This window comes from Desulfovibrio fairfieldensis (assembly GCF_001553605.1).
In the GTDB taxonomy this organism is placed as follows: Bacteria; Desulfobacterota; Desulfovibrionia; order Desulfovibrionales; family Desulfovibrionaceae; genus Desulfovibrio; species Desulfovibrio fairfieldensis.
The window spans coordinates 2,373,158-2,430,828 of the sequence record NZ_CP014229.1 but is presented as its reverse complement, the minus strand read 5'-3'; the positions used below and the strand labels follow the sequence as shown (position 1 = coordinate 2,430,828).

45 protein-coding genes (1 of these 45 cut by a window edge) are annotated in these 57,671 nt (G+C 60.0%); 12 read left to right on the top strand and 33 right to left on the bottom strand.

Translation table 11 applies throughout. From position 1 onward, the window contains the following. Positions 1–104 carry the 3' end of a DsbA family protein gene (locus tag AXF13_RS10345; RefSeq protein ID WP_062253076.1) on the top strand. 586 nt of this gene lie to the left of the window's left edge, so the window shows 104 of its 690 coding nt (coding positions 587–690); its start codon lies beyond the left edge, outside the window; it ends in the stop codon at positions 102–104. A 54-nt stretch (positions 105–158) separates the two neighbouring features. Beyond that, a complete protein-coding gene (locus AXF13_RS10340; RefSeq protein WP_009301939.1) occupies positions 159–1,376 on the top strand; it encodes a GNAT family N-acetyltransferase in 1,218 nt (405 codons plus the stop codon). Here the strand turns inward: AXF13_RS10340 and AXF13_RS10335 are convergent. From AXF13_RS10335 to AXF13_RS10320, 4 genes are all read right to left on the bottom strand, one after another. Beyond that, positions 1,367–2,005: a Fic/DOC family protein gene (locus tag AXF13_RS10335; protein WP_083522067.1), complete on the bottom strand. Its 639-nt coding sequence runs from the start codon at positions 2,003–2,005 to the stop codon at positions 1,367–1,369. The genes AXF13_RS10340 and AXF13_RS10335 overlap by 10 nt on opposite strands. After that, complete coding sequence (locus AXF13_RS10330; RefSeq protein WP_062253072.1) at positions 1,938–2,150, bottom strand: hypothetical protein; 213 nt, start codon at positions 2,148–2,150, stop codon at positions 1,938–1,940. Before AXF13_RS10330 ends, AXF13_RS10335 begins: the two co-directional genes overlap by 68 nt. A gap of 169 nt (positions 2,151–2,319) precedes the next feature. After that, positions 2,320–4,887: a preprotein translocase subunit SecA gene (secA, locus tag AXF13_RS10325; protein ID WP_062253071.1), complete on the bottom strand. Its 2,568-nt coding sequence runs from the start codon at positions 4,885–4,887 to the stop codon at positions 2,320–2,322. A gap of 380 nt (positions 4,888–5,267) precedes the next feature. Then, on the bottom strand, positions 5,268–7,007 hold the full coding sequence (locus AXF13_RS10320) for a methyl-accepting chemotaxis protein (protein WP_062253069.1): 1,740 nt from the start codon (positions 7,005–7,007) through the stop codon (positions 5,268–5,270). A gap of 1,034 nt (positions 7,008–8,041) precedes the next feature. Between AXF13_RS10320 and AXF13_RS10310 the strand changes: the two genes are divergently transcribed. Genes AXF13_RS10310 through AXF13_RS10300 form a run of 3 tightly spaced genes read left to right on the top strand, consistent with a single transcriptional unit; the run spans position 8,042 to position 10,264 of the window. Continuing rightward, positions 8,042–9,232 carry a DUF3440 domain-containing protein gene (locus tag AXF13_RS10310; protein ID WP_062253065.1) on the top strand — a complete coding sequence of 397 codons (1,191 nt, stop codon included), beginning with the start codon at positions 8,042–8,044 and terminating at the stop codon, positions 9,230–9,232. Continuing rightward, complete coding sequence (locus AXF13_RS10305; RefSeq protein WP_062253063.1) at positions 9,232–9,651, top strand: GNAT family N-acetyltransferase; 420 nt, start codon at positions 9,232–9,234, stop codon at positions 9,649–9,651. Before AXF13_RS10310 ends, AXF13_RS10305 begins: the two co-directional genes overlap by 1 nt. Continuing rightward, positions 9,641–10,264, top strand: coding sequence for an IbrB-like domain-containing protein (locus AXF13_RS10300; RefSeq protein ID WP_062253061.1), 624 nt, complete (start codon positions 9,641–9,643; stop codon positions 10,262–10,264). The genes AXF13_RS10305 and AXF13_RS10300 overlap by 11 nt, the downstream gene beginning before the upstream one ends. A gap of 191 nt (positions 10,265–10,455) precedes the next feature. Here AXF13_RS10300 and AXF13_RS10295 read toward each other — a convergent pair whose 3' ends face one another. The 14 genes from AXF13_RS10295 to AXF13_RS10260 form a co-directional block, all read right to left on the bottom strand. Continuing rightward, positions 10,456–12,195 (bottom strand): methyl-accepting chemotaxis protein, encoded by a 1,740-nt coding sequence (locus AXF13_RS10295; protein WP_062253059.1) that lies wholly within the window; start codon positions 12,193–12,195, stop codon positions 10,456–10,458. Between the two features lie 154 nt (positions 12,196–12,349). Beyond that, positions 12,350–12,493, bottom strand: a complete 144-nt coding sequence (locus AXF13_RS17130) for a hypothetical protein (protein ID WP_190276343.1) — start codon at positions 12,491–12,493, stop codon at positions 12,350–12,352. Positions 12,494–12,904: 411 nt separating this feature from the next. Continuing rightward, a complete protein-coding gene (locus AXF13_RS10290) occupies positions 12,905–14,974 on the bottom strand; it encodes a methyl-accepting chemotaxis protein (RefSeq protein ID WP_062253057.1) in 2,070 nt (689 codons plus the stop codon). Continuing rightward, the gene (locus tag AXF13_RS16790; protein ID WP_150116153.1) at positions 14,971–15,234 is read right to left on the bottom strand and encodes a hypothetical protein; all 264 of its coding nucleotides are present in this window, start codon (positions 15,232–15,234) and stop codon (positions 14,971–14,973) included. The genes AXF13_RS10290 and AXF13_RS16790 overlap by 4 nt, the downstream gene beginning before the upstream one ends. A gap of 1,037 nt (positions 15,235–16,271) precedes the next feature. Then, positions 16,272–18,392: a HAMP domain-containing methyl-accepting chemotaxis protein gene (locus AXF13_RS10285; RefSeq protein ID WP_062253056.1), complete on the bottom strand. Its 2,121-nt coding sequence runs from the start codon at positions 18,390–18,392 to the stop codon at positions 16,272–16,274. A 194-nt stretch (positions 18,393–18,586) separates the two neighbouring features. Further along, complete coding sequence (locus AXF13_RS10280) at positions 18,587–20,707, bottom strand: HAMP domain-containing methyl-accepting chemotaxis protein (RefSeq protein WP_062253054.1); 2,121 nt, start codon at positions 20,705–20,707, stop codon at positions 18,587–18,589. A 192-nt stretch (positions 20,708–20,899) separates the two neighbouring features. After that, positions 20,900–22,642 (bottom strand): methyl-accepting chemotaxis protein, encoded by a 1,743-nt coding sequence (locus tag AXF13_RS10275; RefSeq protein ID WP_062253052.1) that lies wholly within the window; start codon positions 22,640–22,642, stop codon positions 20,900–20,902. A gap of 39 nt (positions 22,643–22,681) precedes the next feature. Continuing rightward, complete coding sequence (locus AXF13_RS16785) at positions 22,682–22,918, bottom strand: DUF3915 family protein (protein WP_150116152.1); 237 nt, start codon at positions 22,916–22,918, stop codon at positions 22,682–22,684. Positions 22,919–23,409: 491 nt separating this feature from the next. Continuing rightward, entirely contained in the window at positions 23,410–25,530 is a 2,121-nt protein-coding gene (locus AXF13_RS10270) for a HAMP domain-containing methyl-accepting chemotaxis protein (RefSeq protein ID WP_062253050.1), read from the bottom strand. Between the two features lie 284 nt (positions 25,531–25,814). Next, a complete protein-coding gene (locus AXF13_RS17385; protein WP_257721764.1) occupies positions 25,815–25,946 on the bottom strand; it encodes a hypothetical protein in 132 nt (43 codons plus the stop codon). A gap of 435 nt (positions 25,947–26,381) precedes the next feature. Continuing rightward, the gene (locus AXF13_RS10265) at positions 26,382–28,121 is read right to left on the bottom strand and encodes a methyl-accepting chemotaxis protein (protein WP_062253048.1); all 1,740 of its coding nucleotides are present in this window, start codon (positions 28,119–28,121) and stop codon (positions 26,382–26,384) included. Positions 28,122–28,257: 136 nt separating this feature from the next. Beyond that, the gene (locus AXF13_RS17125) at positions 28,258–28,410 is read right to left on the bottom strand and encodes a hypothetical protein (protein ID WP_190276342.1); all 153 of its coding nucleotides are present in this window, start codon (positions 28,408–28,410) and stop codon (positions 28,258–28,260) included. Positions 28,411–28,436: 26 nt separating this feature from the next. Continuing rightward, positions 28,437–28,574, bottom strand: a complete 138-nt coding sequence (locus AXF13_RS17120) for a hypothetical protein (RefSeq protein ID WP_190276341.1) — start codon at positions 28,572–28,574, stop codon at positions 28,437–28,439. Positions 28,575–29,065: 491 nt separating this feature from the next. Then, positions 29,066–29,431: a molybdenum cofactor biosynthesis protein MoaE gene (locus AXF13_RS10260; protein ID WP_008685906.1), complete on the bottom strand. Its 366-nt coding sequence runs from the start codon at positions 29,429–29,431 to the stop codon at positions 29,066–29,068. Positions 29,432–29,509: 78 nt separating this feature from the next. Between AXF13_RS10260 and AXF13_RS10255 the strand changes: the two genes are divergently transcribed. After that, positions 29,510–32,260: a hypothetical protein gene (locus AXF13_RS10255; RefSeq protein ID WP_062253046.1), complete on the top strand. Its 2,751-nt coding sequence runs from the start codon at positions 29,510–29,512 to the stop codon at positions 32,258–32,260. Positions 32,261–32,464: 204 nt separating this feature from the next. Further along, positions 32,465–32,809, top strand: coding sequence for a DVU0772 family protein (locus AXF13_RS10250; protein ID WP_062253044.1), 345 nt, complete (start codon positions 32,465–32,467; stop codon positions 32,807–32,809). A gap of 200 nt (positions 32,810–33,009) precedes the next feature. On the opposite strand, the gene AXF13_RS10245 is transcribed toward AXF13_RS10250, so the two are convergent. The 4 genes from AXF13_RS10245 to AXF13_RS10230 all read right to left on the bottom strand — a co-directional run bounded on the left by AXF13_RS10245 (position 33,010) and on the right by AXF13_RS10230 (position 36,225). Beyond that, positions 33,010–33,678 carry an amino acid ABC transporter permease gene (locus tag AXF13_RS10245; RefSeq protein WP_008685903.1) on the bottom strand — a complete coding sequence of 223 codons (669 nt, stop codon included), beginning with the start codon at positions 33,676–33,678 and terminating at the stop codon, positions 33,010–33,012. A gap of 210 nt (positions 33,679–33,888) precedes the next feature. Then, entirely contained in the window at positions 33,889–34,647 is a 759-nt protein-coding gene (locus AXF13_RS10240; protein ID WP_009301964.1) for an amino acid ABC transporter ATP-binding protein, read from the bottom strand. A gap of 3 nt (positions 34,648–34,650) precedes the next feature. Continuing rightward, entirely contained in the window at positions 34,651–35,343 is a 693-nt protein-coding gene (locus AXF13_RS10235) for an amino acid ABC transporter permease (protein WP_062253042.1), read from the bottom strand. A gap of 138 nt (positions 35,344–35,481) precedes the next feature. Beyond that, on the bottom strand, positions 35,482–36,225 hold the full coding sequence (locus AXF13_RS10230; protein ID WP_008685900.1) for an ABC transporter substrate-binding protein: 744 nt from the start codon (positions 36,223–36,225) through the stop codon (positions 35,482–35,484). Positions 36,226–36,547: 322 nt separating this feature from the next. On the opposite strand from AXF13_RS10230, the gene wbaP reads away from it, so the two are divergent. Continuing rightward, positions 36,548–37,948, top strand: a complete 1,401-nt coding sequence (gene wbaP / locus AXF13_RS10225; RefSeq protein ID WP_062253040.1) for an undecaprenyl-phosphate galactose phosphotransferase WbaP — start codon at positions 36,548–36,550, stop codon at positions 37,946–37,948. On the opposite strand, the gene AXF13_RS10220 is transcribed toward wbaP, so the two are convergent. From AXF13_RS10220 to AXF13_RS10190, 7 genes are all read right to left on the bottom strand, one after another. Continuing rightward, positions 37,942–39,057: a glycosyltransferase gene (locus tag AXF13_RS10220; RefSeq protein ID WP_062253038.1), complete on the bottom strand. Its 1,116-nt coding sequence runs from the start codon at positions 39,055–39,057 to the stop codon at positions 37,942–37,944. The two genes, wbaP and AXF13_RS10220, sit on opposite strands and share 7 nt — an antisense overlap. Position 39,058: 1 nt before the next feature. Further along, positions 39,059–39,526: a 3-hydroxyacyl-ACP dehydratase FabZ gene (fabZ, locus tag AXF13_RS10215; protein WP_062253036.1), complete on the bottom strand. Its 468-nt coding sequence runs from the start codon at positions 39,524–39,526 to the stop codon at positions 39,059–39,061. A 98-nt stretch (positions 39,527–39,624) separates the two neighbouring features. Next, the gene (locus AXF13_RS10210; protein ID WP_062253034.1) at positions 39,625–40,170 is read right to left on the bottom strand and encodes an OmpH/Skp family outer membrane protein; all 546 of its coding nucleotides are present in this window, start codon (positions 40,168–40,170) and stop codon (positions 39,625–39,627) included. A 193-nt stretch (positions 40,171–40,363) separates the two neighbouring features. Further along, a complete protein-coding gene (locus AXF13_RS10205; RefSeq protein WP_062253033.1) occupies positions 40,364–42,763 on the bottom strand; it encodes an N-acetylmuramoyl-L-alanine amidase in 2,400 nt (799 codons plus the stop codon). Positions 42,764–43,002: 239 nt separating this feature from the next. After that, positions 43,003–45,786: an outer membrane protein assembly factor BamA gene (gene bamA / locus AXF13_RS10200; protein ID WP_062253030.1), complete on the bottom strand. Its 2,784-nt coding sequence runs from the start codon at positions 45,784–45,786 to the stop codon at positions 43,003–43,005. Further along, entirely contained in the window at positions 45,767–46,453 is a 687-nt protein-coding gene (locus AXF13_RS10195; protein ID WP_062253028.1) for an ABC transporter ATP-binding protein, read from the bottom strand. The genes bamA and AXF13_RS10195 overlap by 20 nt, the downstream gene beginning before the upstream one ends. A gap of 2 nt (positions 46,454–46,455) precedes the next feature. Then, on the bottom strand, positions 46,456–47,682 hold the full coding sequence (locus tag AXF13_RS10190; protein ID WP_062253026.1) for a lipoprotein-releasing ABC transporter permease subunit: 1,227 nt from the start codon (positions 47,680–47,682) through the stop codon (positions 46,456–46,458). A 604-nt stretch (positions 47,683–48,286) separates the two neighbouring features. On the opposite strand from AXF13_RS10190, the gene AXF13_RS10185 reads away from it, so the two are divergent. After that, positions 48,287–50,689 carry an autotransporter family protein gene (locus tag AXF13_RS10185; RefSeq protein ID WP_062253024.1) on the top strand — a complete coding sequence of 801 codons (2,403 nt, stop codon included), beginning with the start codon at positions 48,287–48,289 and terminating at the stop codon, positions 50,687–50,689. A 389-nt stretch (positions 50,690–51,078) separates the two neighbouring features. Here AXF13_RS10185 and lysS read toward each other — a convergent pair whose 3' ends face one another. Continuing rightward, positions 51,079–52,662 (bottom strand): lysine--tRNA ligase, encoded by a 1,584-nt coding sequence (gene lysS, locus AXF13_RS10180; RefSeq protein WP_417926378.1) that lies wholly within the window; start codon positions 52,660–52,662, stop codon positions 51,079–51,081. 261 nt (positions 52,663–52,923) lie between these two features. Here lysS and AXF13_RS10175 point away from each other — a divergent pair, with 261 nt between their 5' ends. From AXF13_RS10175 to AXF13_RS10165, 3 genes are all read left to right on the top strand, one after another. Next, a complete protein-coding gene (locus AXF13_RS10175; RefSeq protein ID WP_008685878.1) occupies positions 52,924–53,487 on the top strand; it encodes a glycine cleavage system transcriptional repressor in 564 nt (187 codons plus the stop codon). 105 nt (positions 53,488–53,592) lie between these two features. After that, on the top strand, positions 53,593–54,978 hold the full coding sequence (locus tag AXF13_RS10170) for a PFL family protein (protein WP_008685875.1): 1,386 nt from the start codon (positions 53,593–53,595) through the stop codon (positions 54,976–54,978). A 141-nt stretch (positions 54,979–55,119) separates the two neighbouring features. Beyond that, positions 55,120–55,824: a DNA-3-methyladenine glycosylase family protein gene (locus tag AXF13_RS10165; RefSeq protein ID WP_062253022.1), complete on the top strand. Its 705-nt coding sequence runs from the start codon at positions 55,120–55,122 to the stop codon at positions 55,822–55,824. Positions 55,825–55,871: 47 nt separating this feature from the next. On the opposite strand, the gene AXF13_RS10160 is transcribed toward AXF13_RS10165, so the two are convergent. The 3 genes from AXF13_RS10160 to AXF13_RS10150 form a co-directional block, all read right to left on the bottom strand. Continuing rightward, the gene (locus tag AXF13_RS10160) at positions 55,872–56,375 is read right to left on the bottom strand and encodes a GlcG/HbpS family heme-binding protein (RefSeq protein ID WP_008685871.1); all 504 of its coding nucleotides are present in this window, start codon (positions 56,373–56,375) and stop codon (positions 55,872–55,874) included. Positions 56,376–56,483: 108 nt separating this feature from the next. Then, entirely contained in the window at positions 56,484–57,263 is a 780-nt protein-coding gene (locus AXF13_RS10155; protein ID WP_062253020.1) for a sulfite exporter TauE/SafE family protein, read from the bottom strand. Between the two features lie 6 nt (positions 57,264–57,269). After that, on the bottom strand, positions 57,270–57,617 hold the full coding sequence (locus AXF13_RS10150) for a DMT family protein (protein WP_062253019.1): 348 nt from the start codon (positions 57,615–57,617) through the stop codon (positions 57,270–57,272). Between the last annotated feature and the right edge of the window lie 54 nt (positions 57,618–57,671).

The following is a 57,671-nucleotide window of genomic DNA, read 5'->3' as shown; positions in this document are numbered from 1 at the left end:
CCTACGCCTCGGTGTCCGCCCGGCTGGCGGCGGCGCTGAGCGGCAACAGCGACGGTTTCGCCTCGGGCGGGGCCTGCTCCCTGGACGGAGCCTGTGACGCATAACGGGACGCGCGCGGGTTGCCCGGCATGGCGGCAAGGCGCAAGGAGTACATCCGGATGAAAAACAACGAGCAGTTTGAATTCAAAAAACTGGATGCCGACGACTTCGAGGAATTTGAAGCCCTGCTGCGCTATGCTTTTCAGGTCAGTTCTTATGAAATGTCGCGGATCGGCTGGTCGGACAAGGAGATGAAGCAGTCCAAAAAGCCGATTTTCGACGCCTCCTACGTGCTGGGCTGGTTCTACAAGGGACATCTGGCTTCGCAGATCGTGGTCTATTCCATGGAAGTCAACATCCGGGACCGGATCTGCAAGATGGGCGGCGTCACCGGCGTGGCCACCTACCCGGAGTATACGGGCCGTGGCCTGGTGCATTCCCTGATCAAGAAAAGCCTGGAGCACATGCGCCGGGAGCAGCAGTATATTTCCTTTCTCTGCCCGTACTCCATCCCCTTTTACCGCAAGCAGGGCTGGGAGATCGTGGCGGACAAGATGACCTTTTCCATCAGGGACACCCAACTGCCCAAGCACCATGTCGTGCCGGGCCAGATCGAGCGCGTGCCCGTGGAGCATGAGGATATTCGCCGGGTCTACAAGTATTTCGCCCTGCAACAGCACGGCGCGCTGATCAGGGGCGATCTGGAATGGGAGGAATACTGGCGCTGGGAATCCGACGACATCATGGCCGCCGTGTATTACACCGCTGAAGAAAAGCCCTTGGGCTACGTTATTTACTACATTGAGAATGAGGTCTTTCAGATCAAGGAAATGATCTGGCTGACCCAGGAGGCCAAGTACGGCATCTGGAATTACATCAGCGCGCACTTTTCCATGATCACCAAGGTGGAGGGAGCCAACTACACAGGCGAATCCATTGCCTTTCAGTTCGAGGACAGTGAAATCGACGAAACCATCAAGCCCAATGTCATGGCCCGCATCGTGGATGTGCAGCGTTTCTTTGAGGAATATTCCTTCCAGTTCGAGGACGAGAAACTCAAACTCTACTTCCGGATCAGCGATCCGGCCGCGGAATGGAACAACGGCATCTTCCATGTCACCTGGAAAGACGGCAAGACCTTCTGCGAAAAGGTGGACAGCCACGGCGCGGCTCCGCTCATCGAAATGGACATCCAGACGCTGACCACCATGCTTATGGGCTACAAGCGGCCCACCTATCTGTACAATAATGACCGTATTCGCATGGACTACTATCTGCTGCCCACTTTGGAGAGCCTGATCCCGCCGGAGAAGCCGTATTTTTCGGATTACTTTTGATCCGGGACGAGCAGGGGGTGGAGCGCATCATGGAGAAGAACTTCCAGAGCGTGATTGTTGCCTTGAAAAGCCAGGATTGACGCTTCAGTCCACAGAGCGGGGGTAACGGCGGTCAGGTCGAAGGCATGGCCGCAATCCTCGGCCAGCAACAGCGCAATAGCCCGGATGGTACGACCATTGCCTTCACGGAAAGGATGCACGGCATTGAGCTCCGAGATCATCTCCGCCAGCGCCGCAGTGAAACGGTCGACAGGCGCTGTACGCATCTCGGCTGCCGCGATCCGCCCCAGAATTTTCCGGATTTCCTGTTCGATATACTGCGGTTGCGCAAAGCGGCTTGCGCCCTTTGCCATGGGGATGGTTCTGAATTCCCCGGCCCAGCCATAAACGTCTTGGAAAAGATGCTTATGAATGGCCTTGAGGTGTGCGATATCATAGTGCCCGGTAGGGATCGACAGCGAACGCCACGCCACCGCGTTACGTTCAAATGCGGCTAATTGCTCCGCCTCGTCGAGGCCGGGAATGTTTTTAAGGACGGCGCTTCCCGGCAGGATATAGGGATCAGGCGCGGCCGCATACCTGTGCATCGGCAATGCCCAGAGTTTTTTTGAGCACAGCGATTCCTTCATCCGGGGCCAGCCCGTCGCGTACCATACGTTCCAGGCGGGCGGCCTCGGCTTTGGAAAGGGGCTCGCTTTCCAGCAATTGTGAATGCACGGCAAAGGCCAGCATGCGCATTCGCCTTTGCAGCGCGATCGTATCATTCTTCTGCATAATTGTTCCGCGCTACGTCGCCTGTCTGATTGCGAAAATTCCGAGCATAGTTATACTCCCGATTTTCGCAGGATCGTCAGCGAAAAAACGTGGTTTTTCGCCGACGCACGGCGGCTACGCCGCCGCAAAATCCTACAGGTTTTGTGTGTCTACTTTGAAAAAGTAGGCACTACTTGTCCTGGCCGCAACACTTCTTGTATTTCTTGCCACTGCCGCAGGGGCAGGGATCGTTGCGACCCACGCGCGGTCCGGCCTTGGCCGGTTTGTTCTTGGCGGACTGGGCCTCGGATTCGCCGCCGCCGGAGTAGGACAGCTCGCCCGCCGATTCTTCGCGGTGGCGGAATTCCCGTGCCAGGGCTTCCCTTTCCGCCTCGGCGCGGGCCTGTTCTTCTTCCGGGCTGACCCGCTGCACGCGCACGCGGGTCAGGGCGCGGAACACGCTCTCACGGATTTGGAAGAGCATTTCCTGGAACATTTCAAAGCCTTCACGCTTGTACTCCAGCTTGGGGTCGCGCTGGCCGTAGCCGCGCAGGCCGATGCCGTCGCGCAGGGCGTCCATGTTGCGCAGATGTTCCTTCCAGCAGCGGTCCAGCTCTTCCAGCAGGAAGTAGCGCTGAATGTCCTTGTAGCTTTCGGCGGCATCGGTCCGCAGCTCGTCCAGAATGCCGCGTATCAGCTTTTCGCACTCTTCCCGCTCGGGCAGGGGAGCGTTTTCGGGCAGCACGCGGTCCAGATTGAAGACTTCACGCAGGCGGGCCATAATGGCCTTGCGCGTATCGGCCAGATCGTCGGGCGCGGCATTGTCCAGCGGACCGTAGGCGTCGTCCAGCACGTCGCTCAAAAACTCGTTGAGCACCGGGTTCAGATCGTCTTCCACCATGAGTTCGCGGCGCAGGGTGTAGATGACCTCGCGCTGCTGGTTCATGACGTTGTCGTAATCCAGCAGGGTTTTGCGGATCTCGAAGTGGTGGGCTTCCACCCGCTTCTGGGCCCCTTCCACGGCACGGGTGACCATGGCGTTTTCAATGGCTTCGCCGTCGCGCAGGCCCAGCTTTTCCATGAGGCCCTTGATCCGGTCGGAACCGAACAGGCGCATCAGGTCGTCTTCCAGCGAAAGGTAGAAGCGGGAGGAGCCGGGGTCGCCCTGGCGGCCCGAACGGCCGCGCAACTGGTTGTCGATGCGGCGGCTTTCATGGCGCTCGGTGCCCAGAATGTGCAGGCCGCCCAGGTCCACCACGCCGTCGCCCAGCACGATGTCCGTGCCGCGTCCGGCCATGTTGGTGGCAATGGTCACCTTGCCCTTCTGGCCGGCCTGGGCCACGATTTCGGCTTCCTTCTCGTGCTGTTTGGCGTTGAGCACGTTGTGCGGGATACCCAGTTTGGTCAGGCGCTGGGAGAGCATTTCCGAGGTTTCAATGGAGATGGTGCCCACCAGCACGGGCTGTTCCTTCTGGTGCAGCTCGGCGATGGCCTCCACAATGGCGTCGAATTTTTCCTTGCGGCTGCGGAAGATCAGGTCCGGGTGGTCCCTGCGGACCATGGGCTTGTTGGGCGGGATGGAAATGACTTCCAGATTGTAGATCTGCTGAAATTCCACGGCTTCAGTGTCGGCCGTGCCGGTCATGCCCGAAAGTTTGTCGTAGAGGCGGAAATAGTTCTGGAAGGTGATGGAGGCCAGGGTCTGGTTTTCCGCCGCGACGGTTACGTGCTCCTTGGCTTCCAGGGCCTGGTGCAGGCCGTCGGAATAGCGGCGTCCGGCCATGAGGCGGCCGGTGAACTCGTCCACGATGACCACCTGATCGTCCTGCACGATGTAGTCCACGTCGCGCTTGAAGACCTGATGGGCCTTGAGGGATTGCAGAACGTGGTGCTGGGCTGTGATGTTGGCCGGGTCAAAGAGGTTGTCCAGTTTGAGCAGTTCTTCGCAGCGTAGCACGCCCGCGTCCGTGAGCATGGCCGTGCGGGCTTTTTCGTCAATGGTGAAATGTTCGGGCGTGAGTTGGCGCACGATGTCGTCCACCGTGCGGTACATGCCCACGGATTCCTCGGACGCACCGGAAATGATCAGCGGCGTGCGGGCTTCGTCGATGAGGATGGAGTCCACTTCGTCCACGATGGCGAAGTTATGGCCGCGCTGCACGAGCTGCTCGGCGTAAAACTTCATATTGTCGCGCAGGTAGTCGAATCCGAATTCGTTGTTGGTGCCGTAGGTGATGTCCGCGTTATAGGCGGTTTTACGCTCGTCGTCGTCCAGGCCGTGCACGATGACGCCCGTGCTCAGGCCCAGGAAGGAGTAAAGTTTGCCCATCCAGGCCGCATCACGCGAGGCCAGGTAGTCGTTGACCGTGACCACGTGCACGCCCTTGCCGGACAGCGCATTGAGCACCACGGCCAGGGTGGCGACCAGGGTTTTGCCTTCGCCGGTCTTCATCTCGGCGATCTTGCCCTTGTGCAGGACCATGCCGCCGACGAGCTGCACGTCGTAATGGCGCATGCCCAGCACGCGGCGCGAGGCCTCTCGCACCAGGGCGAAGACTTCGGGCAGCAGGCTGTCCAGGCTTTTGCCGCCTTCCTGCACTTCTTCTTTATAGCGGGCGATGCGGGCGGCGAAGTCCGCGTCGTCCAATTGCTGCATTTCGGGTTCCAGGGCATTGATACGCTGCACCTGGGGGCGGAGACGGCGCAGATACCGTTCGTTCTTGCTGCCGAATATTTTCTTGAAAAGAAAGCCGAACATGAATGCTCCTCTGCTTCACACGGGCGGGCCGTTCGCGGCACCGGCGAATTACGGGTCAGGCTTGAGTGGACGGCAGGGCGCTCACACTGCCGTGGTATCCCCTAAAAATAAGTCATTATGTTATGCTTGGCAATGCAAGGAGGGGCATCTTTCGGGCATTTCCGCCGCACGGGCCGTGTCCGGCGGTGGATGGCGGGGGTCTGCAAGCCTTCTGCGGCGAGGTATTACGGGAAATACGGCGCGGTCCGACTTTTTCGGCAGCGGATTGTTTTGAAAAGAAGAAAGCCGGGCGTCGTGGCGCGCCCGGGAATAGCACGTATTGCCCAAAACGTGCCCGTTTGCGGCCGGGGTACGCGCTGCCCCCGGCCGCGATATTGTTGTTACGCTTCTTTCAGTTCTTGGATCAGATCCGTAAGCCCCTGAGCCTGCATGGCAAGGTTGGACACGGCCTTGGCGGCCTCCGCCATGGCTTCGGCGGTCTGGCGGGACATGTCGTTGACCTGGACGATGGACTGGTTGATTTCTTCGGAAGCGGCGGACTGTTCCTCGCTGGCCGTGGCAATGGCGTTGACCTGGTCCGCCGTGGCTTCCACAGTGGCCACGATTTCCCCCAGGGCCTGACCGGACCGGCTGGCCAGTTCATTGGCTTCGCTGATGCGCTCCACGGCGTTGTCCACGCCGGTCATGCTCTTGGCTGTGCTTTCCTGGATGGACTTGATGGCGTTGCCCACATCCTGGGTGGAGGCCATGGTCTTTTCGGCCAACTTGCGCACCTCGTCGGCCACCACGGCAAAGCCGCGCCCGGCGTCGCCCGCGCGGGCGGCCTCAATGGCGGCGTTCAGGGCCAGCAGGTTGGTCTGGTCCGCAATGTCCGAGATGACGCCCATGATCCGGGTGATGTTCTGGGCGTGCTCGTTAAGCTGGGCCATGTCGTCCTTGAGTTCCAAAGACATCTGGTGGACCTGCTCAATGCTGTGCACGGCCTTTGCCACCACTTCGGCTCCGACCTCGGCCTTTTGTTTGGTCTCGGCGGAGGCATTGGAGGCGGAACCGGCGTTTTTCGCCACTTCCTGGACCGTGGCGTTCATTTCATTCATGGCCGTGGCCGCCTCGGAGAGGCGCTGGGCTGACTCGGCCGCGCCCCGGTCGGACTGTTCGATCTGGGCGGAAAGCTCGGTGGAGGCGGAGGAGACCACGCTGCCCACCTGTTCCAGCTTGTCGGCGGCCGCCAGCATAGCCTCGGTCTTGCTTTGCGCTTCCCTGCTCGCCGCCTCGGCCTGCTCCATGGCCTCCTGGGCTTTGCGGGATTGCTCTTTGGCGTTCTCGGATTCATGTTGGGCGTTGTCTATATTCCGCTTCAGGGCATTGACCATTTCCACAATGGCCCCGTAAACCCCGATTTTTCTGCTGCCGTCGTCAATGTCGTAGTCGCCGTTCACCACGCGATGGGCGATGCCGTTCAGTTCGCCGGGATCTTTGCCCAACTGGCGAATGGTGTTGCGCACCAGCAGCAGGGTCAGGAAGACGGCGATAAGAATGGCCCCCACTATCAGGATAATGCCGGTCAACCGCGAGTTGTCGTACATGGCGTCGGCGTCGTTGTTGACCTGGTTGACGTGCTGCTTGACCGCACCGATGGTGTTGTCCAAAGCCGCGCTCATCAGATTGTATTGCTTGAGGGATTCGCCGAGCAGCAACGTGATGGCCTGTTCCGTGCGCAGTTCCCGAGAAAGCTCAAGCACTTTTTTGGATTCATCGCGGTATTTTTGCCGGGCCACCAGATAGGTCTGGAAAATTTCTCTGGTCCGGCCTATGGCGATCATGGCTTCGCACTTCTGGATGCCGTCGTCGATGATTCCCGCCCACTTCTGCTGTTGCTTCTCATACTCCCGCATCTGCGCGGAGTCTGTGGCATAAATATGCAGCACTTCGGCCAAGCGGTATTCCGAGGCCGCGTTGTTGATGACGCCCATCTTTTCCACCAGCGGCATCTGGCGCTGGCTCAGTTCCGTTGCAACATCATTGACCTTGGACATCTGCATAATCAGGTAGACGCCCAGAACTGCCATGAGGGCGGCCAGCGCGCCCATGCTCACGGCGATTTTTGCCGACAGCTTCATTTTTTTCTGCCTCCAGGTGAAATGGTTGAGACGTCAGGGTCGCTTGGGGCAGGAAAAGAAGGCACCCAAAAAAGAAGCCTTCGCCCATGGACAAAATATCCATAAGCGAAGGCTTTTCCCGTTGGATGAAATATCTCTACCCGCGAAAGAAACGGCTACTCTCTCTCTCTCTCTCTCTCTCTCTCTCTCTCTCTCTCTCTCTCTCTCTCTCTCTCTCAGCCCACACGCGGCCGCCGTAGGCGACGCGGTGGAAGAACGAGCGGTGGACAAGGTGCTCATGGCGTTATCCGACGTGAAGTTTTGTTGTTTATAACGGTGGAGGGCCACCTGGAATCGCATTCCGCACCGTTGTCATATTCTTACATATTTTGCCTAATCGGCTGTAAAATACTTTTCTTTATATCTCTCTGGAAATCAAGATCAGGAAAAGGTCTTTCTCAGACATAACGGGAATAACCTATTTAAATTTTTGATAAAGATAGTCCGCTGCTATTTGGGGACTTCACATCTGGCGGTGCGGCGCACAGCCGGGAGGAGGCGGCTGGAACCATTCGCGCGGGCCGCAATGCCTGGGGCGGGAACGAGCGGAGAATTTTAGGCAGATATGGAGAGCATCGCCAGTATGCCTGTAACGTTATATTGTTAAATTAAAAAATATGTTCTATATTATTTGAAATATTATATATAATTGTTAATAGATGTTATAGTTATAATATATAACTATTGAAATTATTTTATATAATAATATTCGCAAAATTTTATTGTATATTTAAATTTAAAGACGGCTTGATCGGCACTATAAATTAAATATGATCAATCTGATTGACGACTGAATTTCTGCAATAACTGTGTATTCCTCTCTGAATGCACAGATTGAAATTTTTTTGGTCCTGGAATGGAAGTCAATATCTGCTGTTATGGCGGGGAATGCATCCGCAAAGATCGAATTCATCTGTTTTCGCAAAGGGCGCATCGTGAAAGGACTCTGATACTGCGCGGCATCTCTCGCGCAGGCGGTTCGTGGAGTTGATTGCATGAAGCATTTCCTTGGGATGGACGTGTTTGCCGCGGCGCGTCTGCGGCTTGAGGAGATCTTTGACAGTTTTGAGCGCGTGTATGTTTCCTTTTCCGGAGGCAAAGACTCCGGGCTTGTGGTGCAGTACGCCCTGGAGATCGCCAGGGAGAAGGGGCGCCTCCCTTTAGACGTGCTGCATGTCGACCTGGAAGCATGGTATGCGCACACCGACGCTTTCGTCACGCGCATCATGACCCGGCCTGACGTCCGTCCGTGCTGGGTTTGCCTGCCCATTCACCTGCGAAACTCGGTTTCCCAGATGCAACCGCATTGGTTGTGCTGGGATCCTGACGCGCGGGAGCTGTGGGTTCGTGAGCTCCCCAGGCATCCGGGGGTGATTGCGAGTGAGGGCTATTTTCCCTGGTTCAGGAGGGGCATGGAATTTGAGGAATTCACGCCCCTGTTCGCAAAGCATTTTGCGGAGGGGCGCTCCTGCGCTTGCATTGTGGCCATTCGCAGTGATGAATCCCTGAACCGTTTCCGTACCATTGCATCTTCGACCAAGCAGCGCTGGAACGGAAGAAGCTGGAGTACCGTAACGCCTTCGGGCGTTGTCAATACATACCCGATATATGACTGGCGGACGGAGGACATCTGGACGGCCACGGGCAGGAAAGGCTGGGACTACAATCGGATTTACGACCTTATGCACCTGGCCGGGGTCGGCATCCATCAGATGCGCCTTTGCCAGCCGTACGGCGACGACCAGCGGAAGGGGCTCTGGCTTTTTAAAATGCTGGAGCCGGAGACATGGGCCAGGCTTGTCGGGCGGGTGGAAGGAGCAAATTTCGGCAACCGTTATGTGGAACAATCGGGAAACGTGCTTGGCAATTTTCATATTCATCTTCCACAGGGGCACACCTGGCAAAGTTACGCGGAGTTTCTGCTTGAGACCATGCCTCCCCCCACAGCCGCGCATTACCGGAAAAAAATCAAGACCTTTCTCAGGTGGTGGGCCAAGCACGGCGTTGAGGAGATTCCGCAGGAATCCGATGTGGAACAGGAGAGGCTCCGTAAGGCTCCGAGCTGGAGACGCATCTGCAAGACCCTGCTGAAGAATGACTACTGGTGCAAAGGCTTGAGTTTTTCCCAGACAAAGCGCGAAATGGAACGCCAGGCTCAACTGATGATGAAATACATGGTGCTGTGATGGAACTTCTGGAATTTACTCACGGTGAGGAGCCGATAAAGAACCGTGAATTGTTCGGGTTGCTGGGCGAGTACATAGCAAGCCCGGCAATCCGTGAGACATTGGGCGGCGTCATCAGCTCAGAGCCGGGCCGCCGCTGGTTCGTGATGATGGAAGACGGGACGCGGATTGTGGCTTTCGGCTCTATGCGCCGCAGGCGAACGGCGGCTTGTCTTCTTCATTTATATGCTCTGGAGGGAGAGGCGGACATTCCCATCCTGGAACGCTGCATTCAGGAGGCGCGGGAGACCGGCGCGGCTCGCCTGGTAACCGCGGATTACTGGACGCGCCGAGAGCTTTATTTCCGTTATGGATTCAGTTCCGTCTGTAAAGTCGGGCGGTTTGTGCGCTTTAAAAAGGAATTTGAGCATGGAGATTAATGAACTTCTGGCCAAACTTGCGCGGGCCCTTGAGGCCGAAAAGGGCGACCTGGACAGGCGCGTCGCGGTGTATAACCGTATTGTCGCTTTGGCTTCGGCTTACCTGAATATACCGCACCCGGTGACGTGCCCACAGCTCGTTCGCGTTGAGCAGGTCCGGGGCAATGAGTACAACCCGAACAAAGTCGCCCCGCCGGAAATGCGGCTGCTCACCTTGTCCATTGAAAAGGACGGCCTGACCATGCCGGTCGTGGTGGCGGACGACAAAAAGGGATGGGTCGTGGTAGACGGCTTTCACAGGCGCCAGGTGGTAAAGACAAAGGCGAATGTCCGGCAGAGCCTCGGGGGCTATCTCCCGATAGTCCGTCTCAACAAAAACCTTGAGGACCGCATCACGTCCACTGTGCGCCATAATATGGCCCGCGGCGCGCATCAGGTGGAGTTGACGGCGAAACTTGTGACCTTGCTTCGCGGGCATAACTGGACAAATGAGCGGATCGGCAAGGAACTCGGCATGGATCCGGATGAGGTTTTGCGGCTGAAGCAGATGCAGGGACTGGCCGAGGCTTTTTCCAATCGGGAATTTTCACGGGCATGGGACGTGGACGCCTGAACTGAAGCGGGCAGTCCGGGAGCATTATCCGCGTTCTCTCTAATGGGGGGGCCGCGCCGGACAATACCGGCTCATGAGCACGGCGCGCCCCGTTGTCCGTCGGGACGCGCCTGGGAATAGGCGCGTACTGTCCAAACGCGCCCGCGCGCGGCCGGGGAGGAGATGCGCTGACCCCGGCCGCAACGATGTCGTTAGGCTTCTTTCAATTCCTGGATCAGATCCGTGAGGCCCTGGGCCTGGGCGGCCAGGTCGGACACGGCCTTGGCCGCTTCGGCCATGGCTTCGGCGGTCTGGCGGGACATGTCGTTGACCTGGACGATGGACTGGTTGATCTCTTCGGAAGCGGCGGACTGCTCCTCGCTGGCCGTGGCAATGGCGTTGACCTGGTCCGCCGTGGCTTCCACGGTGGCCACGATTTCCTGTAGGGCCGCGCCGGATTGGCTGGCAAGCTCCGTGGCTTCGCCGATGCGCTGCACGGCCTTGTCCACGCCTTCCATGCTCTTGGCCGTGCTTTCCTGGATGGCCTTGATGGCGTTGCCCACGTCGTTGGTGGAAGCCATGGTTTTTTCGGCCAGCTTGCGCACCTCGTCGGCCACCACGGCGAAACCGCGCCCGGCATCGCCCGCGCGGGCGGCCTCAATGGCGGCGTTGAGGGCCAGGAGGTTGGTCTGGTCCGCGATGTCCGAGATCACGCCCATGATCCGGCTGATGTCCTGGGCGTGCTCGTTGAGCTGGGCCATGTCGTCCTTGAGCTCCAGGGACATCTGGTGGACCTGCTCAATGCTGTGCACGGCCTTTTCCACCACCTGTGCGCCCGCCTCGGCCTTCTGCTTGGTCTCTGCGGAGGCTGTGGAGGCGGAACCGGCGTTCTTGGCCACTTCCTGGACCGTGGCGTTCATTTCGTTCATGGCCGTGGCCGCTTCGGAAAGACGGGTCGCGGACTCGGCCGCGCCCCGGTCGGACTGCTCGATCTGGGCGGAAAGCTCAGTGGAAGCGGAGGAAACCACGCCGCCCACCTGTTCCAGCTTGTCGGCGGCCACCAGCATGGCCTCGGTCTTGCTTTGCGCTTCCCTGCTCGCCGCTTCGGCCTGCTGCATGGCCTCCTGGGCTTTGCGGGACTGCTCTCTGGCATTTTCCGATTCGCGCTGGGCGTTCTCAATATGGGTTTTCAGGGCATTGACCATTTCCACAATGGAACCATAGACGCCGATTTTCGGGCTGCCGTCGTCCACATTGTAGTCGCCGTTCACCACGCGCCTGGCGATGCCGTCAAGCGCGCCGGGGTCTTTGCCCAACTGGCGCAGCACGCCGCGAATAATGAAGACAGCCAGAAACGCGCCGATGAGAATGCCCGCCACCAGCAGGATGGAAACCAGCGTCTTGGAAGATTCATATTCTTCATCACCGGCCTGGCTGGATTTTTCACCGCCCTCTGTGTTGACCTTCACAATTTTGAGAAGCTGGTCGCACGCCTTGAGATAGGCCGTCTTGGATGGGCCGGTCAGCAGCGCCATGGCTTTTTCAGTCTGGTTCTCCTTGGAAAGAAGAAAAACTTGGTCATGAATTTTTTTGAAATCGTCCCATGCGGTGATAAAATCGTTATACATGGCCTGTTCATCGGGGCTGGAAATCAGTTTGACATACTCATTCTGTGTTTTTTTGATTTGTTGAAGGGTTTCATCCATCAGCTTTTCATAATTATCCATAGCTTCAGGCGTCGTTGAATAAACGTGCATGACTTCGTACAATCGGTAGTCCGACGTCAGGGTGTTCAAGCTGTTTGCCGCATTGCAGGAAGGCAGCCAGTTTTTGCTGATTTCCGTGGATGCCTCATTGATACTGTTCATCTGATACAGGCTGAAGAGACCCTGCCCGCAGAGCAGAATCAGCAGTATTGCTGTAAGCAGCAGAAGTTTTGCCCTCAGTGTCATGGTTTCCTCCCGGATTATGATACTCTGTCTTACTACTGTTTGAAAAATCGGTATGCCCCAGAAACAGCTAGAGCCCTGAGGGGAAGATGCGGTTTGGCCGTCCGTATCTGCCTCTCAGGGCTGCGAACATCGGAAGAGGAGCGAGAGACATTAGTTACTGCTGCTCTCTCTCTCTCTCTCTCTCTCTCTCTCTCTCTCTCTCTCTCTCTCTCTCTCTCTCTGGCCACAAGGAAAAGCCACGCCGGATATCCGCCGCCTGGCGATGCAGGAGAAGAGGCTGTCCGGTTATGCGTTTCATCATATTTCCTTGAGCGGAAAACGGCCGCCGGGGTCGCCGGTCCAAAACGCCGCTCCACGCGTTTTTCCATGTTAGTGGTCTTGAGCGAAAGAATTTTGTGCAGTTATGTTGTCCTATATCGGATTCTGGAAAGATAACTTTAGTTGATTTTGAACGTATTCAGAAGAATTTTCAAAATATAAATTCTGTAACAACATCTTAATGAAAGGTAAAAAAATATTAGATACGATGATAAATATATCGCATATGATAAAATGCATTTTTTACAAAATGTCGTGGATTATTCCCCCAAAAAGAAGGAGGGCGCGCCCCGCTGTCCACTTCGGGGCGCGCCGGGAAAGGCGCGTGCTGTCCATACGCGCCCGTTTGCGGTCGGAGTATGCGCTGCCTCCGGCCGCAATTTTGTCAATATCAGGCCTGTTTCAGCTCCCGGATCAGCTCCGTGAGCGTCTGGGCCTGTGCGGCCAGGCCGGACACGGCCTTGGCGGCCTCTGCCATGGCTTCGGCTGTCTGGCGGGACATGTCGTTGACCTGGACAATGGACTGGTTGATTTCCTCGCTGGCGGCGGACTGCTCCTCGCTGGCCGTGGCGATGGCGTTGACCTGGTCCGCCGTGGCTTCCACGGTGGCCACAATTTCTTCCAGGGCCGAGCCGGATTGCCCGGCGAGCTCCGTGGCTTCGCCGATGCGCGCCACGGACCGCTCCACGCCTTCCATGCTTTTGGCCGTGCTTTCCTGGATGGCCTTGATGGCGTTGCCCACGTCGTTGGTGGAGGCCATGGTTTTTTCGGCCAGCTTGCGCACCTCGTCGGCCACCACGGCGAAACCGCGCCCGGCTTCGCCCGCGCGGGCGGCCTCAATGGCGGCGTTCAGGGCCAGGAGGTTGGTCTGGTCCGCGATGTCCGAGATGACGGCCATGATCCGGCTGATGTCCTGGGCGTGCCCGTTGAGCTGGACCATATCTTCCTTGAGGGCCAGGGACATCCGGTGCACATCCTCAATGCCGCGCACGGCCTTTTTCACCACCTGCGCGCCCGCCTCGGCCTTTTGCTTGGTTTCGGCGGAGGCCGTGGAGGCGGAACCGGCGTTTCTGGCGACTTCCTGGACCGTGGCGTTCATTTCATTCATGGCCGTGGCCGCCTCGGAGAGGCGGGTGGCGGACTCGTCCGCGCCCCGGTCGGACTGCTCGATCTGGGCGGACAACTGGGTGGAGGCGGAGGAAACCGCGCTGCCCACCTGTTCCAGCTTGTCGGCGGCCACCAGCATGGCCTGGGTCTTGGCCTGGGCTTCCCTGCCGGCCTGTTCGGCCTGCCGCATGGCTTCCTCGGCCATGCGGGAATGCTCCTTGGCCTTTTCCGACTCCTGGTGGGCGGCGGCGATCATTTCCTTGAGGTGGGCCACCATGCTGCGCAGGGCGTCAAAAAGCGTGCCCAATTCATCGTTGCGGGTTATGGTGAGTTGTTTGTCCAGATCGCCCTCGGCGATGGCCTTGGCGCACGCAACGCACTGCAGCAGGTCGCGGATAATGGGCCGGGTGACCAGAAAGATGATCAGGCCCACAATGGCCGCACCGGCCAGCATGATGCCCAGGGCGGCATTGCGGATATGGGCCGTGGTTTCGTTGATTTCCGAGAAGTCCAGGCAGGTGACGGCGATCCAGCCGGATTCCGGGTCCAGCCGGAAGTTGAGCAGGCGGTCCACGCCCGTGTCGGTGGTGTAGCGCAGGGTTCCTTGGGGAGAGGCCAGCACCTGGCGTCCCCATTCCACCTTCTTGGCGTCGAATTCCTGGATCAGTTTGGCGTCGGGATGGGCCAGCATCAGGCCGCCGTTGTCCACAATATAGGCATAGCCGGTTTTGCCGATGCGCACGCCCTCAATGGTGCTGGCGACGACGTCCCGGCAGGGCAGGATGGCGTAAAGCACCCCGGCGGGCTTGCCGGCGGCGTTCAGCAGCGGCGTGGAGACCACCATGGCCTTGTCGTGAATATCCATGCTCATAAGCGGTTCGGAGATGACTGTTTCGCCCTGCATGGAGTCGTGGAAATAGGCGCGTTTGCCGATATTTACCTTGCCGATGGCCTCTTTGTTGCTTCCCGCCACCACCAGGCCGTCGGGCCCGGCGATGTTGACCACCGGGAAGGAGGCGTACATCTTGGCGAAGCCTTCAAGAACCCCCTGGGCCAATTGCGCGGCCTCCGCCAGATCTGCGGGATCGGTTCCCGCCCGGCCCCCGCTCAGAATATTGGCCAGGGAGCGCAGCCGGGCCGTGGCGGCCATGGCCCGCACACTGTCCTTATAATTGACGGCGGCGTTGTTCACGCCTTTGAGCAGAACGCTGTTGCTCACGTCCAGTTGCTGCCGGAAATTATCCTCCAGGCGGCTGGCGATCATCTCGGCAACCAGCAGCGTGCTGCACAGAATCAGAATGACAAGGGCCGTCAGGCTGGGCAACAGGAGCTTGTTTTGAATGGTGAGTTTCATGCTTCCCCCCCAGTGAACGTTTTGTGTGCCGCGCCCAAAAAAGGCCAAAGCCCCGCACTGTCGCCGGAGACGCTTTGGCCCGTATGCGCGCCCACAAAGCAAGTCAGATTTTTGTTAATTTCGTCTCTCTCTCTCTCTCTCTCTCTCTCTCTCTCTCTCTCTCTCTCTCTCTCTCTCTCTCTCTCTCTAGTGGAAAGCTGACAAGAGGGGTCAAATGCCCCGCAACAGGAAAAATGATGCATGTTATTTGACCTGTTCATTGAAGTATCCTGAAAAATTTTTATGCCCACAGTATAGTCATTCCTGTTATTGAAATGATTTTTTGCTGTCCATGACATCCGGCAATCAGACATACCGAAACGCCCATAAAAAAAGAAGCGGGGCGTCAGGAGAACACCCCGCTTCCAGAAGCGCGCCCCGCTGTCCACTTCGGGGCGTGCCGGGGAGGCGCGTGCTGTCCATACGCGCCTGCTTGCGGCCGGGAAATGCGCTAACCCCCCGCCGCAAATGTTCGAACCGCGCGGCTTCCAACTTCAATAGCAGAAGTCCGGCTCACGGTTTTGATGTAATGTTTCCGATTTCGTCCGCGATGCAATGCGGCGACGAAAAAAACACGCAAAAAACGGCGGTATGCCGCGCGCGAAGCACGCATCATACCGCCGCTAAACTGGGTCAGCCGATAAAAAAGGAAAAAAATCGAGGAATTACTCTCTCTCTCTCTCTCTCTCTCTCTCTCTCTCTCTCTGCAGGCAATTCAGCGCGGCGCCTGGATGCCCCGCGCCGTTACGAAGAGAAAATATGGTTATGGATCTCTTCATTTCACACTGCCTTCTGCAAAAAAATATTGCGCTGCCGTCCGCTTCCCGGAGGCGCGGGGAACCATCTCAGGCCTTTCAAACCGCTGCCCGGCGGGCGGAATGGGCACAAAACGCTTTGTATTTGCTTATCGGAAAATTGATGCATTTACTTTAGTTCCTCAATAAATATTTACCAATATCGGGGATAACGCAAGTGAAGAATGTCGCAAAGCTGACTAAAAATTTTTATTGGATAATATAAGTATACTTTTTTCTAAGTATATTCAACTAGTTGAAAAAGTATACGAAATATTCGGCCGCCCCGCGCATATGGGCTTGCGGGTTCGCATTCCACCCGGGAATGAGCGCCGCCGCGCGGCTGCCGGTCGCAAAGAAGGCGCGCCCCGCTGTCCTGGGGCGCGCCTGGGTTGGGGAGCGTGCTGTCCAAACGCCCCCCGTTGCGGCCGGGGTATGCGCTACTCCCGGCCGCAAAGTTCCGGCTATGCCGTTTTCAGTCCCTGGATCAGACCCGTGAGGCTCTGGGCCTGTGCGGCCAGGCCGGACACGGCCTTGGCCGCTTCGGCCATAGCCTCGGCGGTCTGGCGGGACATGTCGTTGACCTGGACGATGGACTGGTTGATCTCCTCGCTGGCGGCGGACTGCTCCTCGCTGGCCGTGGCGATGGCGTTGACCTGGTCCGCCGTGGTTTCCACGGTGGCCACAATTGCTTCCAGGGCCGCGCCGGATTGCCCGGCGAGCTCCGTGGCTTCGCCGATGCGCGCCACGGACCGCTCCACGCCTTCCATGCTTTTGGCCGTGCTTTCCTGGATGGCCTTGATGGCGTTGCCCACGTCCTGAGTGGAGGCCATGGTTTTTTCAGCCAGCTTGCGCACCTCGTCGGCCACCACGGCGAATCCGCGCCCGGCATCGCCCGCGCGGGCGGCCTCAATGGCGGCGTTCAGGGCCAGCAGGTTGGTCTGGTCCGCGATGTCCGAGATGACGGCCATGATCCGGCTGATGTCCTGGGCGTGCCCGTTGAGCTGGACCATATCCTCCTTGAGAGCCAGGGACATCCGGTGCACATCCTCGATGCCGCGCACGGCCTTTTTCACCACCTGCGCGCCCGCCTCGGCCTTCTGTTTGGTCTCGGCGGAGGCCGTGGAGGCCGCGCCCGCGTTTCTGGCGACTTCCTGGACCGTGGCGTTCATTTCGTTCATGGCCGTGGCCGCTTCGGAAAGACGGGTCGCGGACTCGGCCGCGCCCCGGTCGGACTGCTCGATCTGGGCGGAAAGCTGGGTGGAGGCCGAGGAAACCACGCTGCCCACCTGTTCCAGCTTGTCGGCGGCCGCCAGCATGGCCTCGGTCTTGCCCCTGGCCTCCTGGCCGGCGGCTTCGGCCTGTTCCATGGCTTTCAGCGCTTTCTGGGATTGCTCTTCCGCTTCCCGCGACTTTTTTTCAGCGTCTTGGATTTTTTCGTTCAGGGAATCGACCATGCTGTCCAACGACGCGGAAAGCTGGCCGATTTCATCCCTGCGGTCCAGGCCCAGGCGCTGGTCCAAGCGCCCCCCGGCCACGGCCTGCGCGAAACGCAGGGCCTGGGCCACCGGCCCGGTGATGGAGCGGGTCAGGCCGAAGCCCACGCCGACGGCGATGAGCAGGGTGATCACGCAGATGACCAGGGTCACGGCAATGGCGTTGTCCACAGCCTCGGCCACCTGGGTCATGGCCTTGTTCTGCATCTTGTCGGCGGCGTCGGCCACCTGCTGCATGAGCGAGAGGGTGGCTTCACGCGCCGGGGCGCGCGCGGCGGTCAGTTTTTCCTGCTCGTCCCTGAGTTGCTCCATGCTGGCCTGCACATCGCGGAAGTCCTCGACTCCGGCACGCAGTTTTTTCATAATCTGCAGAATGGTCGGGTTGCGGAAATCCTTGATGATGGAGTCTCCAGTCTTGAGCAGGGCCGGAAAACGCACGGGCAGGTTGTCTTTGGAATAACTCCTGTTCTGTTCGACCAGGCTGCGCATCATGCTCATCCGGATGATATTGAGCTGGTCCCGGATCTGGTTGACGCCACGGACCAGTGGCGCGACCCGGATCAATTCATTCAAGTCCTGCGTGCGCATGGCTTCCTGCTGCACCTTGTCCTGCTCGGCAACAATGGATTCCACTTCATTGAACAACTTCTCTCCGATCTTGATCATCTTGGTGCGCAAAGTCACAAACTGTTCATTGGTGTCGTGCGAGGCGCGGATGGTCTTTTCCAGCAGGTCGTAGGATTCTTTGGCCTTGGCCGTGCGCCCGCCGTTCAGGCTCGGGTATTTGGCCAGCAGGGCGTCCATGTCGGAGAAATTTTGCCCGATGGTCCGGAAAACGCCTTCCAGTTGCGCATAGCTCTCTTTTTTGTCTGTAAGCAGATAGTCGTTCATCAGCGCGGGAACGCGCAGGATATTGCTGTTCAATTGGGTGGCGATATCCTGCAGCGGCAGGTATTCGTCCCTGAGTGCTTCCGTTTCCTTGTCCACCTCCTTCAGCAGCCTGGAGGACAGGACGCTGAGAATGACGATCAACAGGATGATCGTGCCCAGACCGGCCGCCATTTTAACCCAGATTTTGAGATTCTTCACCGAACTTCTCCTTAAGTTATGGACAACTTTTCCCGGCGCGGCACGGCCAATATGGGGGATTTTTTCGTGGGCGGAACGGCATCCTTGTCCTCATACTCACACAGAATGCCGTAAATCTTCTGTTGACGCTCTTTGAATCCGGCGCGGACGAGGACTGAACGGGCGGGTCCGCCGCCCGTTCAGGCGAACATCCATCAGGCCTGTTTCAGTTCCTGGATCAGATTGGTAAGCCCCTGGGCCTGTGCGGCCAGGTCGGACACGGCCTTGGCGGCCTCTGCCATGGCTTCGGCGGTCTGGCGGGCCATGTCGTTGACCTGGACGATGGACTGGTTGATCTCCTCGCTGGCGGCGGACTGCTCCTCGCTGGCCGTAGCGATGGCATTGACCTGGTCGCCGGTGGCTTCCACGGTGGCCACGATCTCCTGGAGAGCCTGACCGGACTGGCTGGCCAGTTCCGTGGCCTCGCCGATGCGCTCCACGGCCTTGTCCACGCCGGTCATGCTTTTGGACGTGCTTTCCTGGATGGCCTTGATGGCGTTGCCCACATCCTGAGTGGAGGCCATGGTCTTTTCCGCCAGCTTGCGCACCTCGTCGGCCACCACGGCGAAACCGCGTCCGGCGTCGCCCGCGCGGGCGGCCTCAATGGCCGCGTTGAGGGCCAGCAGGTTGGTCTGGTCCGCGATATCCGAGATCACGCCCATGATCCTGGTGATGTCCTGGGCGTGCCCGTTGAGCTGGGTCATGTCGTCCTTGAGTTCCAGGGAGAGTTGGTGGACCTGGTCAATGCTGCGCACGGCCTTTTCCACCACCTGGGCCCCGGCTTCGGCTTTCTCCCTGGTTTCGGCGGAGGCGGCGGAAGCGGAACCGGCGTTCTTGGCCACTTCCTGGACCGTGGCGTTCATTTCGTTCATGGCAGTGGCCGCTTCGGAGAGACGGGTCGCGGACTCGGCCGCGCCCCGGTCGGACTGCTCTATCTGGGCGGAAAGCTGGGTGGAGGCCGAGGAAACCACGCTGCCCACGGTTTCCAGCTTGTCGGCGGCCGCCAGCATGGCCTGGGTCTTGCCCCTGGCCTCCTGGCCGGCGGCTTCGGCCTGTTCCATGGCTTTCAGCGCTTTCTGGGACTGCTCTTCCGCTTCCCGCGACTTCTTTTCAGCGTCTTGGATCTTTTCGTTCAGGGAATCGACCATGCTGTCCAGGGACGTGGAAAGCTGGCCGATTTCATCCCTGCGGTCCAGGCCGAGGCGCTGGTCCAGGCGCCCGCCGGCCACGGCCTGGGCGAAACGCAGGGCCTGGGACACCGGCCCGGTGATGGAGCGGGTCAGACCGAAGCCCACGCCGACGGCGATGAGCAGGGTGATCAGGCAGATGACCAGGGTCACGGCAATGGCGTTGTCCACAGCCTCGGCCACCTGGGTCATGGCCTTGTTCTGCATCTTGTCGGCGACCTCGGCCACCTGCTGCATGAGCGAGAGGGTGGTTTCACGCGCCGGGGCGCGCGCGGCGGTCAGTTTTTCCTGCTCGTCCCAGAGTTTTTGCATTTTGTCCTGCACATCCCGGAAGTTCACGATGTTCGCGCGCAGTTTTTTTAGAATTTCCTGGATGGCCGGTTTGACGATCTGCGCGCTCAGAGCGTCCACGTGCTTGAGCAGGGCCGGAAAACGCACCGGCACATTGTCTTTGGCATGACTTCTGTTCTGCTCGACCAGGCTGCGCATCATGGACATCCGGATGATGTTGACCTCGTCCAGAATGATGTTCCCCTCGCCGATCAGGGGTACGACCCTGGTCAATTCCTCCAGGTTCTGGGCGCGCAGGGCCTCATCCTGTATCTTGTTCTGTGCCTGAACGAAGGCGGCCGCCTCCTGGAGCAGTGCCGCGCCGGTTTTGATCATGCTTGCGCGCAGCGTCACAAACTGTTCATTGGTATCGTGCGAAGCGCGAATGGTTTTTTCCAGCAGGTCGTAGGATTCTTTGGCCTTGGCCGTGCGCCCGCCGTTCAGGCTCGGGTATTTGGCCAGCAGGGCGTCCATGTCGGAGAAATCCCGCCCCACGGTCTGGAAAACGCCTTCCAGTTGCGCATAGCTCTCTTTCTTGCCCGTGAGCAGGTAGTCGTTCATCAGTGCGGGAACGCGCAGGATGTTGCCGTTCAATTGGGTGGCGATATTCCGCAAGGGCAGATATTCGTCCCTGAGTGCTTCCGTTTCCTTGTCCACCTGCTTCAGCAGCCTGGAGGACAGGACGCTGAGAATGACGATCAACAGGATGATCGTGCCCAAACCGGCCGCCATTTTGACCCAGATTTTGAGATTCTTCACCGAATTTCTCCTCAGTTATGGACAACTTTTCCCGGCGCGGCACGGCCGGCACGGGGGTTTTTCGTGGGCGGAACGGCATCCTTGTCCTCAAACTCACGCGGGATGCCGTAAATCTTCTGCTGGCTGCTCTTTGAATTCGGCGCGGACGAGGCCTGAACGGGCGGGTCCGCCACCCGTTCAGGCGAACATCCGTCAGGCCTGTTTCAGTTCCTGGATCAGATTGGTAAGCCCCTGGGCCTGCGCGGCCAGGTCGGACACGGCCTTGGCGGCCTCTGCCATGGCTTCGGCGGTCTGGCGGGCCATGTCGTTGACCTGGACGATGGACTGGTTGATCTCCTCGCTGGCGGCGGACTGCTCCTCGCTGGCCGTGGCGATGGCGTTGACCTGGTCGCCGGTGGCTTCCACGGTGGCCACGATCTCCTGGAGAGCCTGACCGGACCGGCTGGCCAGTTCCGTAGCCTCGCCGATGCGTTCCACGGCGTTGTCCACGCCGGTCATGCTCTTGGAGGTGCTTTCCTGGATGGCCTTGATGGCGTTGCCCACATCCTGAGTGGAGGCCATGGTCTTTTCGGCCAGCTTGCGCACCTCGTCGGCCACCACGGCGAAACCGCGTCCGGCCTCGCCCGCGCGGGCGGCCTCAATGGCGGCGTTGAGGGCCAGGAGGTTGGTCTGGTCCGCGATGTCCGAGATCACGCCCATGATCCTGGTGATGTCCTGGGCGTGCTCGTTAAGCTGGGTCATGTCGTCCTTGAGCTCCAGGGACATCTGATGGACCTGGTCAATGCTGCGCACGGCCTTTGCCACCACTTCGGCTCCGGCTTCGGCCTTTTCCCTGGTTTCGGCGGAGGCGGCCGAAGCGGAACCCGCGTTTTTGGCGACTTCCTGGACCGTGGCGTTCATTTCGTTCATGGCCGTGGCCGCCTCGGACAGGCGCTGGGCGGACTCGGCCGCGCCCCGGTCGGACTGTTCGATCTGGGCGGAAAGCTCGGTGGAGGCGGAGGAGACCACACTGCCCACCTGTTCCAGCTTGTCGGCGGCCACCAGCATGGCCTCGGTCTTGCTTTGCGCTTCCTTGCTCGCCGCTTCGGCCTGTTCCATGGCCTCCTGGGCTTTGCGGGACTGTTCCCTGGCATTTTCAGATTCACGTTGGGCGTTTTCAATATTTTGCTTCAGGGCATTGACCATTTCCACAATGGCCCCGTAGACGCCCATTTTTTTACTGCCGTCGTCGATATTGTAGTCGCCGTCCACCACCCGCAGGGCAATGCCGTTGAGCTCGCCGGGGTCCTTGCCCAACTGGCGCACGGTGTTGCGCACGATCAGCACGGTGAGCAGCACGGCGATCAGAATGGCCAGCACGGTCAACGTAGTGCCGATCATATTGCTGTTTTCGTACATGGCGTCGCCTTCCGCGCTTCTGGTCTCTGCATTTTTACGGGCTTCGGCCACAAGCTGGTTGAGTTGCGCGCTCAAGTCGACATAGTCCTTGCGCGAGTCGCCCAGCAGCAGTTTAACAGCCTCTTCCGTATGGTTCTCGCGGGAGATGGTCAGCAACTTGTCGGAGATGCTGAAATAACCGTTCAGATGGGCGGTAACCTTGTTAAAGGTTGCCTTGAGCGGGCCGCCCTCTCTGATGAGCTTGTTGAGCCCGGCCAGATAGCCGGTGACGGCTTTTTTCCAGTCGGCCAGCTCTTTTTCATTGGCCTGCATTATAGCCGCATCCGTGGCGTAGATATGGCGCACTTCCACAATGCGGTATTCCGAAACGTCATTGTTCAGCTTGCCCGCCAGATCAATGATCGGGACGTTCCTCTCCGCAAGGACCGTGGACATCTCGTTGACGCTGCCCATCTGCACCAGCAGATAGGCGGCCAGAATGGCGATCAGCACGATCAATGAGCCCATGCTGGCGGAAATTTTAGTGGACAGTTTCATGTGCGCTTCTCCTTTGAGTTCGGGGGGTCATGGGCCGTATTAGGGAAGGACTGGCCGGCAGGGGGGGCCGGTCACAAACAAAAAAAGCCCGCTTCTCCCCAGGCCGGGAGAAGCAAGGCTGATAACGGCGGAACCGGTTAAGAGGCGGGGATTGACCCCGTTACTCTCTCTCTCTCTCTCTCTCTCTCTCTCTCTCTCTCTCTCTCTCTCTCTCTCTCTCTCTCTCTCTCTCTCTCTCTCTCTTGCCGCAAAGAAGGGCCGCGCAGGGCCGGTCACAGCGATTCAGGGAGAGGAGGGGATGCCCGTTTAACTGTCTCATGCCACTCCTGCGCGGCGAACAGCTTTGAACGCTGTCCGGCACGGGCCAATGCCTGAAATATAACCCGTTTCTGATCCATGGGCCTGTCGCCCGGAACGCCGCTCTCCGCATTCTCGCTGTCGCGCCTGCGCAGCCTGGCGCCGGCAGGGAATTGGCACATAATTACCAATTACATCGCATATCGTAAGAAAATAAACTATCTTTAGTGGAAAATGCAGTATTTATAAAATTAAGTAAAAAATGAGAAAAATTCATAAACTATGGCGTGTTATTTTCCTATAAAAAACAGTGCGGTGTAAAATGAAAACAAAATATTTGCTGAAAAATTAAATCATTATATTTCATAAACAGCAACGGATGTAACAATAAAAAAAGACGCCCCGCTGTCTGTTGCGGGGCGTCCTTATCGGCAGCCGGAAGAAGAGAGCTGGCTGCGGGATCGAGCTTGTTATGCTTCTTTCAGTTCCTGGATCAGGTTGGTCAGGCTCTGGGCCTGTGCGGCCAGGTCGGACACGGCCTTGGCCGCTTCGGCCATGGCTTCGGCGGTTTGGCGGGCCATGTCGTTGACCTGGACGATGGACTGGTTGATCTCCTCGCTGGCGGCGGACTGCTCCTCGCTGGCCGTGGCAATGGCGTTGACCTGGTCGCCGGTGGCCTCCACGGTGGTCACAATTTCTTCCAGGGCCGCTCCGGATTGGCCGGCGAGTTCCGTGGCTTCTCCGATGCGTTCCACGGCCTGATCCACGCCGGTCATGCTCTTGGCCGTACTTTCCTGGATGGCCTTGATGGCGTTGCCCACATCCTGAGTGGAGGCCATGGTCTTTTCCGCCAGCTTGCGCACCTCGTCGGCCACCACGGCGAAGCCGCGCCCGGCATCGCCCGCGCGGGCGGCCTCAATGGCCGCGTTGAGGGCCAGCAGGTTGGTCTGGTCCGCGATGTCAGAGATCACGCCCATGATCCTGGTGATGTCCTGGGCGTGCCCGTTAAGTTGGGTCATGTCGTCCTTGAGCTCCAGGGACATCTGATGGACCTGGTCAATGCTGCGCACGGCCTTTGCCACCACCTGGGCCCCGGCTTCGGCCTTTTGCTTGGTCTCGGTGGAGGCATTGGAGGCGGAACCGGCGTTCCTGGCCACTTCCTGAACCGTGGCGTTCATTTCGTTCATGGCCGTGGCCGCCTCGGACAGGCGCTGGGCGGACTCGGCCGCGCCCCGGTCGGACTGTTCGATCTGGGCGGAAAGCTGGGTGGAGGCGGAGGAAACCACATTGCCCACGGTTTCCAGCTTGTCGGCGGCCACCAGCATGGCCTGGGTCTTGCCCCTGGCCTCCTGTCCGGCGGCTTCGGCCTGTTCCATGGCTTCCTGAGCTTTCCGCGACTGTTCTTCAGCTTCCTGGGACTTCTTTTCGGCGTCGTTGATTTTTTCGTTCAGCGAATCAACCATGCTGTCCAGGGCTTCGGAAAGCTGGCCGATTTCATCCCTGCGGTGCAGGCCCAGGCGCTGGTCCAGGCGTCCTCCGGCCACGGCCTGGGCGAAGCGCAGGGCCTGGGCCACCGGCACGGTGATGGAGCGGGTCAGGCCGAAGCCCACGGCCATGGTGATGAGCAGGGTGATCATGCAGATGGCCAGGGTCACGTTTATGGAGTTGTTTACAGCCCCGGTCATATGGGACATGGCCGTGTTCTGCATTTCGTCGGCTCTGTCGACCACCTGCTGCATGAGCGTGAGGGTGGCTTCACGCGCCGGAACGCGTGCGGCGGTCAGCTTTTCCTGCTCGTCCCAGAGCTGCTGCATACTGATCTGCACATCGCGGAAATTCACGACGCTGGCGCGCAGCGATTTCAGGATTTCCTGAATGCGCGGGTTGAAAACCATTGTGTTCAGATCGTCCACGCGCTTGAGCAGAGCCGGAAAACGCACGGGCACATTGTCTTTGGCATAGCTTCTGTTCTGTTCGGCCAGGCTGCGCATCATGCTCGCGCGGATGGCGTTGACCCCGTCCAGAATCAGGTTGGCTTCACGGATCAGCGGCAAGATTCTGTTCAATTCCGCTGTGTCCTGCGCGCGCAGGGCCTCCTGCTGCATGGCCCCTTCCGCAGCGACAAAGGCCGCCACTTCCTGGACCAGTTTCGCGCCGGTATTGATCATGTGAGTGCGCTGAGCCATGAACTTTTCATGGGTGTCGTGCGAAGCATGGACGGTTTGTTCCAATGCATCATAAGCCGTTTTGGCTTTGGCCACGAACCCGGCGTTCAAATGCGGGAACCTGGCCTGCAGGTCCGCCATGTCGGCGAATTTCTGCCGTATGGTTTTGAAGACATCTTCCAGGTGCTCATAGGTCTCTTTCTTGCCCGTGAGCAGGTAGTCGTTCATCAGCGCAGGAACACGCAGGACATTAGCGTTCAACTGGGTGGCAATGTCCTGAATGGGCAGGTATTCATCCTGAAGGGCCAGCGCCTCCTTGTTCACCCCGCGCAGCAGGGAGGACGTCAAGACGCTGAGGACGGCGAGCAGCAGAATGATCGCGCCCAGCCCGATTGCCATTTTCATCCAGATTTTGAGATTTTTCATTACGCTCCTCCTTAATTGCAGATAGCTTCCTTCCGGCGCAGCACGGCTTAGACGGCCAGAATGGCGATCAGCACGATCAATGAGCCCATGCTGGCGGAAATTTTCGTAGACAGTTTTGTGTCGAATCTCCTCTCTTGAAGTATGTGCGGGCCCCGCCGCTGATCCGATACGTCCGGTTGAACGCGCCTGTACCCGTAAATACAAAAAGGGTCGCATTCCTTATCTCAGAAGGAATGCAACCCTTTAAAAAAATATACGAAAAAAGATCCGCTTCGCTCAGCGGTTCAGTCTCTCTCTCTCTCTCTCTCTCTCTCTCTCTCTCTCTCTCTCTGCCGCAAAGAATGGCGCACCGGCCCGGCGCCGGGCCGGTCACAGCGATTCAGGGAATGAAGGAGATGTCCGCTTAGCTGTCTCATGTCACTCCTGCGCGGCGAACAGCTTTAAGCGCTGTCCGGCACGGCGCCACTCCTGGAATAATCCGTTTCTGATCCATGGGCTTGTCGCCCGGAACGCCGCTCTCCGCATTTCCGCCTGGCAGCCCCACCTGGGCGCTGTCCGGGAATCGGCGCATAATTTGCCAATTACCTTTATATCGTAATAAAATGAACTATCTTTAGTGTAAAATGCTGTATTTATAAAATTAAGTAAAAAATTCATAAATTATGGCGTGTTATTTCCCTATAAGAAAACCTATTCAGTGTAAAATAAAAACAGAATATTTGTTGAAAAATTAAATCATTATATTTCATAAACAGCAACAGATGTAACAATAAAAAAGACGCCCCGCCGTCTGTTGCGGAGCGTCCTTACCGGCAGCCGGAAGAAGAGAGCAGGCTGCGGGATCGACCTTGTTATGCCTCTTTCAATTCCTGGATCAGATTGGTCAGACCTTGGGCTTGGGCGGCCAGGTCGGACACGGCCTTGGCGGCCTCTGCCATGGCCTCGGCGGTCTGGCGGGCCATGTCGTTGACCTGGACGATGGACTGGTTGATTTCCTCGCTGGCGGCGGACTGCTCCTCGCTGGCCGTGGCGATGGCGTTGACCTGGTCCGCCGTGGCTTCCACGGTGGTCACAATTTCTTCCAGGGCCGCGCCGGATTGGCCAGCGAGTTCCGTGGCTTCTCCGATGCGCTCCACGGCCTGATCCACGCCGGTCATGCTTTTGGATGTGCTTTCCTGAATGGCCTTGATGGCGTTGCCCACATCCTGAGTGGAGGCCATGGTCTTTTCAGCCAGTTTGCGCACCTCGTCAGCCACCACGGCGAAACCGCGCCCGGCATCGCCCGCGCGGGCGGCCTCAATGGCCGCGTTGAGGGCCAGCAGGTTGGTCTGGTCCGCGATGTCCGAGATGACGCCCATGATCCGGGTGATGTCCTGGGCGTGCCCGTTAAGCTGGGTCATGTCGTCCTTGAGCTCCAGGGACATCTGATGGACCTGATCAATGCTGCGCACGGCCTTTGCCACCACTTCGGCTCCGGCTTCGGCCTTTTGCTTGGTTTCGGCGGAGGCATTGGAGGCGGAACCGGCGTTTCTGGCGACTTCCTGAACCGTGGCGTTCATTTCGTTCATGGCCGTGGCCGCTTCGGACAGGCGCTGGGCGGACTCGGCCGCGCCCCGGTCGGACTGCTCGATCTGGGCGGAAAGCTCGGTGGAGGCGGAGGAAACCACGCTGCCCACCTGTTCCAGCTTGTCGGCGGCCACCAGCATGGCCTCGGTTTTGGACTGGGCCTCCTGGCTGGCGGCCTCGGCCCGCTGCATGGCTTCCTGGGCTTTGCGGGACTGCTCCCTGGCGTTTTCCGACTCGCGCCGGGCATTCTCAATGTTGGTTTCCAGGGCGTTGACCATTTCCACAATGGCCCCGTACACTCCCATTTTTTTACTGCCGTCGTCGATATTGTAATCGCCGTCCACCACGCGGTGGGCGATGGCGTTCAGTTCGCCGGGATCCTTGCCCAACTGGCGCACGGCGTTACGCACGATAAGAATGGTCAGTCCCACGGCGATGAGAATGGACAGCATGGTCAGGCCGATGCCGATCATATTGCTTCTTGCGAACATGGCGTCGGCCTCGGCGTTCATGCCATCGGCGTTTTTCTTGGCCGCCGCCACCAGAGCGTTGAGAGCGTCGCTCAGTTTCCGGTAGGAAGTATGCGAGTCCCCCAGCAGCAGTTGAACGGCTTCTTCCGTATGATTTTGCCGGGAGATGTCCAGCATCTTGTCGGACAGGGCGTAGTATGCGTTCAGACCGGTATTGACCAGTTCCAGAACCGCCTTGACCTCTCCCTCTTTGACAAGGCCGTTGAGGTCGGCCAGATAGCCGCTGGTCCTCTTTTTTCCCTTGGCCAATTCCTTTTCATCATTTTTCATCACTGCGGGATCAGTGGCGTAGATGTGGAGCACCTCCGCGATACGGTATTCCGAAACGTCATTATTCAGCTTGCCCGCCAAGTCAATGACCGGAATATTTCTTTCGCCCATGACTGTGGCTGTCTCATTGATGCTTTGCATCTGCATCAAGAGATATACTGCAAGAATGGCGATCAGCACAGTTAGTGAGCCCATGCTGGCGGAAATTTTAGTGGACAGTTTCATCTGCGTTTCTCCTTTGAGTGGGGGGGGATCATGGGCGATGTTGTGGAAGGATTGGCCGGCAGGGGATGCCGGTCGAAAATAAAAAGCCCGCTTCTCCCCAGGCCGGGAGAAGCAAGGCTGATAACGGCGGGACCGGTTAACAGGCGGGGATTGATCCCGTTAATCTCTCTCTCTCTCTCTCTCTCTCTCTCTCTCTCTCTCTCTGCCGCAAAGAATGGCGCGCCGGACCGGCGCCGGGCCGGTCACAGCGATTCAGGGAAAGGAGGGGATGTCCGTTTATCTGTCTCATGATACTCCTGCGCGCGGCGGACAGCTTTAAGCGCTGTCCGGCACGGGCCACTCCGGAATACTCCGTTTCTGATCCATGGGTTTGTCGCCCGGAACGCCGCTCTCCGCATTCTCGCTGTCGCGCCTGCGCAGCCCCACCTGGGCGTAGTCCGGGAATCGGCGCATAATTTGTCAATTACCTTCATATCGTAATAAAATGAACTATCTTTAGTGCAAAATGTAGTATTTGTAAAATTAAGTAAAAAAACAACAAAAATGAACAAAATTATGGCGCTGTATTTTCCTTATTTGCAAAATATGCCGTGTGGAATGGAAGATTGCATATCAGTTGAAAAATTAAATTATTATATTTTATATAGTGCGATGGATGCAGCAATAAAAAGGACGCCCCGCCGTCTGTTGCGGAGCGTCCTTACCGGCAGCGGAAGAAGAGAGCAGGCTGCGGGATCGACCTTGTTATGCTTCTTTCAGTTCCTGGATCAGATTGGCAAGCCCCTGGGCCGGGGCGCTTTGTCTGGCCATGTCGTCGAGCCGGACAATGGACTGGTTGATCTTCTCGCCCGCGGCTCAAGCCGCCGCGCGAAAAGCCGGACTATCCGGCTAATCGCCGGGCGCAAGCGGCCGATAAGGCAGGAAGAGGGGAAGACGCGCCGGTCTCAGGCCTCGTGGTATTCCTGCTTGATGACGGCTTCGGCCTTGATCCGGTCCAGCAGTTCGGCGAACGTCGCTTTGACATGCTCGCGGATATCCCCGGCCACCACCAGAAAGAGCAGGTCGTCGCCGGGTTTGAGCAAGCCCTCCTCGGCCTGGGCGACAATGGCGAAAATGCCGGGGCGCTGTTCCATCTCGCGGCAGATTTCGCGCATTTTCGCGTTGTCATGGCTGACGCGCACGGCGCTGACCGGCGCATGGTCCTTGCGGGACCAGCCGCGCACCACGCCGTTGTGCACGAGCATCATGCCCACGTGTTCGGTGAAGCCGGGGCGGGCTTTGAGTTCCTGAAGAGTTTTGTTAATATCCATGAAGACCGCCTTGGTTGAAAGAGTGGCTGATTGCGGCAAGTATATATGCAGGCCGCCCGGCCATAAAGGATTTTATTGATGGCGCAGTTATCGCAGCTTCTGGCCCGCCTGCCCGAGGGCAAGGACGTGCACATGAGCACCATGGGCCATGTGCTCTGGGTCTGCTGGCACAACAATCTCACGCCGGCGGTGAACCAGACCCTGCTCAACTACGGCGGCATGCTGGTGGGCGAGGAGCGCGAGCAGGCCCTCTGGTTCTTCTTCACCGACGACGTTTTTCTGGCCCTGGCCCGGCTGATGGTCTGGGGCAATTTCAATGAACTGGCCGTCAGCATTGAGCTTTTCCCCGGCCGCCTGCAACTGAGCAGCAAGCGCGACGCCGGTCTTTCCCTGGACGGCGCATTGCGGGCCCAGGAAATGCTGGTCAGGGACAGTCTGGAAGTCTGGGTGCATCCCAAGAGCCGGGAAGGGCGCAGCGCCCTGCCCGGCATCTCCTTTGAAAGCCGTCCGGGCCGCCAGGGCATGGCTTCCGTGGACTGGGCCACGCCCGTGGTGGACGTGCGCATGCCGTACTCCTCCACCCAAGCCTGGTTCGCCATTTTGCACCCTCTGGGCAGCCCCCTGGACAAGGCCTTTCAGAACGGCTGGAGCTCCATGTTCAAGCGCGTCGAGGCGCTGCTGCAAAAGCACAAGATCAAGTCCATCGTGCACGAAACCTTCGTCATGGTGGCCGTGGACAATCTGCTGATGCTGCGCACCTTTTTGCGCGACTATCTGCGCAGCTTCGACAAGGAGCAGAACGAACCCGGCACCTACTGGCCCTGCGTCTGCGTGGTTGCCGACCGCAACAATCTCAATTTCAATACCGACCTTCCCAAAAAAATCGGCCTGCAATGGGACAATCTGATGCCGGATTTCCCGTACATCAGTTATCGCAATGCCTATCTGTTGGGCGACGGCTTCACGGTGCGTGATCTGCGTTTTACCGGCGAGCAGGCCAGCATGGACAGCTGGTGCAACGTGCTGCTGGACGAAAACAGCATCAGCGTCCGTTCCATCCCCCTGCTCATGGCCGGGCGGCTTACCGTGGGCAGCAGCGGAGCCGGGGGCTGCTTTTATTGCGGCATTCCCAGCCATACGGCGGCGGAGTGCCCCACGCGCACCTATTTTCCGAGCAGGCCTGAAATCTGGGACGAGTTGGCGGGCCTGGACCTGGAAAACATCAACGAGGCCTTCCGGCGCATTGAGATGGTGCTGGGACAGGACAGCGTGGAGGGCTACGAGGAACTGCTGGAGGGCAAGGACGACGCGGCCCTGCTGATGCAGGCCGTGCTGGACATCAACGGTCCGGGCCAGTTGCGCAACGTGCCCCGGCACTGGCTCTACCGCATGCGCGAGCCGGACCAGGACGAGGAAAAGCCCACCCGCGACGACAGCCCGGCCTGGGATCTGCTGGACCAGTTGGCCCGCGCCGCGTCCGACGAACTGTCCGATCTCGAAAAAAAGGTACTCCAGACCATTACCCGCCACCAGCGCGATCCGCGCCTGCGCATGGTGCGGGCTTTTCTGCTCATTGAGAAGAATGATTTCAGCCATGCGGCGGCCTGCTTCCGCGAAGCGGCCAGCCTGACTCCGGCCCCCACGCTTCAGGCCTGGAATGAATTTCTGCAGGGACGGCTCTCGGAAGAGCAGGGCCAGTACGGCCCGGCCATCGAGCAGTATGCCCAGGTCTGGCGGGTCATGCCCCAATGGCGCGACGTGCAGTACCGGGGCATTGTCTGCCGGGTCAAAATGGGCTTTGCCGAGCAGGTGCTGGAGCAGATCACTAAGCTGGTCCGGGAGGAGCCTTCCTATTTCAACCGCGTGCTCATTGATCCCGGACTGGAGCGCGGGCGCCTGCTGATCCTTTCCTCGCTCTATGATCTCTGGGCCGAGGCCAAGAAGAACGCCGAAGAGGAGCGGACCAGAATCAACGCTCTGGAGGCCCGGCTCAATGACTGGTTTCCGCCGGACCATCCGGTGCAGTTGCAGCTCGGAAGCAAGATCCATAAGCTGGAAGCTCTGAGCAACATCAATAACTATATTGCGTTTCTCCAGGTGGTGGAGCAGCGCCCGGTGCTGGAAAAGGAGCTGGAAGAAAGCATCCAGCGCGAGGTGGAGGAGCTGCGCAACCGCTACAAGTATTACCTGGACGTGTTGCAGGAAATCCGCGACGAGGCTTCCTGGTTCCCCTTCCCCTCTGTCCTGCGCGACTTCAGCAGCGATTTCAACGAAAGCGCGGGCATCATCAACTGGGCCTTTGCCTGCAACTTCAACGAGGCCGAAACCTTCAAGCGCGCGCAGGACACCACGCCCCGGCTCAATGAATTGCTGCGCAATCTGAAAAAGCGTCTCAAGTTCCTGCGCATGGTACGTGACGGCACGCTTTTCGCCCTGACCATGGGCAAGACTTTTATCTGGGTGGAGATTGTGGGCCTGCTGTTCTGTTTCATCGGCGTGCCCATCGTGGTCTTCTGGGGCGACAGTCTTTATCTGGGCTGGCTCAAGAATCTGCTGGGCGAAAATCAGTGGTCCATCCAGAAAGTGCTGGCGGTCATTATCACCATCATCGCCATCGGCATCGGGGCCCTGCACACCACCCTGGTCTTTGATCGCAAGCGGGAAAAACTTCTGGAGCAGGCCCGCGATCAGCGGGAAAAGGCCCAGCAGATGCGCCTGGAACGCATCCGCCGCCAGCGTATGGCCGAGGCGGAAAGCGCCCGCCGCAGTCAGCGGGCCGAAAGCGGGCGGGAAGTGCAGCGCCAGCTCAAAGAGCGGATGAAAGACTGAACCGCCTGGTGGCGGGCCGGGGTTGCCAGATTTATTAATAAATATTATTAATAAATAGAGGGGTTGATACACGGAATGCGTCAACCGCTCTGTAAAGATTTGTCCGTAAATCCTTGTCGTGAAATGCGAGTAGTCGGGTTTTGCTCGTCGTAAACGAGCATTTCAAGCGTTAAATGCTCTAAAGTCCGTTGCAAGGAGGCTACCATGCCGAGCCTGAAAGATTTCGCGCTCTACGATATAGATTGGAATCTCACGCCGGAACATGCGGTGACCATGTATCTGGAATGGGGCAACAACGACTGGCATGCCGAATACCCGCCGGTGCGCTCCAAAGAGGATGTTTCCCATTATTTTGTGGTGGACAGTTGGCAGGACCCGCCGGTGGTGCGTCTGGTGCGGCGTAATTCCGAGCGGGCCGACGATCTCATCAGCGTGCCTCTGCCGGACAGCCTGCTGGCGGATTTCCGTCAGGCCCACGGCACGTGGCGCGGCATCAGCGAACCTACCCCCGGGATCAAGGCCTGGCTGAAAAGCGAGCTGGAGCAGTAGGGAGTTTCAGACGAGAAACCCTTGCCGCGCGGAAAGATGCAGCTTTTCACGGACGGCTTTTACTGAGGGCGGACCCCGGAAGTTGCCGCGCAGCGGCATTGCATCTGAATTGCGACAACAGACAGCCGGTCGTCGGTCGGGTTCGTACCGCAAAAGTACGCATTCCGTCCGGCGGCCGGCTGTTGTGATGAACGGTTTTGTCAGCGTGCGCCGAAGCCCGGCACATGAAAGCGTTTTTCCAGCCAGCGCAGCAGCCAGGTGGCCAGGGTGACCATGATCAGATAGTAGGCACCCACGGTGATGAAGACTTCGGTGAAGCGGAAGGTGTCCGAGGCCACCACCTTGCCTTCGCCCATCAGTTCCATGCAGGTCACCAGATAGGCCAGGGAGCTGTACTTGATCAGATAGATGATTTCATTGCCGCAGCCGGGCAGGGCCCGGCGGGCGGCCTGGGGCACAACGATCCAGGCCACGGTCTGCCAGGTGCTGAAGCCCAGGGCCTGGGCCGCGCGGATCTGTCCCTGGCGGATGGAAAGCAGGGCCCCGCGTATATATTCCGACTGATAGGCCGCCGTGCAGAGGATGAAGGAAGTCAGGGCCGCGCCGTAGGGCGCGAAATAGATGCCCAGCTTGGGCAGGGCGTAGTAGATCATCATTAATTGCACGGCCAGGGGCACGCCGCGCAGGATGGCGGTGTACCAGTCGCCCAGGCGGCGCAGCCAGCGCGGGCCGAACGTGCGCATGCAGCCGATGAGCACGCCGCCCACAAAGCCCAGACTACCGGCGGGGATGATCAGGGCAAGGGAGACCAGCAGCCCCCTGTTCAGGGCGGGCAGCAGCTCATGGCTGAAAAAGACCGTATCCAACATGCGTGTTCCCGGTGGCTAGTGTCTGATTTTTCAAATCAGACACACAAAACCAGTAGGGTTTTGCGGCGGCGCAGCCGCCGTGAGTCAGCGAAAAACCATGTTTTTTCGCTGACGATCCTGCGAAAATCGAGAGCATACCTATGCTCGGAATGTTTACAATTCGCAAACCCGTAAGGACCTGCGCGCCGCCGCAGGCGGCGTAATATCTCTCTAGGCCCCCATTTCCAGAAGGCGGGCGCAGAAATCACGGGTGCGCGTGGCCGAACCCTCGGCCAGCAGGTCGTCCGGAATGCCCTGTTCAATGATTCTGCCGCGCTCCATGAACAGGATTTCCGTGGCCAGGGCCCGGGCGAAATCCATCTGGTGGGTAGCCATGATCATGGTCATGCCGCCGCGCGCCAGATCCCGGATCACGGCCAGCACTTCGCCCACCAGCTCCGGGTCCAGGGCCGAGGTGGGCTCGTCCAGCAGAATGACTTTAGGGTCCATGGCCAGGGCCCGTGCGATGGCAACGCGCTGCTTCTGGCCGCCCGAAAGCTGGGCCGGGTAGAGCAGGGCGCGCCGGGCCAGGCCCACGCGGCCCAGTTCTTCCAGGGCGCGGGCCTTGGCGTCCCTGCGGGACATGCCGCGCACCTTGCGCAGGGCGATAGCCACATTTTCCTCGGCCGTGAGGTGGTCGAAGAGATTGAAATCCTGAAAGATCATCCCCACCTGGGCGCGGAAGGCGCAGAGCTTGCGCTTGTCGCGCATCTCCAGGCGTTCGCCCTCCAGCCAGATTTCACCGGAATCCGGCGGAATCAGGCAGTCGATGCACTGCAGAAGCGTGCTCTTGCCCGCGCCCGAGGGACCGATAAGCACCTTGAGCTCGCCCCGGCGGACCGTCAGCGAGCAATTGTCCAGAATAGGCCTGCCGCCCAATTGCTTGGAGATACCCTCAACCCGCAATACCACTTCCTGTTCTGCGCACATGGCTTACCCCGCTCCCATGCCTTCCATGCCCATTCCCGTGGAATAGCCCGGCACATGGACGTTGTCTTCCAGGCGGCGCAGCAGTTTGAGCACCACCAGCGTCAGCACGAAATAGATCAGACCCGCCGCGGCGTAGAGCGCCAGATGCTCGTGGGTGCGCGCGGCCACAAAGGAGGTGCGGGCCATGATGTCCTGAGTGCCCAGGACGTAGCAGATGGCCGAGTCCTTGAGCAGAATGGAAAATTCGTTGGCCCAGCCGGGGATGGACAGGCGCAGGGCCTGGGGCAGAACAATGCAGCGGATGCCCGTGAAATCATTCATGCCCAAGGCGCGCGCCGCCTTGAGCTGCCCTTGGGGCAGACTTTCGATGGCCCCGCGGAAAATCTGGGACTGATAAGCCGTACTGGTACAGCCGAGCACCAGGCAGCAGATCAGAAAGGGATCGGCAGGCAGGCCCAAGCTGATGAACAGGCCGTAGCAGAGAAAAAGCAGCACCAGAATGGGCACGCCCCGGAAAAACCAGACGTACAGCGCCACCAGCCGACGCAGCCACGGGCCGCCGTAGACCTGGCCCACGGCCAGCGGCACGCCCAGCACCAGCCCCATGGCCAAGGACGCGGTCACGTTGCCGATGGTCACGAAACTTCCGGCCAGGATGGCGGGCAGGGCGTTGAAAACGACGGTCAGTGAATTCATGGGCAGCGCCGGGCAGAAAATTTGCAGTCAAATCACCGCGCAACGCGGACCGCCGGAAAAGCCCGGCGGTCCGCGCCGTGTCGCGTTGTCACGGCAGGACGCGGGAACGAATGTCGAAGGCGGCCGGGCCGCCTCCGCTTACTTGTTCAGATACTTTTTCTGCAGTTCCTTCCAGTACGGATCGGCCATGAGCTTGCGGTAGCCTTCGTCGATCAGGGCGCGCAACTCTTTGTCGTCCTTGCGCAGAGCCACGCCGAAGCCGTCGGGCTTGCCGTGGGTGCCGGCCTTTTTCACGGCGCGGCCCTTGGTGATGGCGTCGTCGGCGGGCAGTTCGTCCATGAGCGCGGCCTGGATGCGGCCGTTGAGCAGGTCTTCCACGGCCAGAGGCGCGGATTCATAGAAGCGCAGTTCAAAGGGATACCCCTTTTCCTGCTGCTCCTGCTTGATGGCGTTGGCTTCGGAAGTGCCGCGCTGCACGCCCAGCTTGATCTTCTGGCTCAGGATGTCTTCAGGCGTCAGCTTGGAATCGGCGGGCACCAGAAAAACGCGCGAAACGGTCCAGTAGGGATCGGAGAACTGCACCATCTTGGAGCGTTCCGGCGTGATGCTCATGCCGGAGCCGACCATGTCGATCTGTTTTGCCAGCAGGGCCGGAATAATGCCGTCCCAGGCCATGGGTTTATGGGTGATTTCCACGCCCATGGTCTTGGCGATCCAGTTCAGGGAATCCACGTCAAAACCGGCGGCCTGGCCGGTCTTTTCATCCATGTAGGCAAAGGGCGGGTAGTTGGGGTCAATGCCGTTTACGTAGCTCTTTTTGGCAAAGGCGGGCACGGCGGCCAGCAGCGAAGCCAGCAGTGCGCAGACAAAAAATTTTTTCATGCTCATTTTCCCCCATCGAAAGAAGACAGAACAACAGACTGCGGCCTTGAACGCGTATGCGTCGGCCGGACCCCGGCAAAACAAGAATTTTTTGTAACAGAAGCGCGCGCCTGACGCAAGGTCGCTTTCGCCGGAAGGTTGTCCGCCGCGCGGCGGAGGTGCGGAGGTCTTGTGCTCCATGCCGAGGCGGGCTATACTAACAAAAATATAATGTTGAAAGTACGTCTGGAAGGGCGCGGCCCTGCTCGTGTTTTCAGGCAAAGCGTGGCGAACGGCGTCTGTGATCTGTGCCAGCCTCTTACCGCCTACGGTCAAGTCAGTCATGTCCCAGTTTTCTCCCGCCATCCGCCTGTTGCGCCGCTTCGGCCTGTCGCCGCAGAAAGTTCTGCTTGTGCTGTCCGACCTTCTGGCCCTGCTGGGCACGGCCATTGCGGTTTTTTTGCTGCGTGCGGCTTTTGACAATCTTGACTCCATCCTTTACCGCTGGGTGCTGCCGCTTTTGCTGCTGGGGCCGCTGCTCGGCGCAAGCCTGGGCCTGTACCAGAGCATCAGCCTGCCGCCGCACCGCGAACTGAAAGCCCTCTTCCTGATGATCAGCCTGACGTATTGCATGATCCTGGCCGCGCTTTTTCTGGCAAAAACCGGGGACCTGTATTCGCGCTTGGTCATTCTGGGCAGTTGGGCCGCCACCATTTTTACCCTGCCCACCCTGCGCGGCATCTGCCGCCGCCGCTTCTGCCGGAAAAGCTGGTGGGGCAGGCCGTTGATCATTCTGGACCGTAGCGACCGGGGGCGCGATCTCTGGCACTACCTCAGACGCCATCCGGAGCGGGGCCTGATGCCGGTGGAAATTTTCGGCCTGCCCGATGATGCACTGCGCGTGCGGGAACTGCTGGGCACCGCCGCGCGGCGCTGGCCCAACGCCATAGCCTTGATTCTGCAAAAGGTCGGGCAGGGGCAGGTGCTGGATTACGTCACGGAAGTCAACCGCTACTTCAGCAAGGTGCTGCTGGTGCCCTCCTTCGGGGAAGACTTCAAATGTTACTGGCTGACGCCGCGCGACCTGGGCAATGTCGTGGGCCTGCTCTTGCGCCAGAATCTGCATGATAAACGCCGCTTGCGGATGAAGCGCTGTATTGATCTCTTTTTCTGCCTGCTGATCCTGCCTGTGCTTCTGCCGCTGGGCCTGATTCTGGGCCTGCTGATCCGTCTGGACAGCCCCGGTTCGATCCTGTACCGGCAGCAGCGTATCGGCCAGGGCGGCCGGGCGCTGCAAATCTATAAATTCCGGACAATGGCGGCCAATGCCGACGCTGTGCTTGAAGACTGGCTGGCTCGCGACCCCGCCTTGCGTGAGGAATGGGAGCGCGACCACAAGCTCAAGCATGACCCCCGGGTCACCCGCATGGGGGCTTTTCTGCGCAAGACCAGCCTGGACGAGCTGCCGCAGCTCATCAATGTGGTTCTGGGCGGCATGAGCCTTGTGGGGCCGCGCCCCATTGTGAGCGGGGAAATCGAGAAGTACGGCGAAGTCTATGACGAATACTGTCGCGTCAAGCCCGGCATCACCGGACTGTGGCAGATTTCGGGCCGCAACGACACCAGCTATGAGGAGCGTGTGGCCTACGACCACTATTACATCAACAACTGGTCGGTCTGGATGGATTTGTGGATTCTGGGCAGAACCGTGCCGGTGGTGCTTTCCGGCTATGGCGCTTATTGAATTTCCGGCGGACGGCTTTGCGCCGTCCGCGCCAGTTCCACCTGCCGCGCGAATTCCTGTCTGAAGCGCTCCTCGCCGAAGCTCTCGGCGTGACGGCGCAGTAGCTGGGGGTCAAAATCCCGCTCCCGGCGTTCGAACTCCAGAATGGCGGATTCCACTGCCTCCGCACTCTGTTCCGTGAAAAAGAGTCCGGTGACGCCGTCGCATACCGTTTCCGTGGCGCCGCCCCGGCCATAGGCCAGTACAGGCGTGCCCGAGGCCGCCGCTTCCAGGGGGACGATGCCGAAGTCCTCTTCGCCGGGGAAAAGCAGGGCTTTGCTGCGGGCCAACAGATCCGCCACCGCAACGTCATCCTGACGGCCCAGAAAGCGGACGCAGGGCGCGGCTTCGGCCTGTAGGGTTTTAAGCGCCTCTCCTTTCCCGACAACCACTAAGGGCCGATTCAGCCGCGAACAGGCCTTGACCGCCAGATCAACCCGTTTGTAATGCGTCAATCGGCCAAGGCAGAGATAAAACTCCCCGCCCGGCCGCTCACGCGCGGTAAAGGCCGCGATATTCACCGGCGGGTAGACTACCGCCGCCTCACGCCGCCAGTGCTTACGGATGCGCCGGGCCACAGTGCGCGAATTGGCCACGAAATGGTCCACCCGAAAGGAGCTGGCCAGATCCCAGCGCCGCAGGCCCGGCAGCAGCAGGCGCATGCCCAGACGGGTAAGCGCCCCGGCCGAGGCCATGTAGTCGGGCCAGGTATCCCAGAGGTAACGCATGGGCGTGTGGCAGTAACAGACATGCAGGCTGTCCGCGCGGGTGATCACGCCCTTGGCCGGGCCGGACTCGCTGGAAATGACCAGATCATAGCCCGTGAGGTCAAGCTGCTCCAGTGCCAGAGGCATGAGCGGAAGGTAACGCTGGTACTGCTTCCGGCTGCCGGGCAGACGGTTGATGAACGTTGTTTCAATATGGTGCCCGGCAATGTCCGGGGAAAGGGCCCTGCGGTCCAGCACATGGGTGAAGATGTCGGCTTGCGGGTACATGCGGCAGAGCGCTTCCAGCACCCGCTCGCCGCCGGCCATGCCGACAAGCCAGTAGTGGACAAGGGCCACGCGCATCTCAGGCTCCCGGTCTGTCGCCGATGGCGGCCGTAATCCGGGCCTCGGCGGCCAGCTTGCCGTCCACAAAGGCGCGGGCTTCCATCTTGCAGAGCTTCAGCTTCATGCGCATATTGGAGCATTCCAGGTCCAGGCGGTCGCCGGGAACCACCTGACGGCGGAACTTCACGCCGTCCAGGCCGGTGAAAAGAAAGAGTTTGTCCGCGAGGTCGCCCATGCCCGCCGCGGCCAGCAGACCGCCGGTCTGGGCCAGGGCCTCCAGGATCAGTACGCCCGGCATGATCGGCACGCCGGGAAAATGGCCCTGGAAAAAGGGTTCGTTGACGCTGACGTTTTTATAAGCCTTGATATGCGAGCCCGGCACGCATTCCACCACCCGGTCCACCAGGAGAAAAGGGTAACGGTGGGGCAGAATGCTCAAAATGCGCTGAATATCCATAGCCTGGCTCTGAGTGACCGTATCCTGCATATGTTCTCCCCGGCGCGTCCGGCGCCTGTGGAAAGATAGAAAAAAAGCCTCTCGCCCCGTCAGGGTCGAGAGGCTTTGCGACGAAAAATGTCCGGCGCTTACTTCTTGTCGTCCTTTTTGGGACCACCGGCCTTATACAGCTTGTTCACCTCGGCCAGCACGTCCTGGGTCAGGTCCATGGACTGATCGGCATAGAGCACGCCGCCGGCCGTGACGTCCACCACGAAATTGAAGCCCTTGGCCCGGGCCACTTCATAGGTGGCGCTGAACACCAGGGTAACCATGTCCTGGCGCAGCTTAACCTCGTCCTGTTCCACCTTGCGCAGGAAATTGCGGGTCTTCTGATCCAGTTCCTGCTTGGCGCGGATAAAGGCCAGCTTCTTTTCCTCACTGGCTTTGGGATTCTTCAGGTCTTCAGCCTTTTTCTTCAGCGCTTCGCCCTGTTTTTCCAGGCTCTGGCGCTCCTTGCCGTATTTGGATTCCATCTGTTTTTTGGCGGCCTGGGCGGGCTCGCTCTGCGTGGCTACGGTCTGCATGTCCACCACGCCGATTTTAGCCGCGGGCACGACGTTTTCATCAGCGGCGAAAGCCGCTCCGGCCAGCAGCAGACAAGCCGCAAGGGTCATCAACACAACATTACGCATGAAAGTTCTCCTTCCCCAATTGCTGAATTTTATGCCGCCCTTGCGGAACAGGTATGCCCACGCGCCGTAAGAAGCTCGTCTCTAAAATTATTCCGGACGGGCCGATGCAAACACGAGAGATCGCAAAAAAAGCCCGGTCCGCTTGTTGCGCGCGGCTTTGCGATGCTCGCGGCGCAACTGTGAAACACGGACTTCACATAGCACCGGGGCCGTTGGGCGTCAAGGAATTCTGCGCGGTCTGGCGTTTGAGAAGGCGATCTTTGTAGGCCAGGATACCCTCGGCCAGCCCTTCGGCCAGGGCGTGACGATATTTAGGGTCAGCCAGGTTGCGGGCCTCGGCCGGATTGGTGCAGTAACCCAGCTCCACCAGCACGGCGGGCATTTGCGCGCCGAGCAGCACGTGGAAGGGCGCGGCCTTGACGCCGTTGTTCCTGACCGTGAATTCCCGCCGTTTCAGGCGGAACATGGACAGGCGCTGGATGTCCCCGGCCAGGCGACGTGACTCCTCCACCCGGGCGTTGAGCATGACGTCGGCCAGCATGTTCTGCATGTCGCCGAGGCGATGATCGCTGCCCGCGTTTTCCAGCGCGGCCACCCGCGCGGCCTGCGGATTGCTGGCCAGGTCCAGATAATAGGTTTCCATGCCGCTGACCCGTGGATCTTCGCTGGCATTGACATGCACCGAGACAAAAAGGTCGGCGCGCGCCGCATTGGCCCTGCGCGTACGCTCGCTCAGGGAGACTGCCGTGTCGCGGGTACGGCTGTAGACGACTTCCAGGCCGTTGGCCTCCAGCAGACGGCCCAGACTCATGGCTACGTCCAAGGTAATCAGGCGTTCCAGCACCTTGTTGTGGCTGGTGCCCGGATCCCGGCCGCCGTGTCCGGCGTCGATGAACACCGTATGCACGGTCAGGCCGAGCTGGCTGGCCATGTCGCTGACCTGACGGCTCTTGACGCCGGTTTTGGACGCGCGCGGCGCGGGCGCGTCTTCCTCGCCGGCGGCAAAGGCCGCCGCCGCACCGGCCTTGCGCGGCAGAGGGGTCTTGCCCGCAGCCACGCTGAGCACGATGCGGCACGGGTCGTCCTCTATGCGTGCATCGAAACGCCGCACCTCGCGGAAATCGAACTGAAGGCTGGCCCCGCCTTCCTTGCGCTCGCGCACGCGCACGGCCTGCAAAAGGCTGCCGCGCACCGTGACGCCCTTGCGTACGTCACTGACCACGGCGGCATTCTCCAGATCCAGATACAGCCGGGCCGGAGCGCCTTTCTGGGCCTTGACCAGACGCGTGGAATAGCGCGTGGGGCCGCTCATTTCCAGAACGATTTCCACGCTGTTTTTGTTCAGGGAATCCCAGGAAAGTACCTGCACTTCCGGCGTCTCAGGCCGGGACGCGGCCTTTGAGGCGGAATCCGCGCGCCCTGCACCCGCTCCGGCCCCTGTATTCTCGGCGTCCGCCAGAGTGCCCCTCCACTGGGCCCGCAGTCTGCGGGCCTCCGCGGCCATGTCGCCGCGCGGGTAATTGGCGGCGATTTCGTCCAGCAGGGCGAGACCTTCACTGGTTTTGCCCAGGCGCGTGCTCTGGATTCGGGCCGCGCACAGCAAGGCGTCGTCGGCCAGCGCACTCTTGGGAAATTCGCGGGTCAGGGACAAATAGAGTTCCAAAGCACGGCGGTAATCGCCTGACAGATGGGAACAGTCGGCCAGAGCTTCCTGGCTCGCGGCGGAACGGAACAGCGCGCCGGGCGCCACAGCCCAGTTCTTACGGCTTTCATAGATGTGCTGGAACTCGGCCTGCAGTTCTTCCCAGGGCTGACGCCAGCAGGATTTGACCTTGTCCGCCCGGAGGGCTTCCATGCGGGCCTTGGCCGCGCGATAGCGGGGCAACAACTGGCCTTCCGGAACAGCTGGCTGGACAGAAACCTGCGGGGAGGAAGGTTTTTCCGGCGCGGCAGGCTGGTCCTCCACCGCTTCCTTCCTGTCCGCAGCCGCCACCTGGCGGGCCTCCGGCGCGGTGCGGCCGCTGGCCGAGGCCTTGAGGGCCTTTTCCAGAGCCAGGGCTTCGGGCAGCATATCTCCCTTTGGGTACTGGCTCTTGATCCGGGTCAGCAAAGCCAGCGCGCCCTTGTCGTCCTTGAGCCAGGCCGCGCGCATCCGCGCCGCGCGGAACAGGGCGTCGTCGGCCAGGCGGCTATCGGCATGGCGCAGGGCCAGGGATTCATAACATTCTATGGCCTTGCGGGCGTCCGCTTTGGCGAAGGAGCGTTTTGCCAGCTCCTCCAGGCTTTCGGCGGCCCGGAACAACGCGGCCGGGCGGTTGGGCCAAGCCGGATCCGTATCGTAAATGGCCCGGAATTCCGTAGCCAGTTTCTCCCACGGTTCTCGCAGATTGCCTTTCTTGTCGTCCAGTTTGAGATTGGCAATATCCGCCTTGGCGGCGGCATAGCGTTTTTCCGTGGGCGGCAGCGCACTGTACCCGGCATCATAGCAACAGATGACCAGCAGACAGAGCGCCAGCAAAAAGGCCAGCGGCGGCGCGAGCCGCCTGACCAGGGCTTTGTCCGTCTGTTTATGTTGCTTACTTTTTCCGGCCACTGTTTTTTTCCGTTCCCTGAGAGAGTGCGCTGTTGTCCGTCGGTTTTCCGACACCGGCGTAAGCCGGACTGTTTATATTATCGGCCGCCCGGCGTCAGTCTTAAGGGCTTGCCGGCCTGCGGCGACATGGGCGAAGCCCGCCGTTGAAAAATTATTGCAGATTTTGTGCCAATAGAAAAGCCGCCGCGAATTTCGCGGCGGCTTTTCAGACCATATATTTCGAACAAGCGCAAAATGCTCTAGAAGAACTGGCCCATGCTGAACTCAAGCCTTCCCGATTCCATTTCCTTGTCGTAATCCTGCACCAGGGGGATGCCGTAGGCGATGCGCAGATCGCCCATGGGCGAACGCCAGCGCAGTTCCAGACCGGCGGAGGCCACCAGATATTTGTCCAGGTCGTTGCCCATGGTCTTCTGGTCGATGTTGAAGCCGCCGTCAAAGAAGGGCACCAAGGCCAGGCCCATATCCTTCTGGAAGGTCCAGATATATTCCACATTCAACACGCCCATGCGGTCGCCGCCGATCTGCTCGCCATTGTACTTGTAGTCGCGGGGCGAAAGGTCGGAGTAGGAATAGCCGCGGATGGTGTCCATGCCACCCAGCCAGAAGCGTTCAAACACGGGCACCGGGTCGTCGGTGTTCTGGAACACGCCGCCCAGACGGGTGCGCACATGGAAGGTGTTCTGGGGATTGAAAGACCAGAAGCCCTGCCAGTCGGCCACGGCCTTGACGAAGTTGTCCGTGCCGCCCAGGCCGCCGCCGCCGTATTCCGCCCAGAGGCGGGTGATGGTGCCCTTGGTGGGGCGGTCCTTGGCGTCGGTGGTGTCGCGCAGGATGCGGCCGGAAAGGGCGCTGGTCCAGTTCACGCCCTTGTAGTCGCTGATATACGGCGAGGCGTCGCTGTGCACGTCATACAGCTCGTAGCGCTCCAGGCGGTAGGCCAGGCCCACGGAGGTGTATTCGCCGATGGGATAGGAGGCCCGGATGGTGTCACCGACAGTGTCCTTGGTGAAGTCGTCCCAGTAATCGTGCGTGTAATAGAGGTCGTTGCCCAGGGAAAGGTCCGTGTCGTAGACGCGGGGGTTGGTGAAGGACAGCATGCCCGTGGTGCGCCGCCAGGAGAAGAAACCCTGCAACTGGAGCCAGTAGCCCCGGCCGAAGAGATTGCGCTCCATGATGGAGGCGGTGACGCCCACGTCATAATAGGTCGAGTAGCCGATGCCGCCCATGATGGCGCCGGTGTTGGTTTCCTTGACCTTGACCTTGAGGTCCACCTCATCCTCATTGCCTGTGGGAATCAGCTCCGTGTCCACGGCGGAGAAGTAACGCAGGCGGTTCAGGCGTTCGCTGGAGCGGCGCAGTTTGGCGCCTTCGTACATATCGCCGTCGCCCAGGCGCATTTCGCGCAGAATGACGTTGTCGCGGGTCTTGGTGTTGCCTTCCACCGTGAGGCGGCGGATGAAGACCTTCTGTTTTTTGTTGATCAGATAGCCCACGTCCACCTGGGCGCTGCCGTCGTCGGCCTTCATCAGCTTGGTGTCCACTTCTGCGAAGGCGTAGCCGTAGTCGGCGTAGTAGTCCGTCAGGCGCTTGGAGTCTTCCTGCATGACCGTCAGGGAGAAGTATTTGTTGGACTTCTCCCAATCGTCCATCTGCACCACCTTGAGCATGTTGTCTTCGCTGTCGATGACGTCGCCGGCGAATTTCACGTTACGCACGGTATAGCGAGGGCCCTCGTGCACGGTGAAGGTGATGTAGATGCCGTCGGGCTTATAGTCCACCTGCGGCGCGGAAACCTGCATGTCGATGAAGCCTTCGTTCAGGCCGTAGGCGGCAATGGCGTTGGTGTCGCGCTCCAGGTATTCATCCTTGAGCACGCCGCTGCCCGTGAACCAGGAGAAGATGTTGCGGGGCTTGAGCGCCATGTACTTGTCCATGTCGCCCTGCTTGAGTTCCTTGAGGCCCTCGATCTTCACTTCCTTGATATAGAGCTTGTTGCCCTCGTCCACGGAGATGACCAGCACCGCGCCCCGGCCGCCCTGCCGGTCTTCCAGGCGATAGGTGGCCTTGGCCAGGTAATAGCCTTCCTTGCGGTAGAGTTCGGTGATTTTCTGCAAATCGTCGGAAAGCATCTGCTCGTTGAGCACGCTGCCGGACTTGGTGCCCATGGCGGCCAGCACATCTTCCTGGTCGATATCCTTGGAGCCTTCCACCACGATATTATCGATGCGCGGCTTTTCCACCACGGTGAAAACCAGGACGCTGCCTTCCATGGAGGCCTGCACATCGCTGAAATAGCCCATGTCCCAGATGCGTTTGACTTCTTCGTTGATGGCGTTGGCGTCCGGCTTGTCGCCCTTGCGGATGGTCAGGCGCATGAGCACGGTGTCCGGGTCCATGATCTTCATGCCGCGCACCTGCACGTCGGCCAGGCCGTCGCCGGCGGCCGCCGGGGAGTGCATGGGCACGAAGCCGGGGCCGTTGTCGGCCTGCGGGGCCGGAGCGGCGGGCGCGGCGGGCGCGGCGGCGCCCAGCATGTCCGAAGCGCGCCCGGCCACGGCCGTGGCGCACTCGCTCAGAGCCACCAGGGAATTGCGCTCAAAACCGGCGGGCACGGCTTCGCCCTGCTCCACGGGCACCAAGCGGGTGTCCATGGTGAAGCCGTCGCCCAATTGATTGAAGCTGCCGTAAATGACCAGTTTGGCGCCGGCTTGGCGCCCAAGGCGACGGGCCGTGGCCAGATCGATGCTGTTGTCGCCGCTGCGTTCGAACAGGGCGCGGGCCCGGTTCATGGGCACGGCCTTGAGGCCGTTCTGTTCCAGCTGGCTGACGATGAGCTGCGGCACATCGCGGGAGGCATCGGGCATGTCCGGCCCGGCATTGACCTGGAAGGGCAGCACCAGAACCAGGGGCTGCCCGGCCTTGGCCGCCATGGCATTCTGGGCGGACAGCGCCTGTAAGGCGCAGGCCAGGGCGGCAAGGCACACGGCCCTGAACAGCACACTATGCAAAAGACTTCTCATACAGAGCCCCCGCTCTAAGTTCCAGGCCGCGGTCCATTCTGGCGGCCAATTCCAGATTATGCGTCACCACTATCAGGGTCATGCCCAGTTCGCGGTTGAGTTCCTGCAGCAGATCCCCCACCTGGGCGCCGCTGATTTCATCCAGATTGCCGGTAGGTTCGTCGGCCAGAAGGACGCGCGGCCGCAACAGGACCGCGCGGGCGATGGCTACCCGTTGGCGCTCGCCGCCTGACAGGGTGGCAATCTTGCTGTCCGCGCGGGCGGCCAAGCCTACCCGCTCCAGCATGGCGCGGGCTTCGAGCAATACGGCGGTCCGGCGCGCGCCGCCGATGAGGGCGGGCATGGACACGTTTTCCAGTGCCGAAAATTCCGGCAGGAGATGATGGAACTGAAAAACAAAGCCCAAGGTTTTATTGCGGAAAGCTGCTTTCCGGTCCGGGCTCATCAGGGCCATATCCCGGCCGTCAAAGGCCACGACGCCCGTGCTTGGAGTATCAAGAGCCCCCATAAGATGCAAGAGGGTGGACTTGCCGGAACCGGAAGCCCCCACAATGGCCAGGGCTTCGCCTTCTTCCACAATCAAATTGATATTCTTGAAAATTTCAAGATTTTCTCCAGGCCCGGAAAACTTTTTTCCCACGTCAGAAAATTTGTAGAGCTCGGACATGATTATTCGTAGCGCAGGGCTTCGGCCGGTTCGAGGCGGGCGGCCTGGCGCGCCGGATAAAGAGTGGCCAGAAAACAGAGCAGCATGGCGCTGGCCCCTACGATGAGCACATCGGAAACCGTGATGATGATGGGCAGATGGTCCAGGGTGTAGACGTTTTCAGGCAGTTTGATGAACTGGTAGCGCTTGAGCAGCCAGCCCAGACTCAGGCCGAAAACATAGCCCAGCAGCGTGCCGATGACGCCGATGATAGTGCCCTGAAGCATGAAGATGCGGCGGATCATGCCGCGCGTGGCCCCCATGGACATCATGATGGCGATGTCGCGGGTTTTTTCCATGACCAGCATGACCAGGGTGGTGACGATGGAGAAAGAGCCGATCAACACCACCATGGCCAGCAGAATGAACATGCCGACCTTTTCGAGCTTGAGGGCCGCGAAGAGGTTGGCGTTCATTTCCATCCAGGTGCGCACGTAGAAAGGCGAACCCAGTTCCGTGGACAGGCGCGCGGCGACCTGATCGGCCTTGAAGACGTCCCTGACCGTGATTTCAATGCCCGAGAGAAAGCCCGGCGGCAGGCCCAGCACGTCGCGGGCGGCGTTCAGGGTGACGAAAGCCAGGGAGGAATCGTACTCGAACATGCCGGTCTTGAAGATGCCCACGACTTCAAAAGGCCGGATGCGCGGGGAATAGCCGGAGGCGGTCTTCTGGCCTGAAGGGGAGAGCAGGTTGACCCGGCTGCCTACGGCCAAGCCCAGGCGGCGGGCCAGCTCCTCGCCGATGATGATGCCCGGCGTACCCTCTTTTTGCAGATCATCCGGCGAACCGGAACGCATCTGGTGCAGCAGGGAGAGCACCTCGGGCGCGCTGGCCGGGTCGATGCCGCGCAGCACCACGCCCTTGACGCCGCCGCCCGCGGAAAGCATCACTTCGGTGTAAATAAAGGGCGTTGCGCCGGTGACGCCGTCCACCGAGCGGATGCGTTGGGTCAGGTCCTGGTCGTGCTCAAAAGCCGAGGGCACATAGGACATGACAATGGCGTGGGCGTTGGCGCCCAAGATCTTGTCGCGCATGTCCGTGGTCAGGCCGTTGTACACGCCCAGAACCACCACCAGCGCGCCCACGCCGATAGCCACTCCCAGAATGGACATCAGGGAGATGATGTAGATAAAAGTCTGCTTGCGCCGTGAAAAGAGGTAGCGCAAGGCCACAAAGAGTTCGAAGGACATTTGCGGCATTCTGGCCCAGCTTGGCCTGAGATTCAAGACTTTTTTTAGAGCAACGTACCTTTGCAACGGTACCAGAGCGTTGACAAGGTCAACGCGACCAAAAATCAGGAGCAGGTCACGGCTTTGTCGTGCCGTACAGCGACTGATTTTTGTGTCGTCAAGCGGGATCAGACCATTGACAAACCCTCGTTTTTTGTGACGAGGGTTTGTCAATTTTCAGGCCGCAGGAGCGAAAGGAATCCGCCCGGGGGCGTCACTTCGGACGTAAAAAACAAGAAAAATGAGTTGGTTGACTGCATTTCCGGCTGATGGCTGGACTGTCTGTACGCATACTCAGGCGATATGTCTACAGTTCATCAACAGATGGACTGTCAATGAATATTTAGATGATGATACTTCCAGCAGCTTAAATTTGCAATATCATATTGCTAATAAAAATTTCACAGTTTTTTACTTTAAAAAAATATTCATTATTCCATCAAGATAGCTCTCCCGCAAATTCTCGAAGCCCAGCCGGAAACCGACAGTCCATCTGTCGGCGAAGGAAGGGAGCATTGGGCTCCGTAGGAATTTTTGAGGAGCGGAGGCTCCTGGGAGGTATGTTATGCTTACGAAGGGCGCTATCGGGAATCTTGTCAATAAGTATCGGGCGGTACTCAAAAAATGCGGCCTGCTCAACGTCTTCGGCTCTCTGGCCGTCGTCGGGGCGCTGGTTCCGGGCGGCGCGGGCCTGGCGGCTGCTGCGAACTGGAACGATGACGAAGTGGTCATCAGCGGCCCTGAAACCTACACAGCTACGAACCATAAGACGTCGCCGACCGACGTCGGGGGACAGAATGCGCAATACCTTGAGGCGAAAAAGGTTATTATTCGCGGCGGGTCGCTGACCATCAGCGATGGCGGACGCCTGACCCATTACGTGTATTCGGGAAACCCCGTTTTCCAGGGCATGGACTTCAGGATGGAAAGCGGTTCGCTGAACATCGACGGCAGTCAGGGGCTCGCCACCGTTGACGCCAATACCGTCACCATCAATGGCGGCACGCTGACGTTGACCGGCAAGAGCGATACGGCCGCCTCGGCCTACATCGGCGGCTATAAGGGCATGATCGTCAACGACGGTGCCATCGTGATGAACGACAACAGCCAGTTGTTCGGCGGTTCCGTCATCGGCGCGCAGTTCAAAGGCGGCACAGTCACCATGAACGGCAGCAACGGCAAGGCCGCGCATATTCAGTTCGGCGGCATGGGAGCCAACAGCATTGAAGGCAATGCCGTCATCAACGTTACCGGCTACGGCCTCATCACAACCGGCGATAATGTGAATATGGCGGGCGGCGCGCTGAACATCGCGGAAGCGGGCAATCTCACGCTGGGCAACGGCACGGATGCCGCGAAACTGACCCAGAACGGCGGCACTGTGACCAATGCGGGCAAGCTGGTTCTGGCCCAAAATTCGACCATGGCCGTCAATGACGGCGGAACCCTGGCCGTGGCGGACAGCGGAAAAATCACTACCACAGCAAGTTACGCGCTGACCTTCAATTCCGGCTCCCTGTTTAACGTCAGCGCCCGGTCCGCCGGGGACGGCACGGGCGTGATTCAGGGCAACGGCAGCGTCACTGTGAATGACGGCGCGAAACTGCGCATCAGCGGGGCCAAAGCGAATCAACAGTACACCGTCACGAAGGGCGTTACCGTCACCCAGACGGGCAACCAGGATGGCTGGAGCGGCGATAATCTGCTCAGCAGCACGTCATTCCTCGGTTTCAGCTTTGATGCCATCACCGGCGAGGTCACGACCCGGGCCAAATCCGCCGCCGAGGCGCTGCCCACGCTGGACGGCGAGCTGGGCAGACTGGCCGTGGGCATGTACGCGGCCGGGCGCAACGACTATTTTGCGGCCGAACGCGGCCGCCGCTTCCTATCGCGCGCTACGGACAATAATTATATCACGGACGCCAAGCAGGCCGCCGTGACCATTGAAAGCGCGGCGCGCATGGCGCTTGTCGGCGCGGTGCCGCAGATGACCATGGCGGCCAGCAACGCGGCGGGCAATGCCGTGACCCAGCGTACCAGCCTGGCCCAGCCCGGAGGCAACGCCATACAGAGCATGGCTATGGACGGTTCCGTGTCCGGCGCTTCCGCCGGTGACGCTTCCAAGACCGGCTTCGCCATGTGGATCATGCCCCTGTACCAGAGCTCCAACGGCTGGGGTCTGGAAGGCGGCGGCTTTAATCTGGACTACAGCGGCGGCCTGGGCGGCGTGGCCATCGGCGCTGACTATACCTTTGACAACGCCATCCGCGCGGGCATCACCTTCAATATCGGCGGCGGCTATGCCACTGGCTCCGGCGACTTCAACGAAACCACCAACAATATGAACTTCTGGGGCCTGGGCGCGTATCTGGGCTGGGCACAGAACAACTTCGGCGTGACCGCCGACGTGAACTACACCTCCACCTACAACAAGCTGGAGCAGGATCTGCCCGCCGGGATGCGGATGGGCAAGCTCAAGAGCGACGTGACGGCCTATGCCATCAGCGCGGGCCTGCGCGGCGAGTACAAGCTGGAAACCCAGTATCTGGACATCATCCCGCATGTGGGCGTGCGCTACATGAGCCTGAACACCGACGAATACGACGTAAAGAGCGGCGGCACGCTGCTCAAGGGCGACGGCATCAGTCAGAACATCTGGACCTTCCCGGTGGGCGTGGCCTTCTCCAAGCAGATTGCCACGGGCAACGGCTGGCACGTCAAGCCCTGCCTGGATCTGGCCGTGATTCCGGCGTCCGGGGACATCAAGGCCCGCAGCGACGTGCGCTTCACCGGCGTGAACGGCACGGCGGAACTGGATACCCAGACCATGGATTATATCTCCTACATGGGTCAGGCCGGTCTGGAATTCGGCAACGACAACGTCAGCTTCGGCGTGAACTACAATGTGCAGGCAGGAGCCCACAGCACGGCGCACGGCGTGTTCGGCACCTTCCGCTATGAGTTCTAGCCCGAAAGGCTGATTGTATCCGCATCAACGCGGCGGCTCCGTAACGTGCGGAACCGCCGCGTCCGGACAGCCGTCCGCCGCTACTCGCTTCCCCGGAGGACGGTTTCTCCCGAGGTCCGCGTCCTTGTCCCTTCCTGAGGGGCGCGGGCAACGGCGCGGCGGTTGCAGGCCGCCGCGCCGTTTACAGACATAAAAAAGGCCCCCGCATCCCGACAGATGCGAGGGCCTTGCTCATTCAGAGTGTTTTGCTTTTGAAACGCTCTACGTTTCAAAAGCTCATTCTGCCGAAAAACGTGGTTTTCGGCAGAATCCACGCCGCTTCGCGGCGCGCCGCACTGTGTGCGGCGTTAGAGCAATTTTAAAGTGAAATTGCTCTAATCAGCGCTTCCCTAAAACTCCGGCCGCAGCAGAGGAAAGAGAATGACCTCGCGGATGGAAGCCGAATCCGTGAGCAACATGACCAGGCGGTCGATGCCCACGCCCTGTCCCGCCGCCGGGGGCATGCCGTATTCCAGGGCGCGCAGATAGTCCTCGTCCATGCTGTGGGCTTCGTCGTCGCCGGCTTCCCGTTCGCGCACCTGCTCTTCAAAGCGCAGGCGCTGGTCCACGGGATCATTGAGCTCGGAAAAGGCGTTGGACAGCTCGCGTCCGGTAATGAACAGTTCAAAGCGGTCCGTGATTTCCGGCCGCAGGTCGTTGCGGCGGGAGAGGGGCGAGATTTCCGTGGGATAATGATAGATGAAATGCGGCTGGATCAGCTTGCCTTCCACATCCAGGTCAAAGAGCTTGGCCTGGAGTTTTTGCAGGCTTTCGCTGTCTGCGGCCTTTTCGCCGCGCTCGCGGATATAGTTGCGCACTTTGCTGTAATCATTGTAAAAATCAGGGGAATGCCCGCCGATTTCCGTAAGCGAGTCGTGGAAGCTGAGGCGCTTCCAGTGGCCGGGCGTGAGGTCGATTTCCTGGCCCTGATATGTCACCACCGTGGTGCCGCAGGCCGCCATGGCCAGATGGGCGAAGAGCTTCTCCGTGAAGTTCATGAGATCTTCAAACGTGGCGTAGGCCCAGTAGAATTCACACATGGTGAATTCCGGATTGTGGCGGGTGTCGATGCCTTCGTTGCGGAAACTGCGGTTCAGCTCAAAGACTTTTTCAAAGCCGCCCACCAGCAGGCGTTTGAGGTAGAGCTCCGGCGCGATGCGCAGAAAAAGATCCAGGTCCAGCGCGTTATGGTGGGTTTTGAACGGCTTGGCCGTGGCGCCCCCGGCCAGGGGCTGCATGATGGGGGTTTCCACCTCCATGAAGCCGTGCTCCTCCATGAAGCGGCGGAACTCGCGCACGATCAGGCTGCGCTTGGCGAAGATCTCCCGCGCGCGCGGCGTGACGATGAGGTCCACATAGCGCTGGCGGTAGCGCGTCTCCATGTCCTTGAGGCCGTGGTATTTTTCGGGCAGGGGCCGCATGGAGCGGGTGATCAGTTTGAGGCTGCGACAGGCGATGGTCAGTTCGCCGGTCTTGGTGCGGAACAAGTGGCCGGAAACGCCCACAATGTCGCCCACGTCCAGCTTCTTGACGATCTTGTAAGTCTCTTCGTCCAGATGCTCGCGCGAGGCATAGCACTGGATGCGGCCGCTTTGGTCCATGAGGTGGAAGAAGGCCACCTTGCCGAAGGAGCGCAAAGAGACGATGCGCCCGGCAATGGCAAAGACGTCTTCCTGTTTTTCCAGGTCGTCGCCTTCCAGGCCGCCGAACTTTTCCAGCACCCAGGAAACGGCATGGTCTTTGTGGAAATCATTGGGAAAAAGGGGCACGCCCGCGTCCAGCAGGTCACAGGCTTTGCTGACCCGGTTTTTGATGACCTCGTTGAGATCATCGCGCGCGGCGAAACTTTCCAGCATGGGCATGAAGTAGGCCGCATGCGAAGACTTGGTGCCCAGTTTGACAACAGGCTTTTTCTTCTTTTCCCGGTTTTCCACTGAATTCCCCCGCTCTGGCCCTGCCTTGACGATCCGCGAGGCCAGGCCCCGCGCCGTCATGTTCGTCACTGTTCAGGAAAGGAGCGTTACGGTATGCCATTCAGCCGGGAGCGTCAAGATTGTCCGGCCGTCCGGGGCGACCGTGCCGCGGGCGGGAAGGCCTTTCCGGGCTTGAACTGTGCCCGTGTTTGCGTGTATAAGTGCGCTTTCCGCCGGAGGCGCGATTTCCAGGGCAACCGGCGCTTTTCCAAGGACAGTGTCATGCAGAAATACACCGCCTCCTTTCTCGGCCGCGACTGCCCCGGCGTGGTCGCCACGGTGAGCCGCATCCTGGGTGAAACGGGCTGCAATATCGTGGAAGTGACCCAGACCATCCTTTCCGGCGAGTTCGCGGCCATTTTCGTGGTCCAGGCTCCGGAGGGCCGCAGCGCCGAGGAACTGCGCGAGCAGCTCACCGCCGGTCTGGCCGAAGCCCAGGTGGATCTCTCCGTCCTGGTGCGTCCGGCCATTGAGGGGCAGTGGGGCAAAGACCTCAAGTGCGATCCCTTTGTGGTCACCGCCGACGGTCCGGACAAGCCCGGACTCATCGCGGCCATGAGCCGCGTATTCGCCCGCCACGGCGTGAACATCGAAAGTCTCAAGGCCATCCTGGGCGAGGGCGGGGAGGATCACGCGCTCTTCGTGTTTGAGGTCATGGTGCCCGAGGATGCGGATCTGGGCCGCCTGCGCCGCGAGCTGGCCTGCGAGGGCCAGAGCCGCCATCTGCGCGTGAGCGTGCAGCACCGCGATATTTTCGAGGCCGTCCACAGAGTGAGTTCTTTTTAAGGACAGCCGCGCCCGGCTTTTTGCCGGGAAACAACATTCAGCTTTGCAGCGGCAGCCCGGTCCTCTTGCAGGGCGGCAGGCCGCGCATGGTACACAGGATACGCCATGCTTTCAGAACGCGAAGTCATCAGCACCCTGAACATGCTCCGCAACGAGCATCTGGATGTGCGCACCGTCACCCTGGGCGTGAGCCTGTTTGACTGCGTGAGCCACGATCTGGATCTCTTCACCGCCAACGTGCGGGCCAAGCTGCGCCGCTATGCCTCGCAGCTCGTGGCCGTTTGCGACGAAGTAGGCGACAAGTACGGCATCCCGGTGGTCAACAAGCGCATCAGCGTCAGCCCTATCGCCGTGGTGGGCGCGCCCTTCGGCCCGGACGGCATGGTGCGCATCTGCCGCGCCCTGGACGAGGCCGCCAAGGAAGCCGGGGTGGATTTTCTGGGCGGCTTCACGGCCCTGGTGGAAAAGGGGTTCGCCAAGGGCGACCGCGCCCTCATCGAGGCCCTGCCCGACGCTCTGGCCCAGACCGACCGCATCTGTTCCTCCATCAACGTGGCCTCCTCGCGCAGCGGCATCAATATGGACGCCGTGGCTCTGATGGGCGAGCAGATTCTCCGGGTGGCCCAGGCCACGGCCGAGCGCGGCGGCATCGGTTGCGCCAAACTGGTGGTATTTGCCAATATTCCGCAGGACGTGCCCTTCATGGCCGGGGCCTATCTGGGCGTGGGCGAGCCGGACGTGGTCATCAATGTGGGCGTTTCCGGCCCCGGCGTGGTCAAGAAGGCCATTGACCGGGCTTTGGCCGCCGGACACAACGAGCAGGGCGGCCGCCTGACCCTGCTGGATATGGCCGAGGTCATCAAGCGCACGGCTTACAAGGTAACCCGCGTGGGCGAGATGATCGGAACCGAAGTGGCCCGGCGGCTGGGCATCCCCTTCGGCGTGGCCGACCTTTCCCTGGCCCCCACCCCGGCGGTGGGCGACTCGGTGGGCGAAATTTTTCAGAGCCTGGGCCTGTCCAGCATCGGCGCGCCCGGCAGTACGGCGGTGCTCGCCATGCTCAACGACGCGGTGAAAAAGGGCGGCGCTTTTGCCTCCTCCTCGGTGGGCGGCCTGTCCGGGGCCTTTATCCCGGTATCCGAGGATTCCAGCATTGAGGCCGCGGCCATGTCCGGCCGCCTGAGCATCGAAAAGCTGGAGGCCATGACCAGCGTCTGCTCCGTGGGGCTGGACATGATCGCCATCCCCGGCGACACGCCCGCGGCCACTATCTCCGGGCTCATCGCCGATGAAATGGCTATCGGCATGATCAACCACAAGACCACGGCCGTGCGCGTGATTCCTGTGCCCGGCAAAGGCGTGGGCGACGAGGTTTCCTTCGGCGGCCTGCTGGGCAAGGCCGCCATCATTCCGGTGACGCCGGGCGACGCTTCAGGCTTCATCGGTCTGGGCGGGCGGATTCCCGCGCCCATCCACAGCCTGAAAAACTGACGTTTCGTGGGGGAGAGAAACTTTGGTGAACAAAGTTTCTCTCCCACGCGCCCTTTTTTTCTCAAACTTTACCTTTAGAGCAATTTCACTTTGAATTGCTCTGGGAGTGGACCAAGGGGAGTTGCCCCGGTCGGCATTGCCATGGCGCAGTACTTTACATACGGCGAACAGGAAATCGCCCACCTCAAGGCGCGGGACAAGCGCCTAGCCGAAATCATCGAGCTGATCGGCCCGGTGCGCCGTGAGGTCGTGCCGGACCTCTTTGAGGCTCTGATTCACGCCATTGTGGGCCAGCAGATCGCCACCAGGGCTCAGCAGACCATCTGGGCGCGCATGCGCGCGGGCCTGGGCGCGATCACGCCCGGCGTCATCCGGGGAACGTCCGAGGCTGGCTTGCAGGCTTTCGGCCTGTCTTTCCGCAAAGTGGGCTATATGAAGGCGGCCGCCGAGAGGGTGCTTTCCGGCGAATTCGATGTGGAGGCCCTGCGGACCCTGCCCGACGACGCGCTCTGCGCCGAACTGGCGCGCCTGCCCGGCGTGGGCGTCTGGACGGCCGAAATGCTGATGACTTTCTCGCTGCAGCGGCCCGACGTCATCAGTTACGGCGATCTGGCTATTCAGCGCGGCCTGCGCATGCTTTACCGCCACCGTCGTGTCGACCGCAAACTCTTCGACAAATACCGGCGGCGTTACGCGCCCCATGCCACAGTAGCCAGTCTGTACCTCTGGGCCGTGGCCGGCGGGGCCGTTCCGGGCCTCACGGATCCCGCGCCCAAAGCGACGTCCAAAGTCGCATCCCGAAGCGCGCCGCGCCGTACAACGGCACGGAAAAGCGCGTCTGAATGAGAAAGCCCGGCGCAAGCCGGGCTTTCTCATGGAATGTCAATTATCCGTTATTTGCTCTTCCCGGCCGTGGAGTCAAAGGCCGCCGCGCCTGCCTTGGCCACATTTGTGTCCTCGGCCACCGAGCCGCCGCTCACGCCGATGGCGCCCACAATGACGCCGTCCTTGATCAGCAGCTCGCCGCCGCCGAAAATGACCAGCCCGTCATTGGTGACTTCAATGCCGTACAGCTCTTTGCCGGGCTGGGAGGCCGCGCCCAACTGGGCTGTAGACATATTGAAGAAACGGGCCGTGCGGGCTTTTTTGGTGGCGACGTCGATGCTGCCCAGAAACGCGCCGTCCTCGCGCGCAAAGGCTTTGAGGTTGCCGCCCGCGTCCACCACGGCGATATTCATGGGCACGCCCTGGGCTTCGGCTTTGACCAGGGCGGCCTTGAGCACTTCCTGGGCCTGGGCCAAGGTCAGATCGCCGGGCAGTTGTTTTTGAGGACCGGCGGCCTGAACCGTGGCGGCCAGCAGAAGAAGCATCAGAGCAAGGGGAAGAATGCGACGCATAACGCTGCTCCTTGTAAAGGGTGGGGGCGGACCGCCGTGCGGCGGCTCCGCTGAAGCGGCATTATAGTAACATGCGCCGAAACGGCAAGGCAAGCTGTGGTCCCAGGCTCAACGGGCCGGAGCCAGAAAGTATTGCCAGATCAGGGTAAGCAACAGCAGGGACAGCGAGACAGTCAGGAAGCGCCGCACGGCCTTGGCGCCCACCCGGATGGCCGTGCGGCTGCCCAGCCAGTTGCCGATTACGGACCCCCCGGTCATGGCCAGGGCCAAGGGCCAGAGCACCTTGCCGTGCCAGATGAAAGCCACCACCGCGCCGAAATTGGAAGCCAGGTTGAGCACCTTGGAGGTGGCCGAGGCCTCGATGAGCCCCACACGCAGAATCCAGTGAAAGGCCAGGATCAGAAAACTGCCCGTACCCGGCCCGAAAAAGCCGTCATACGCGCCGATCAACAGGCAGACCAGGGGCACCAGCGTCCAGAAGCGCGCGCCTTCCAGCGGGCGGGGCGCGCATTCACGCTCCTTTTTGGGCAGCAGGGTGGCGCACATGCCCACAGGCAGCAGGCCCACCAGGATTTTGCCCAGAATTTCGCTGTTCACATAAAGAGCCAGGATGGAACCGGCGTAAGCCCCCAACAGGGAAAAGACCAGCCCCGCCAGGGCCAGACGCCAGAGCACCAGATGGCTGCGGGCGAAATTGCCCAGGGCCACGCTGGTGCCCACGCAGGAACTGACCTTGTTGGTACCCAGGGCCAGATGCGGCGGCACGCCGGTGAGCAGCAGGGCGGGCATGGTGATCAGGCCGCCGCCCCCGGCGATGGCGTCAATAAAGCCGCCCAGCAGGGCCGCGCCGGTGCAGATCAGGATGGTGCTCAGCGTGAGGGTGAACATGCGGCCCTACCACTCCTTGAAGATGACCCAGGCCGCCAGCACGATCAGCGCAAAGCCCAGAATATGGTTCCAGCGCAGGGATTCATGCAGCCAGAATGTTGAAAAAAGCATGAAGACGCTCAGGGAGATGACTTCCTGAATGGTTTTCAGCTCAGCGGCGGAAAAATAACCGTAACCGATGCGGTTGGCCGGTACCTGCAACAGATATTCGAAAAAGGCGATGCCCCAGCTGGTGAGGATTACCAGCGGCAGGGCCGCGCCCTTGTAACGCAGATGCCCGTACCAGGCGAAGGTCATGAAGATATTGGACAGCGTGAGCAGGCCCACGGTGACAAGGGGAACGGGAATCTGCATGGCCGCCTGCCTTGCGCGAAAAATGCCCATGGAATCATTAAGTATGCGGGCGTT

What these genes read in the sequence shown, in the direction of transcription:
- bamA (WP_062253030.1), bottom strand. Translation starts at nt 45,786, where the DNA reads ATGAGAAGTCTTTTGCATAGTGTGCTGTTCAGGGCCGTGTGCCTTGCC.
- AXF13_RS17385 (WP_257721764.1), bottom strand. Translation starts at nt 25,946, where the DNA reads ATGAGACAGCTAAGCGGACATCTCCTTCATTCCCTGAATCGCTGTGAC.
- AXF13_RS17125 (WP_190276342.1), bottom strand. Translation starts at nt 28,410, where the DNA reads ATGAGACAGATAAACGGACATCCCCTCCTTTCCCTGAATCGCTGTGAC.
- AXF13_RS10165 (WP_062253022.1), top strand. Translation starts at nt 55,120, where the DNA reads ATGGCGCAGTACTTTACATACGGCGAACAGGAAATCGCCCACCTCAAG.
- wbaP (WP_062253040.1), top strand. Translation starts at nt 36,548, where the DNA reads ATGTCCCAGTTTTCTCCCGCCATCCGCCTGTTGCGCCGCTTCGGCCTG.
- AXF13_RS10290 (WP_062253057.1), bottom strand. Translation starts at nt 14,974, where the DNA reads ATGAAACTCACCATTCAAAACAAGCTCCTGTTGCCCAGCCTGACGGCC.
- AXF13_RS10265 (WP_062253048.1), bottom strand. Translation starts at nt 28,121, where the DNA reads ATGAAACTGTCCACTAAAATTTCCGCCAGCATGGGCTCACTAACTGTG.
- AXF13_RS10195 (WP_062253028.1), bottom strand. Translation starts at nt 46,453, where the DNA reads ATGTCCGAGCTCTACAAATTTTCTGACGTGGGAAAAAAGTTTTCCGGG.
- secA (WP_062253071.1), bottom strand. Translation starts at nt 4,887, where the DNA reads ATGTTCGGCTTTCTTTTCAAGAAAATATTCGGCAGCAAGAACGAACGG.
- AXF13_RS10255 (WP_062253046.1), top strand. Translation starts at nt 29,510, where the DNA reads ATGGCGCAGTTATCGCAGCTTCTGGCCCGCCTGCCCGAGGGCAAGGAC.
- AXF13_RS10320 (WP_062253069.1), bottom strand. Translation starts at nt 7,007, where the DNA reads ATGAAGCTGTCGGCAAAAATCGCCGTGAGCATGGGCGCGCTGGCCGCC.
- AXF13_RS10330 (WP_062253072.1), bottom strand. Translation starts at nt 2,150, where the DNA reads ATGCAGAAGAATGATACGATCGCGCTGCAAAGGCGAATGCGCATGCTG.
- AXF13_RS10260 (WP_008685906.1), bottom strand. Translation starts at nt 29,431, where the DNA reads ATGGATATTAACAAAACTCTTCAGGAACTCAAAGCCCGCCCCGGCTTC.
- AXF13_RS10305 (WP_062253063.1), top strand. Translation starts at nt 9,232, where the DNA reads ATGGAACTTCTGGAATTTACTCACGGTGAGGAGCCGATAAAGAACCGT.
- AXF13_RS10275 (WP_062253052.1), bottom strand. Translation starts at nt 22,642, where the DNA reads ATGAAACTGTCCACTAAAATTTCCGCCAGCATGGGCTCATTGATCGTG.
- AXF13_RS10210 (WP_062253034.1), bottom strand. Translation starts at nt 40,170, where the DNA reads ATGCGTAATGTTGTGTTGATGACCCTTGCGGCTTGTCTGCTGCTGGCC.
- AXF13_RS17130 (WP_190276343.1), bottom strand. Translation starts at nt 12,493, where the DNA reads ATGAAACGCATAACCGGACAGCCTCTTCTCCTGCATCGCCAGGCGGCG.
- AXF13_RS10245 (WP_008685903.1), bottom strand. Translation starts at nt 33,678, where the DNA reads ATGTTGGATACGGTCTTTTTCAGCCATGAGCTGCTGCCCGCCCTGAAC.
- AXF13_RS10175 (WP_008685878.1), top strand. Translation starts at nt 52,924, where the DNA reads ATGCAGAAATACACCGCCTCCTTTCTCGGCCGCGACTGCCCCGGCGTG.
- AXF13_RS10340 (WP_009301939.1), top strand. Translation starts at nt 159, where the DNA reads ATGAAAAACAACGAGCAGTTTGAATTCAAAAAACTGGATGCCGACGAC.
- AXF13_RS10160 (WP_008685871.1), bottom strand. Translation starts at nt 56,375, where the DNA reads ATGCGTCGCATTCTTCCCCTTGCTCTGATGCTTCTTCTGCTGGCCGCC.
- AXF13_RS10335 (WP_083522067.1), bottom strand. Translation starts at nt 2,005, where the DNA reads ATGAAGGAATCGCTGTGCTCAAAAAAACTCTGGGCATTGCCGATGCAC.
- AXF13_RS10150 (WP_062253019.1), bottom strand. Translation starts at nt 57,617, where the DNA reads ATGCAGATTCCCGTTCCCCTTGTCACCGTGGGCCTGCTCACGCTGTCC.
- AXF13_RS10190 (WP_062253026.1), bottom strand. Translation starts at nt 47,682, where the DNA reads ATGTCCTTCGAACTCTTTGTGGCCTTGCGCTACCTCTTTTCACGGCGC.
- AXF13_RS10250 (WP_062253044.1), top strand. Translation starts at nt 32,465, where the DNA reads ATGCCGAGCCTGAAAGATTTCGCGCTCTACGATATAGATTGGAATCTC.
- AXF13_RS10295 (WP_062253059.1), bottom strand. Translation starts at nt 12,195, where the DNA reads ATGACACTGAGGGCAAAACTTCTGCTGCTTACAGCAATACTGCTGATT.
- AXF13_RS10300 (WP_062253061.1), top strand. Translation starts at nt 9,641, where the DNA reads ATGGAGATTAATGAACTTCTGGCCAAACTTGCGCGGGCCCTTGAGGCC.
- AXF13_RS17120 (WP_190276341.1), bottom strand. Translation starts at nt 28,574, where the DNA reads ATGCGCCGATTCCCGGACTACGCCCAGGTGGGGCTGCGCAGGCGCGAC.
- AXF13_RS10270 (WP_062253050.1), bottom strand. Translation starts at nt 25,530, where the DNA reads ATGAAAAATCTCAAAATCTGGATGAAAATGGCAATCGGGCTGGGCGCG.
- AXF13_RS10230 (WP_008685900.1), bottom strand. Translation starts at nt 36,225, where the DNA reads ATGAAAAAATTTTTTGTCTGCGCACTGCTGGCTTCGCTGCTGGCCGCC.
- AXF13_RS16790 (WP_150116153.1), bottom strand. Translation starts at nt 15,234, where the DNA reads ATGAACAGGTCAAATAACATGCATCATTTTTCCTGTTGCGGGGCATTT.
- AXF13_RS10235 (WP_062253042.1), bottom strand. Translation starts at nt 35,343, where the DNA reads ATGAATTCACTGACCGTCGTTTTCAACGCCCTGCCCGCCATCCTGGCC.
- AXF13_RS10170 (WP_008685875.1), top strand. Translation starts at nt 53,593, where the DNA reads ATGCTTTCAGAACGCGAAGTCATCAGCACCCTGAACATGCTCCGCAAC.
- AXF13_RS10310 (WP_062253065.1), top strand. Translation starts at nt 8,042, where the DNA reads ATGAAGCATTTCCTTGGGATGGACGTGTTTGCCGCGGCGCGTCTGCGG.
- AXF13_RS10240 (WP_009301964.1), bottom strand. Translation starts at nt 34,647, where the DNA reads ATGTGCGCAGAACAGGAAGTGGTATTGCGGGTTGAGGGTATCTCCAAG.
- AXF13_RS10185 (WP_062253024.1), top strand. Translation starts at nt 48,287, where the DNA reads ATGCTTACGAAGGGCGCTATCGGGAATCTTGTCAATAAGTATCGGGCG.
- AXF13_RS10220 (WP_062253038.1), bottom strand. Translation starts at nt 39,057, where the DNA reads ATGCGCGTGGCCCTTGTCCACTACTGGCTTGTCGGCATGGCCGGCGGC.
- AXF13_RS10155 (WP_062253020.1), bottom strand. Translation starts at nt 57,263, where the DNA reads ATGTTCACCCTCACGCTGAGCACCATCCTGATCTGCACCGGCGCGGCC.
- fabZ (WP_062253036.1), bottom strand. Translation starts at nt 39,526, where the DNA reads ATGCAGGATACGGTCACTCAGAGCCAGGCTATGGATATTCAGCGCATT.